The organism is Pseudomonas sp. App30, assembly GCF_047947025.1.
Classification (GTDB): domain Bacteria; phylum Pseudomonadota; class Gammaproteobacteria; order Pseudomonadales; family Pseudomonadaceae; genus Aquipseudomonas.
Genome location: NZ_CP133165.1, coordinates 2094109 through 2151248, shown reverse-complemented (window position 1 = coordinate 2151248; position 57140 = coordinate 2094109). Strand labels below are relative to the sequence as shown.

49 protein-coding genes, 7 tRNA genes, 3 rRNA genes and 1 riboswitch (2 of these 60 only partly in view) are annotated in these 57140 nt (G+C 63.0%); of the genes, 47 read left to right on the top strand and 12 right to left on the bottom strand.

Translation table 11 applies throughout. The features are described 5' to 3' along the window. The 4 genes in view from astD to astE are tightly spaced (at most 37 nt apart) and all read left to right on the top strand, a layout consistent with a single transcriptional unit that may run on beyond the window. On the top strand, positions 1-1247 hold the 3' portion of the coding sequence (astD, locus tag RAM80_RS09815) for a succinylglutamate-semialdehyde dehydrogenase (protein ID WP_416426150.1). 217 nt of this gene lie to the left of the window's left edge; the window shows 1247 of its 1464 coding nt (coding positions 218-1464); its start codon lies beyond the left edge, outside the window; the stop codon is at positions 1245-1247. Between the two features lie 37 nt (positions 1248-1284). Further along, positions 1285-2634, top strand: coding sequence for an N-succinylarginine dihydrolase (gene astB / locus RAM80_RS09810; protein ID WP_416426148.1), 1350 nt, complete (start codon positions 1285-1287; stop codon positions 2632-2634). A gap of 12 nt (positions 2635-2646) precedes the next feature. Next, positions 2647-2931 (top strand): topoisomerase II, encoded by a 285-nt coding sequence (locus tag RAM80_RS09805; protein WP_416426147.1) that lies wholly within the window; start codon positions 2647-2649, stop codon positions 2929-2931. 12 nt (positions 2932-2943) lie between these two features. Further along, a complete protein-coding gene (gene astE / locus RAM80_RS09800; protein ID WP_416426146.1) occupies positions 2944-3930 on the top strand; it encodes a succinylglutamate desuccinylase in 987 nt (328 codons plus the stop codon). 116 nt (positions 3931-4046) lie between these two features. Here the strand turns inward: astE and RAM80_RS09795 are convergent, their stop codons facing one another. Continuing rightward, positions 4047-4547 carry a 6,7-dimethyl-8-ribityllumazine synthase gene (locus RAM80_RS09795; protein ID WP_416426145.1) on the bottom strand — a complete coding sequence of 167 codons (501 nt, stop codon included), beginning with the start codon at positions 4545-4547 and terminating at the stop codon, positions 4047-4049. Positions 4548-4638: 91 nt separating this feature from the next. Beyond that, a riboswitch (FMN riboswitch) is annotated at positions 4639-4795 on the bottom strand. A 323-nt stretch (positions 4796-5118) separates the two neighbouring features. On the opposite strand from RAM80_RS09795, the gene alaS reads away from it, so the two are divergent. From alaS to RAM80_RS09760, 7 genes are all read left to right on the top strand, one after another. Further along, positions 5119-7743 carry an alanine--tRNA ligase gene (gene alaS, locus RAM80_RS09790; protein WP_416426144.1) on the top strand — a complete coding sequence of 875 codons (2625 nt, stop codon included), beginning with the start codon at positions 5119-5121 and terminating at the stop codon, positions 7741-7743. 97 nt (positions 7744-7840) lie between these two features. Then, entirely contained in the window at positions 7841-9079 is a 1239-nt protein-coding gene (locus tag RAM80_RS09785; RefSeq protein ID WP_416426143.1) for an aspartate kinase, read from the top strand. Between the two features lie 92 nt (positions 9080-9171). Further along, positions 9172-9360 (top strand): carbon storage regulator CsrA, encoded by a 189-nt coding sequence (gene csrA, locus RAM80_RS09780; protein WP_027978649.1) that lies wholly within the window; start codon positions 9172-9174, stop codon positions 9358-9360. A 71-nt stretch (positions 9361-9431) separates the two neighbouring features. After that, positions 9432-9522 (top strand) — tRNA-Ser (locus RAM80_RS09775). Between the two features lie 107 nt (positions 9523-9629). Further along, positions 9630-9706, top strand: a tRNA-Arg gene (locus tag RAM80_RS09770). A 78-nt stretch (positions 9707-9784) separates the two neighbouring features. Next, positions 9785-9861: transfer RNA gene (locus RAM80_RS09765), tRNA-Arg, on the top strand. A 78-nt stretch (positions 9862-9939) separates the two neighbouring features. Then, a tRNA-Arg gene (locus RAM80_RS09760) sits at positions 9940-10016 on the top strand. 150 nt (positions 10017-10166) lie between these two features. Here the strand turns inward: RAM80_RS09760 and RAM80_RS09755 are convergent. Beyond that, positions 10167-10418 carry a hypothetical protein gene (locus tag RAM80_RS09755; protein WP_416426142.1) on the bottom strand — a complete coding sequence of 84 codons (252 nt, stop codon included), beginning with the start codon at positions 10416-10418 and terminating at the stop codon, positions 10167-10169. A gap of 318 nt (positions 10419-10736) precedes the next feature. On the opposite strand from RAM80_RS09755, the gene mgtE reads away from it, so the two are divergent. Then, entirely contained in the window at positions 10737-12185 is a 1449-nt protein-coding gene (gene mgtE / locus RAM80_RS09750; protein ID WP_416426140.1) for a magnesium transporter, read from the top strand. A 65-nt stretch (positions 12186-12250) separates the two neighbouring features. On the opposite strand, the gene RAM80_RS09745 is transcribed toward mgtE, so the two are convergent. Continuing rightward, on the bottom strand, positions 12251-12577 hold the full coding sequence (locus tag RAM80_RS09745) for an Arc family DNA-binding protein (RefSeq protein ID WP_027978646.1): 327 nt from the start codon (positions 12575-12577) through the stop codon (positions 12251-12253). 378 nt (positions 12578-12955) lie between these two features. Here RAM80_RS09745 and phnN point away from each other — a divergent pair, with 378 nt between their 5' ends. Then, positions 12956-13546, top strand: a complete 591-nt coding sequence (phnN, locus tag RAM80_RS09740) for a phosphonate metabolism protein/1,5-bisphosphokinase (PRPP-forming) PhnN (RefSeq protein ID WP_416426139.1) — start codon at positions 12956-12958, stop codon at positions 13544-13546. Here the strand turns inward: phnN and RAM80_RS09735 are convergent. Genes RAM80_RS09735 through RAM80_RS09725 form a run of 3 tightly spaced genes read right to left on the bottom strand, consistent with a single transcriptional unit; the run spans position 13521 to position 14265 of the window. Further along, complete coding sequence (locus tag RAM80_RS09735; protein WP_416426138.1) at positions 13521-13706, bottom strand: PA3371 family protein; 186 nt, start codon at positions 13704-13706, stop codon at positions 13521-13523. The genes phnN and RAM80_RS09735 overlap by 26 nt on opposite strands. Positions 13707-13717: 11 nt before the next feature. Next, complete coding sequence (locus RAM80_RS09730) at positions 13718-13957, bottom strand: hypothetical protein (protein WP_416426137.1); 240 nt, start codon at positions 13955-13957, stop codon at positions 13718-13720. Between the two features lie 41 nt (positions 13958-13998). Further along, entirely contained in the window at positions 13999-14265 is a 267-nt protein-coding gene (locus RAM80_RS09725; RefSeq protein ID WP_416426136.1) for a hypothetical protein, read from the bottom strand. A 45-nt stretch (positions 14266-14310) separates the two neighbouring features. On the opposite strand from RAM80_RS09725, the gene RAM80_RS09720 reads away from it, so the two are divergent. The 3 genes from RAM80_RS09720 to RAM80_RS09710 all read left to right on the top strand — a co-directional run bounded on the left by RAM80_RS09720 (position 14311) and on the right by RAM80_RS09710 (position 15109). Beyond that, positions 14311-14387 (top strand) — tRNA-Arg (locus RAM80_RS09720). A 131-nt stretch (positions 14388-14518) separates the two neighbouring features. After that, complete coding sequence (locus RAM80_RS09715; protein WP_416426135.1) at positions 14519-14674, top strand: hypothetical protein; 156 nt, start codon at positions 14519-14521, stop codon at positions 14672-14674. A gap of 6 nt (positions 14675-14680) precedes the next feature. Further along, a complete protein-coding gene (locus RAM80_RS09710) occupies positions 14681-15109 on the top strand; it encodes a type II toxin-antitoxin system YafO family toxin (protein WP_416427442.1) in 429 nt (142 codons plus the stop codon). A gap of 108 nt (positions 15110-15217) precedes the next feature. On the opposite strand, the gene RAM80_RS09705 is transcribed toward RAM80_RS09710, so the two are convergent. Further along, a complete protein-coding gene (locus RAM80_RS09705) occupies positions 15218-16174 on the bottom strand; it encodes a PDR/VanB family oxidoreductase (RefSeq protein ID WP_416426134.1) in 957 nt (318 codons plus the stop codon). Positions 16175-16184: 10 nt separating this feature from the next. Then, entirely contained in the window at positions 16185-17216 is a 1032-nt protein-coding gene (locus RAM80_RS09700; RefSeq protein WP_416426133.1) for a Rieske 2Fe-2S domain-containing protein, read from the bottom strand. A gap of 131 nt (positions 17217-17347) precedes the next feature. Here RAM80_RS09700 and RAM80_RS09695 point away from each other — a divergent pair, with 131 nt between their 5' ends. The 7 genes from RAM80_RS09695 to RAM80_RS09665 all read left to right on the top strand — a co-directional run bounded on the left by RAM80_RS09695 (position 17348) and on the right by RAM80_RS09665 (position 26035). Further along, positions 17348-18256, top strand: a complete 909-nt coding sequence (locus tag RAM80_RS09695) for a LysR family transcriptional regulator (RefSeq protein ID WP_416426132.1) — start codon at positions 17348-17350, stop codon at positions 18254-18256. An 889-nt stretch (positions 18257-19145) separates the two neighbouring features. Beyond that, positions 19146-20682 (top strand): 16S ribosomal RNA (locus RAM80_RS09690). An 84-nt stretch (positions 20683-20766) separates the two neighbouring features. Further along, positions 20767-20843 (top strand) — tRNA-Ile (locus RAM80_RS09685). Between the two features lie 10 nt (positions 20844-20853). After that, positions 20854-20929: transfer RNA gene (locus RAM80_RS09680), tRNA-Ala, on the top strand. 238 nt (positions 20930-21167) lie between these two features. Next, positions 21168-24060 (top strand): 23S ribosomal RNA (locus RAM80_RS09675). A gap of 143 nt (positions 24061-24203) precedes the next feature. Beyond that, positions 24204-24319 (top strand): 5S ribosomal RNA (rrf, locus tag RAM80_RS09670). The 16S, 23S and 5S rRNA genes sit together here with 2 tRNA genes alongside, the layout of an rRNA operon. A 324-nt stretch (positions 24320-24643) precedes the next feature. Next, positions 24644-26035, top strand: a complete 1392-nt coding sequence (locus RAM80_RS09665; RefSeq protein WP_416426131.1) for an MFS transporter — start codon at positions 24644-24646, stop codon at positions 26033-26035. A 61-nt stretch (positions 26036-26096) separates the two neighbouring features. Here the strand turns inward: RAM80_RS09665 and RAM80_RS09660 are convergent, their stop codons facing one another. The 4 genes from RAM80_RS09660 to flgA all read right to left on the bottom strand — a co-directional run bounded on the left by RAM80_RS09660 (position 26097) and on the right by flgA (position 28678). Next, entirely contained in the window at positions 26097-26843 is a 747-nt protein-coding gene (locus tag RAM80_RS09660; RefSeq protein ID WP_416426130.1) for a flagellar brake protein, read from the bottom strand. 81 nt (positions 26844-26924) lie between these two features. Further along, a complete protein-coding gene (locus RAM80_RS09655; protein ID WP_416426129.1) occupies positions 26925-27392 on the bottom strand; it encodes a flagella synthesis protein FlgN in 468 nt (155 codons plus the stop codon). A 51-nt stretch (positions 27393-27443) separates the two neighbouring features. Then, positions 27444-27776, bottom strand: a complete 333-nt coding sequence (gene flgM / locus RAM80_RS09650; RefSeq protein ID WP_416426128.1) for a flagellar biosynthesis anti-sigma factor FlgM — start codon at positions 27774-27776, stop codon at positions 27444-27446. Between the two features lie 149 nt (positions 27777-27925). Then, a complete protein-coding gene (gene flgA / locus RAM80_RS09645) occupies positions 27926-28678 on the bottom strand; it encodes a flagellar basal body P-ring formation chaperone FlgA (protein ID WP_416426127.1) in 753 nt (250 codons plus the stop codon). 75 nt (positions 28679-28753) lie between these two features. Between flgA and RAM80_RS09640 the strand changes: the two genes are divergently transcribed. The 24 genes from RAM80_RS09640 to RAM80_RS09525 all read left to right on the top strand — a co-directional run. Further along, a complete protein-coding gene (locus RAM80_RS09640; protein WP_416426126.1) occupies positions 28754-29680 on the top strand; it encodes a chemotaxis protein CheV in 927 nt (308 codons plus the stop codon). Between the two features lie 52 nt (positions 29681-29732). Then, entirely contained in the window at positions 29733-30560 is an 828-nt protein-coding gene (cheR, locus tag RAM80_RS09635; protein ID WP_416426125.1) for a protein-glutamate O-methyltransferase CheR, read from the top strand. Between the two features lie 360 nt (positions 30561-30920). After that, complete coding sequence (gene flgB, locus RAM80_RS09630; protein ID WP_416426124.1) at positions 30921-31328, top strand: flagellar basal body rod protein FlgB; 408 nt, start codon at positions 30921-30923, stop codon at positions 31326-31328. A gap of 3 nt (positions 31329-31331) precedes the next feature. Next, positions 31332-31778, top strand: a complete 447-nt coding sequence (flgC, locus tag RAM80_RS09625) for a flagellar basal body rod protein FlgC (protein ID WP_027981704.1) — start codon at positions 31332-31334, stop codon at positions 31776-31778. Between the two features lie 15 nt (positions 31779-31793). Continuing rightward, positions 31794-32495 carry a flagellar hook assembly protein FlgD gene (locus tag RAM80_RS09620; protein WP_416426123.1) on the top strand — a complete coding sequence of 234 codons (702 nt, stop codon included), beginning with the start codon at positions 31794-31796 and terminating at the stop codon, positions 32493-32495. A gap of 27 nt (positions 32496-32522) precedes the next feature. Further along, positions 32523-33830, top strand: coding sequence for a flagellar hook protein FlgE (gene flgE / locus RAM80_RS09615; RefSeq protein WP_416426122.1), 1308 nt, complete (start codon positions 32523-32525; stop codon positions 33828-33830). Positions 33831-34194: 364 nt separating this feature from the next. After that, positions 34195-34935, top strand: coding sequence for a flagellar basal body rod protein FlgF (locus RAM80_RS09610; protein WP_416426121.1), 741 nt, complete (start codon positions 34195-34197; stop codon positions 34933-34935). Between the two features lie 48 nt (positions 34936-34983). Beyond that, positions 34984-35769 carry a flagellar basal-body rod protein FlgG gene (flgG, locus tag RAM80_RS09605; RefSeq protein ID WP_416426120.1) on the top strand — a complete coding sequence of 262 codons (786 nt, stop codon included), beginning with the start codon at positions 34984-34986 and terminating at the stop codon, positions 35767-35769. A gap of 49 nt (positions 35770-35818) precedes the next feature. Further along, a complete protein-coding gene (gene flgH / locus RAM80_RS09600) occupies positions 35819-36514 on the top strand; it encodes a flagellar basal body L-ring protein FlgH (protein WP_027981699.1) in 696 nt (231 codons plus the stop codon). Between the two features lie 12 nt (positions 36515-36526). Then, positions 36527-37648 carry a flagellar basal body P-ring protein FlgI gene (locus RAM80_RS09595; RefSeq protein ID WP_416426119.1) on the top strand — a complete coding sequence of 374 codons (1122 nt, stop codon included), beginning with the start codon at positions 36527-36529 and terminating at the stop codon, positions 37646-37648. An 11-nt stretch (positions 37649-37659) separates the two neighbouring features. Further along, on the top strand, positions 37660-38937 hold the full coding sequence (gene flgJ / locus RAM80_RS09590) for a flagellar assembly peptidoglycan hydrolase FlgJ (RefSeq protein WP_416426118.1): 1278 nt from the start codon (positions 37660-37662) through the stop codon (positions 38935-38937). A gap of 11 nt (positions 38938-38948) precedes the next feature. Next, positions 38949-40994 (top strand): flagellar hook-associated protein FlgK, encoded by a 2046-nt coding sequence (gene flgK, locus RAM80_RS09585; protein ID WP_416426117.1) that lies wholly within the window; start codon positions 38949-38951, stop codon positions 40992-40994. 13 nt (positions 40995-41007) lie between these two features. After that, positions 41008-42561 (top strand): flagellar hook-associated protein 3, encoded by a 1554-nt coding sequence (locus RAM80_RS09580; protein WP_416426116.1) that lies wholly within the window; start codon positions 41008-41010, stop codon positions 42559-42561. Positions 42562-42676: 115 nt separating this feature from the next. Then, positions 42677-46252 (top strand): glycosyltransferase, encoded by a 3576-nt coding sequence (locus RAM80_RS09575; RefSeq protein ID WP_416426115.1) that lies wholly within the window; start codon positions 42677-42679, stop codon positions 46250-46252. 140 nt (positions 46253-46392) lie between these two features. Continuing rightward, positions 46393-47511: a dTDP-4-amino-4,6-dideoxy-D-glucose aminotransferase VioA gene (vioA, locus tag RAM80_RS09570; protein ID WP_416426114.1), complete on the top strand. Its 1119-nt coding sequence runs from the start codon at positions 46393-46395 to the stop codon at positions 47509-47511. Positions 47512-47513: 2 nt separating this feature from the next. Next, entirely contained in the window at positions 47514-48236 is a 723-nt protein-coding gene (locus RAM80_RS09565) for a methyltransferase domain-containing protein (RefSeq protein WP_416426113.1), read from the top strand. Positions 48237-48251: 15 nt separating this feature from the next. After that, positions 48252-48899, top strand: coding sequence for an acyltransferase (locus tag RAM80_RS09560; RefSeq protein WP_416426112.1), 648 nt, complete (start codon positions 48252-48254; stop codon positions 48897-48899). Then, positions 48896-51214, top strand: coding sequence for a glycosyltransferase (locus tag RAM80_RS09555; RefSeq protein ID WP_416426111.1), 2319 nt, complete (start codon positions 48896-48898; stop codon positions 51212-51214). Before RAM80_RS09560 ends, RAM80_RS09555 begins: the two co-directional genes overlap by 4 nt. An 11-nt stretch (positions 51215-51225) precedes the next feature. Then, positions 51226-52227: a UDP-N-acetylglucosamine 4,6-dehydratase (inverting) gene (pseB, locus tag RAM80_RS09550; RefSeq protein ID WP_416426110.1), complete on the top strand. Its 1002-nt coding sequence runs from the start codon at positions 51226-51228 to the stop codon at positions 52225-52227. Next, entirely contained in the window at positions 52224-53384 is a 1161-nt protein-coding gene (gene pseC / locus RAM80_RS09545; RefSeq protein ID WP_416426109.1) for a UDP-4-amino-4,6-dideoxy-N-acetyl-beta-L-altrosamine transaminase, read from the top strand. The genes pseB and pseC overlap by 4 nt, the downstream gene beginning before the upstream one ends. Continuing rightward, the gene (pseF, locus tag RAM80_RS09540; protein WP_416426107.1) at positions 53381-54082 is read left to right on the top strand and encodes a pseudaminic acid cytidylyltransferase; all 702 of its coding nucleotides are present in this window, start codon (positions 53381-53383) and stop codon (positions 54080-54082) included. Before pseC ends, pseF begins: the two co-directional genes overlap by 4 nt. Continuing rightward, on the top strand, positions 54079-55125 hold the full coding sequence (pseG, locus tag RAM80_RS09535) for a UDP-2,4-diacetamido-2,4,6-trideoxy-beta-L-altropyranose hydrolase (RefSeq protein ID WP_416426106.1): 1047 nt from the start codon (positions 54079-54081) through the stop codon (positions 55123-55125). The genes pseF and pseG overlap by 4 nt, the downstream gene beginning before the upstream one ends. Before the next feature lie 4 nt (positions 55126-55129). Further along, entirely contained in the window at positions 55130-56182 is a 1053-nt protein-coding gene (pseI, locus tag RAM80_RS09530; protein WP_416426105.1) for a pseudaminic acid synthase, read from the top strand. Between the two features lie 248 nt (positions 56183-56430). Further along, positions 56431-57140, top strand: the 5' portion of a protein-coding gene (locus RAM80_RS09525) for a ketoacyl-ACP synthase III (RefSeq protein WP_416426104.1). It continues 214 nt past the right edge of the window; only the first 710 of its 924 coding nucleotides appear in the window; its start codon is at positions 56431-56433; its stop codon lies off the right edge, out of view.

Below are 57140 nucleotides of genomic sequence, written 5' to 3'. Positions count from 1 at the left end.
TCAAGGCGCGCGCCGATGAACTGGCCCGCTGCATTGGCGAGGAAACCGGCAAGCCGCTGTGGGAAGCCGCCACCGAGGTGACCAGCATGGTCAACAAGGTCGCCATTTCCATCCAGAGCTACCGCGAGCGTACGGGCGAGAAGAGCGGGCCGCTGGCCGACGCCACCGCCGTGCTGCGCCACAAGCCCCACGGCGTGGTGGCGGTGTTCGGCCCCTACAATTTCCCCGGCCACCTGCCCAACGGCCATATCGTGCCGGCGCTGCTGGCCGGCAACGCCGTGCTGTTCAAGCCCAGCGAGCTGACCCCAAAGGTGGCCGAGCTCACCGTGCAGTGCTGGATCGACGCCGGCCTGCCCGCCGGCGTGCTGAGCCTGCTGCAAGGCGCCCGTGACACCGGCGTGGCCCTGGCGGCCCATGACGGCATCGACGGCCTGTTCTTCACCGGTTCGAGCCGCACCGGCAACCTGCTGCACAGCCAGTTCGCCGGGCGCCCGGACAAGATCCTGGCCCTGGAGATGGGCGGCAACAACCCGCTGGTGGTGGAAGAAGTGCAGGACCTGGAGGCGGCGGTGTACACCATCATCCAGTCCGCGTTCATTTCCGCCGGCCAGCGCTGCACCTGCGCCCGCCGCCTGCTGGTGCCCGAAGGCGCCTGGGGCGACGCATTGCTTGAACGCCTGGTGCAGGTGGCCGGCGACCTGGTGGTCGGCCCGTACGACCAGCAACCGCCGCCGTTCATGGGCTCGGTGGTGTCCCTGGCCGCGGCCCAGGCGCTGCTCGACGCCCAGGCGCAGCTGCTGGCCAAGGGTGCCACGGCGCTGCTGGCCATGACCCAGCCCCAGGCCAATGCCGCGCTGCTCACCGCCGGTATCCTCGATGTGACCGCCGTGCAGGCGCGCCCCGATGAGGAGTGGTTCGGCCCGCTGTTGCAGGTCATCCGCTACGGCCGCTTCGAGCAGGCCATCGCCGAGGCCAACAACACCCAGTACGGCCTGGCCGCGGGCCTGCTGTCCGATTCGGCCGCCCGCTACCAGCAGTTCTGGCTGCAAAGCCGCGCCGGCATCGTCAACTGGAACAAGCAGTTGACCGGCGCCGCCAGCAGCGCGCCGTTCGGCGGCGTGGGTGCCTCGGGCAACCACCGCGCCAGCGCCTATTACGCGGCGGATTATTGCGCCTACCCGGTGGCTTCGCTGGAAGCCCCTGCCGTCAGCCTGCCGGCCAGCCTGACCCCGGGCGTGAAGCTGTAAGCGTGAGCACAATAACGAGATCCATGGAGCCTGGCCGATGAAAGCCTATGAAGTGAACTTTGATGGTCTGGTAGGTCCGACCCACAATTACGGCGGGTTGTCCTACGGCAACGTCGCCTCCCAGAGCAACAGTCAGCAGGCTTCCAACCCGCGTGAAGCGGCGCGCCAGGGCCTGGCGAAAATGAAGGCGCTGATGGAGATGGGCTTCGTCCAGGGTGTGCTCGCACCCCAGGAGCGCCCGGACATCGCCGCCCTGCGCGCGCTGGGCTTCGGCGGCAGCGACGCCCAGGTCATCGAGCGCGCCGCCCGCGAGGCCATGCCGCTGCTGGTGGCCAGTTGCTCGGCGTCGAGCATGTGGGTGGCCAACGCTGCCACCGTCAGCCCCAGCGCCGATACCGCCGATGGTCGCGTGCACTTCACCGCCGCCAACCTCAATTGCAAATACCACCGCAGTATCGAGCACCCCACCACCAGCCGAGTGCTGGGGGCGATGTTCGCCAATGACCGGCACTTCGCCCACCACGCCGCCTTGCCTGCCGTTGGTCAGTTCGGCGACGAGGGCGCGGCCAACCACACGCGCTTCTGCCGCAGCTACGGCGAGCCCGGCGTGGAGTTCTTCGTGTTCGGCCGCAGCGCCTTCGACACGCGCTACCCGGCGCCGCAGAAATACCCGGCACGCCAGACGCTAGAGGCTTCCCAGGCGGTAGCGCGGCTGCACGGGCTGGGCGAGGAGGGCGTGGTGTTCGCCCAGCAGAACCCGGCGGTAATCGACCAGGGCGTGTTCCACAACGACGTGATTGCGGTAGGCAACGGCGAGCTGCTGTTCCACCACGACGACGCGTTCCTGGACACCGCGCCGATGCTCGCGCAACTGCAGGCTAAACTGGCAAAAAGGGGTGGCAACTTCCAGGCGGTGTGCGTGCCGCGCAGCGAGGTGTCGGTGGAGGACGCGGTGCGTTCCTACCTGTTCAACAGCCAGCTGCTGTCGCGCGCCGACGGTTCGATGCTGTTGATCGTGCCCGAGGAGTGCCGCAGCAACGAGCGCGTCTGGAGCTACCTGCAGCGCCTGACGGCCCAGGGTGGCCCGATTGCCGAGGTCAAGGTGTTCGACCTCAAGCAGAGCATGCAGAACGGCGGCGGCCCGGCGTGCCTGCGCTTGCGCGTGGCGCTCAACGAAACCGAGCTGGCCGCGGTGAACCCGGGGGTGATCATGACCCCGTCGCTGTACGACACCCTGACCCAGTGGGTGGACCGCCATTACCGCGATCGCCTGGGCGAAGCGGACCTGGCCGACCCGCAATTGCTGCTGGAATGCCGCACGGCATTGGATGAACTGACGCAAATCCTTAAACTGGGCGCGGTTTACCCATTCCAACTTCAACCTTGAGAGATTTTCCCCATGTCCGACGCCCTGCGGCTGATTCTTGAAGACACCGACGGCACCCAGCTGGAAACCTCCTGCACCCGTCTTGCCGTGGTCTGGCAAGGCAAGGAGCTGTGGATTCAGCAGGACGGCCGCGGCCAGCTGCTGATTGGCGTTGACGTAGAAGAAGGCGACGCCGAATACGCCAACCTGCTGCTGCGCCCACTGGCTACCAACCTGGTCAGCCTGCAACTGGAAATGGAACCGGCCGACGCCGGTGAAGACGACGACCATGTGCATGGTCCGGACTGCAACCACTAAGGACTGACGCCTATGCTCGCCCTCGGCAAGCTGCTTGAATTGACCCTCGCCGGCCGTGAGCCGGCAGAGAAGACTCAGCTGACGGTCGAAGGCGTGCGTATGCGCTGGCTCGGCGAGGGGGCCCTTGAGGTCCGCCCGCCCGAGGCCCGCGACAATGGCCTGGATTTGCTGTTGTCGGCGGGCATCCACGGCAACGAGACAGCGCCCATCGAGCTGCTCGATGGCCTGTTGCATGACATCGCCCGCGGCACCCTCAAGCCGCGCGCCCGCATTCTTTTCCTGTTCGGCAACCCCGAAGCGATCCGTCGCGGCGAGCGTTACCTGGAGCAGGATGTAAACCGTCTGTTCAACGGCCGCCACGAGCTGTCCAGCGGCCCCGAGGCCCTGCGCGCCTGTGAGCTGGAGCGCCTGGCGGCGACCTTCTTCAGCCAGCCTGGCCGCACCCGCCTGCACTACGATCTGCACACTGCCATTCGTGGCTCGAAGATCGAGCAGTTCGCGCTGTACCCGTTCAAGGAAGGGCGCGAGCACTCGGCGCGCGAGCTGGCGCGCCTGGAGGCGGCCGGCATGGAGGCGGTGTTGCTGCAAAGCAAGACGTCCATCACCTTCACCGCCTACACCTACGAACAGCTGGACGCCGAGGCCTTCACCCTGGAGCTGGGCAAGGCGCGGCCGTTCGGGCACAACCAGCAGGTCAACCTGACGCCCCTGGAAACCCGGCTCAAGCAGATCATCGAAGGCAGCGAGCCTGAGGTCGAGCAGCCGCAGCACTTGAAGCAGTTCCGCGTGGCGCGGGAAGTGATCAAGCACAGCGATGCGTTCCGCTTGCACTTGCCGGCGGACGTGGAGAACTTTTCTGAATTGCCCCAGGGCTACCTGCTGGCCGAAGACCTGGCCGAGTGCCGCTGGATTGTGGAGGAGAAGGGTGCGCGCATCATTTTCCCCAACCCCAAGGTCAAGAACGGCCTGCGTGCCGGCATTCTAATCGTCCCCGCCTGACCCTGTGGGAGCGGGCTCTGCCCGCGAAAAGCACACCGCGTCGGTTTGGACGTTCGCGTTGTTCTTTTCGCGGGCAGAGCCCGCTCCCACATGTGTTCATTTACGATGTCGGGGTATCAGGCGACTTTGTGCTGGGCCGTCAGGCGGCGCAGGGCGCGGACTTTCTGCAGGGTGTCGGCGCAGGTGTTCGCTGCTTCGTGGCCCTTGTGCAGGAAGTGCTTGAAGAAGTAGTCGTGGTGTTCCTGGCCGTGGAAGTTGTGCGGGGTCAGCGACACCGAGAACACCGGCACTTCGGTTTCCAGCTGCACTTGCATCAGCGCGTCGACCACGGTGGCGGCGACGAAGTCGTGGCGGTAGATACCACCGTCCACTACCAGGGCTGCGCCGACGATGCCGGCATAACGGCCGGTCTTGGCCAGCAGCTTGGCGTGCAGCGGGATTTCAAAGGCGCCGCCCACTTCGTAGAAGTCGATGTCGCTTTCCTGGTAGCCCAGTTGAGTGATCTGCTCGACAAAGCCGATACGGGCCTGGTCGACGATATCCTTGTGCCAGCAGGCCTGGATAAAGGCGATGCGCTCGTTTGCGTGGCTTTTGCTGTCGATTGCGGTGGGTTGCATCTACGTTGACTCCTGTTTGTATGAAAAACAGGGCAGTTGGATCGAATGGGATTCAAGGGTACGCGGTATGCCGTCGGCCCATGTGTACCAATCCCGTTCTCTCTTCATCCGGACTATGACCGTCGGCCCCGGAATCACACCGGGTCTGCTGACCTTGCCAGGCCCGTGGCCTGCCAAGCGCTCGCGGGCTAGACGCCTTGCGCGCCATTACCGCCGGTGGGGAATCGCACCCCGCCCTGAGAACGTTGCCACCCATTGGTAGGTGGCGAACGATTTTTAACATACTTTTTTGCACTATGCATCGCCCCTGCGCTAGCGATTTAGTCGTAGACGACACTGTTCATGTGGGAGCTGGCTTGCCAGCGAGCTTGTGGGGGATCAACAACTCGCTGGCAAGCCAGCTCCCACAGGGTGTACAGATCGTCGGGTTTTTTTCACTTAATACCCATATATTGACAGGCTGTGGACTGTACCGTGGCCTCAGGGCCGATATAATGCGGCCCTTTGCCGTCGAAACGTCCAAATACGTTACGCACTGGCCTATGGCCGCAGCCTGTCGTGGAAGAACCTAATGAAAAGCGCAGAAATCCGTGAAGCCTTCCTTCGCTTCTTCGAAGAGCAAGGCCACACCCGTGTAGCCTCCAGCTCCTTGATCCCGGGCAATGACCCAACCCTGCTGTTCACCAACGCGGGCATGAACCAGTTCAAGGACTGTTTCCTGGGCCAGGAAAAGCGCGCGTACACCCGCGCCGTCAGCAGCCAGAAGTGCGTGCGTGCCGGTGGCAAGCACAACGACCTGGAAAACGTTGGCTACACCGCCCGTCACCACACCTTCTTCGAAATGCTGGGTAACTTCAGCTTCGGCGACTATTTCAAGCGCGACGCCATCACCTACGCCTGGACCTTCCTGACTTCGCCGCAGTGGCTGAACCTGCCCAAGGAGAAGCTGTGGGTAACGGTCTACGCCAGCGATGACGAAGCCTACGACATCTGGACCAAGGAAGTCGGCGTGCCGGCCGAGCGCATGGTGCGCATCGGCGACAACAAGGGCGCCCCGTACGCCTCCGACAACTTCTGGACCATGGGTGACACCGGCCCGTGCGGCCCGTGCACCGAGATCTTCTTCGACCACGGCGCCGACATCTGGGGCGGCCCACCCGGCTCGCCGGAAGAAGACGGCGACCGCTACATCGAGATCTGGAACAACGTCTTCATGCAGTTCAACCGCACTGCCGACGGCGTGCTGCACCCGCTGCCAGCGCCGTCGGTGGACACCGGCATGGGCCTGGAGCGCATCAGCGCCGTGCTGCAGCACGTGCACTCGAACTATGAGATCGACCTGTTCCAGAGCCTGCTGGCCGCTTCGGCCCAGGCCATCGGCTGCAGCAACGACAACCAGGCTTCGCTCAAAGTGGTGGCCGACCACATCCGTTCCTGCGGCTTCCTGATTGCCGACGGCGTGCTGCCGTCCAACGAAGGCCGTGGCTACGTGCTGCGCCGCATCATTCGTCGCGCCTGTCGCCACGGCAACAAGCTGGGCGCCAAGGGCAGCTTCTTCTACCAGATCGTCGCGGCCCTGGTGGCCGAGATGGGCGAAGCGTTCCCGGAACTGAAAGCCCAGCAGGCGCACATCGAGCGCGTGCTGAAAGCCGAGGAAGAGCAGTTCGCCAAGACCCTGGAGCAGGGCCTGAAAATCCTCGAGGCCGACCTTGCCGAGCTCAAAGGCAACGTGGTCCCGGGCGACGTGGTGTTCAAGCTGTACGACACCTACGGCTTCCCGATGGACCTGACCGGCGACATCGCCCGTGAGCGCGAGCTGACCCTGGACGAAGCCGGCTTCGAGAAGGAAATGGAAGCCCAGCGCGTGCGCGCTCGTGCTGCCAGCTCGTTCGGCATGGACTACAACGCCCTGGTCAAGGTTGACGTGCCGACCGTGTTCACCGGCTACAGCAACACCCAATCCAGCGCCAAGGTCGTCGCCCTGTACAAGGAAGGTGTCTCGGTGCAGCAACTGGCCGAAGGCGAAGAGGGCGTGGTCATCCTCGACCAGACCCCGTTCTACGGCGAGTCCGGTGGCCAGGTCGGCGACCGTGGCTACCTGCTGGCTGGCAACGGCCGCTTCGACGTGCGTGACACCACCAAGACCGGCGGCGCGTTCCTGCACCACGGCGTGGTCTCGCTGGGCAACCTGAACGTCGGCGCCGAGCTGACCGCCCAGGTGGACGGCGACATGCAGCAGGCCACCTCGCTGAACCACTCGGCGACCCACTTGCTGCACGCGGCCCTGCGCCAGGTGCTGGGCGAGCACGTGCAGCAGAAAGGCTCGCTGGTGGACAGCCAGCGCCTGCGCTTCGACTTCAGCCACTTCGAGGCCATCAAGCCCGAGCAGATCAAGGCGCTGGAAGACATCGTCAACGCGCAGATCCGCAAGAACAGTGCGGTGGAAACCGAGGAAACCGACATCGACACCGCCCGCGCCAAGGGCGCCATGGCCCTGTTCGGTGAGAAATACGGCGACCAGGTCCGCGTGCTGAGCATGGGTGGTGACTTCTCCGTCGAGCTGTGTGGCGGTATCCACGCCAAGCGCACCGGCGACATCGCCCTGTTCAAGATCATCAGCGAAGGCGGCGTGGCCGCAGGCGTGCGCCGTATCGAAGGCGTCACCGGCGCCGCGGCCCTGGCGTACCTGAACGGTGCCGAAGAGCAGCTCAAGGAAGCCGCGCAGCTGGTCAAGGGCAGCCGCGACAACCTGATCGACAAGCTGTCGGCCGTGCTGGAGCGCAACCGCCAGCTGGAAAAACAGCTGGAGCAACTGCAAGCCAAGGCCGCCAGCGCGGCCGGTGACGACCTGTCGGCCGCGGCCGTGGACGTCAAGGGCGTTAAAGTCCTGGCGGCACGCCTGGACGGCATGGACGGCAAGGCGCTGCTGGCGCTGGTCGACCAGCTGAAGAACAAGCTGGGCGAGGGCGTGATCCTGCTCGGCGGCGTGCACGAGGAAAAAGTGGTGCTGGTGGCCGGTGTCACCAAGGAACTGACCTCGAAACTGAAGGCCGGCGACCTGATGAAACAGGCTGCCGCGGCAGTCGGTGGCAAGGGCGGCGGTCGTCCGGACATGGCCCAGGGTGGCGGCGTCGACGCCGGCGCGCTGGATGCAGCCCTGGCCCTGACCGTACCGTTCGTCGAACAAGGTCTCTGATTCACCCACGCGGGTACCTGTTGTCTAGTAGCAGGTTCCCGCGTTGTAGCGTTTGAATGTTTAATGGGCGCCCTTCACGGGCTGAGGCGGCTTTGAAATGGCTTTGATCGTACAAAAATTCGGAGGCACCTCCGTCGGCAGCATCGAGCGTATCGAGCAGGTAGCCGAGAAGGTTAAGAAATTCCGCGAAGCCGGCGACGACCTGGTGGTTGTACTGTCTGCCATGAGTGGTGAAACCAACCGCCTGATCGAGTTGGCGAAACAGGCCAGCGGCGGCGACCAGCCGGTCCCGCGCGAGCTGGACGTGATCGTCTCCACCGGTGAGCAGGTCACCATTGCCTTGCTGGCGATGGCGCTGATCAAGCGTGGCGTGCCGGCCGTGTCCTACACCGGCAACCAGGTTCGCATCCTGACGGACAGCTCGCACACCAAGGCGCGCATCCTGCAGATCGACGACCAGAAGATCCGCTCCGACCTCAAGGCCGGGCGTGTCGTGGTCGTGGCGGGCTTCCAGGGCGTGGACGAGCACGGCAACATCACCACCCTGGGCCGTGGCGGCTCCGACACCACTGGCGTGGCCCTGGCTGCGGCGCTGAAGGCCGATGAGTGCCAGATCTACACCGACGTCGATGGTGTCTACACCACCGACCCGCGCGTGGTGTCCACGGCCCAGCGCCTGGACAAGATCACCTTCGAAGAGATGCTGGAAATGGCCAGCCTCGGTTCCAAGGTGCTGCAGATCCGCGCCGTCGAGTTCGCCGGCAAGTACAACGTCCCGCTGCGCGTGCTGCACAGCTTCCAGGAGGGCCCGGGCACCCTCATTACTATCGATGAAGAGGAATCCATGGAACAGCCGATCATTTCCGGCATCGCCTTCAACCGCGATGAAGCCAAGCTGACCATCCGTGGCGTACCGGATACCCCGGGCGTGGCGTTCAAGATCCTGGGCCCTATCAGCGGCGCCAACATTGAAGTGGACATGATCGTGCAGAATGTTTCGCACGATAACACCACCGACTTCACCTTCACCGTGCACCGCAACGACTACCAGTCGGCGCTGCAGGTGCTGGAAAACACCGCCAGCGAAATCGGCGCGCGCCAGGTCATCGGCGACACCAAGATCGCCAAGGTGTCCATCGTCGGCGTCGGCATGCGCTCGCACGCCGGTGTTGCCAGCCGCATGTTCGAGGCCCTGGCCAAGGAAAGCATCAACATCCAGATGATCTCCACCTCGGAAATCAAGGTGTCGGTGGTTATCGAAGAGAAGTACCTGGAACTGGCGGTGCGCGCCCTGCACACCGCTTTCGAACTGGACGCCGCCCGTCAAGGCGAGTAAGCGTTCGAGTGCACGAGGCGCGGCTTAGCCGCGCCTTTTGCTTTTTTGCAGATTGTGTTTGTTCCCACTGCGGTGGGTGAGGAGAAAAGGTAATGCTGATTCTGACTCGTCGGTGCGCGGAAAGCCTGGTGATTGGTGATGGCGAGATCACCGTGACCGTGCTCGGCGTCAAGGGCAATCAGGTGCGTATAGGCGTCAACGCCCCGAAAGAGGTGGCTGTACACCGCGAGGAAATCTACCTGCGGATCAAGGAAGAGCAGGCCGAAGAACCAAGTGCTTAATTAATTTAGGTTTTTTTGAAAAAAGTGCTTGCGTCGAAAAGGGGCTATCGATAATATACGCCCCGTGTTGCGGAGAGCTGGCCGAGTGGCCGAAGGCGCTCCCCTGCTAAGGGAGTACACCTCAAAAGGGTGTCGGGGGTTCGAATCCCCCGTTCTCCGCCATTATTTCTTTAGGGCGTTGAAAGCTGGCTTTTTAGGTAAGTTGTTGAAATTACTGAAAAAAGTGCTTTACAAAAGTTTTTAACGAACTATGATGCGCGGCAACATATGCACTCGTAGCTCAGCTGGATAGAGTACTCGGCTACGAACCGAGCGGTCACAGGTTCGAATCCTGTCGAGTGCACCATTTAAGAGGCTTGTTTCGGTAACGGAAGAAGCAGCTTGCAACAAACCAGAGGTGATCTGGTCCATCAAGTACCATCGTGCACTCGTAGCTCAGCTGGATAGAGTACTCGGCTACGAACCGAGCGGTCACAGGTTCGAATCCTGTCGAGTGCACCATTTTACGAAGGTTGTTTCGGTAACGAAAGAATCTTCAGCTTCAACCAGAGGTGATCTGGTCTACCAAGCGCCAACCCTGCACTCGTAGCTCAGCTGGATAGAGTACTCGGCTACGAACCGAGCGGTCACAGGTTCGAATCCTGTCGAGTGCACCATACAAGTGAAAGCCCGCCTTCTTCTGAAGGCGGGCTTTTTGCTTTTCTGCGTTTCAATAATCCGTAGCCGCTGCCGCCAGGCTGCGCTGGCCCGCATGGATGATGAGCATCTCCACCGGGGCGCAGGGCCAGCGCAGCCTGCGGCAGCGGCTACGGGGATTCGCTCTGGCGTTTGAGTTCGGCGTCCAGCTGCTTGCGCTCCTTGGCGGCCGAACGCTCGCTCTGGCTGCTCAAGTGCGGGTGGTAGGCCTGCTGCAGGCTCTGCAGCGTCCCTGGTGGGCATTGCTGGGTGGTGAACGTCAGGTGCCCGTCTTCATCCTCGCAACGCGACACGGTCTGTGCCAGCGCACCCAGGGCAGGGCACAGCAGCAGCCCTGCCAGTAGCCAACGCTTGGTTTGCATCGAACGTCCTCCATGACTGTGCGGTCCAAAGCGTAACGGCAATTGCGCTGCCTGGGGCTGTGATTTGTTTTCCACATGCGTCGTCGCAATTCCCGGTACTCGAACTGCGCCCAGATTTCGCGCGCAAGCATTTGTTCTTGCCAGATTTTTTCGCGTTAAAAGCCGGCAGCCGGTGTATCATTGCGCCCGTCAGCCCCGCCGGGGCTTTGGACTATTTCCATGGACTTACCCAGTAGTTACTCAATAGCTCGCTACACCTATCAAGAATCGACCGATTGAACCTCTGGCGTGCTCCGCTGCTGGGGGTGGAGTTCGCCTATGACCGAAGTAGAAGTTAAAAAGCCGCAGGACAGCCTGCAGGACCGCCTGGCCCAGGTGGTCGATTTGCTGCAGCGCCAGCGCGTGGTCGAAGACCTGACGCACCGTCAGGAAGGCCAGCACGCCGATCTGGTCGAAAACCTGGTTCACCGGCAGAACCTCGTCGAGCTGCAACGCAAGCTCGATGACCTGCACTCCGCCGACGTCGCCTACATCCTCGAAGCCTTGCCCCTGGAAGACCGCCTGACGGTCTGGCAGCTGGTCAAGGTGGAGCGCGATGGCGACATCCTCCTGGAAGTATCCGACTCGGTGCGCGAGACCCTGATCGCCGACATGGACGATCACGAGCTGCTGGCCGCCGCCAAGGAAATGGACGCCGACGAGCTCGCCGACCTTGCCCCCGAACTGCCCCGCGATGTAGTGCACGAGCTGATGGAAAGCCTCGATGCGCAGCAGCGTGAGCGCGTGCGTTCGGCGTTGAGCTACGACGAGGAGCAGGTGGGTGCGCTGATGGACTTCGAGATGGTCACCATCCGCGAAGACGTCAGCCTGGAAGTGGTGCTGCGCTACCTGCGCCGCCTCAAGGAGCTGCCCGGCCACACCGACAAGCTGTTCGTGGTCGACCACGACGGCGTGCTCAAGGGCGTGCTGCCGATCAAGCGCCTGCTGGTCAACGACCCGGAGAAGCAGGTGGCGGAAGTCATGGCCAACGACCCGGTGTCGTTCCACCCTGACGAGGACGCCTACGACGCCGCCCAGGCGTTCGAGCGCTATGACCTGATCTCGGCCCCCGTGGTGGACAAGAACGCCCGCCTGATCGGCCGCCTGACCATCGACGAGATGGTCGACCTGATTCGTGAAGAGAGCGAGACCGAAGTCCTCAACATGGCCGGCCTGCGCGAAGAGGAAGACATCTTCGCCTCGGTGTGGCGCTCGCTGCGCAACCGCTGGTCGTGGCTGGCCATCAACCTGATCACCGCTTTCGTCGCCTCGCGGGTGATCGGCCTGTTCGAAGGCTCCATCGAGCGCCTGGTGGCCCTGGCCGCGCTGATGCCCATCGTTGCCGGTATCGGTGGCAACTCCGGCAACCAGACCATCACCATGATCGTGCGCGCCATGGCCCTGGACCAGGTGAGCCCGGGTAACAGCAACACCACGCGCCTGCTGCGCAAGGAACTGGCCGTGTCGTTGATCAACGGCATCGTCTGGGGCGGGGTGATTGGCGTGGTGGCCTACCTGCTCTATGGCAGCTGGTCACTGGGTGTGGTGATGACCGCGGCCATGACCCTCAACCTGCTGCTGGCGGCCTTCATGGGCGTTATAATCCCCATGACCCTGGCCAGGTTCGGCCGCGACCCGGCCATGGGCTCCAGCGTGATGATCACCGCCATGACCGACAGCGGCGGCTTCTTCATCTTCCTGGGCCTGGCGACCCTGTTCCTGATGTAGGTCGAACCCGCGCCCACAAAAAAGCCAGCTTTCGCTGGCTTTTTTCATGGGCTTTTGGCGAGCGCTCACGAGGCGTCGGCAGTGGCCTCGGCGTTGTGGTCGATCAGCGACACCAGCGCGTTCTGCTGGCGGTGCGACAGTTGGCGGAAGCGTTGCAGCAGTTCACGCTCGTGCAGCGACAGCTCCGGGCTGTCCAGGCGCATGCTCAACTCTTCGCCCAGGGCGCCTTCTTGAATCAGGCTCTGTTCCAGGCGGGCGATGATTTCCGAGTTCATGCTACGGTGATGATTACGAGCTACCTCTGCAATGCGCTCACGCATTCCATCGGGAAGGCGTACGACGAATTTGTCAGCCGTACGGCTGGAGTAAATAGCCTGTTTCATTGGGCGCATATATTTGACCGTTTAGTTCAGGGGGAGCGGTTCTCGAAATTAGCCGCACGATGTGTTTACGACAGTCGATACAGCAAAAGTTCAACCTGAATTGTGAAAGAGGCTTCTATGATGCCTCATAGTCGCCATTTCGTTGGCGCCAATTCTGTGACAAATATTGAACTGAATAAGGGCTTTTTGCCAGCACCAATTGTCGAAAATGAGCACTGGTTGGAAAATCCCCGTTCGCCTGTCGACTGCCCGGTTTCGTCCCGCTATCTCGAGAGGTGCTCTGGCTCGTCCGGTACAACCTGTGCACAATGACGCGCGAGCTACCCTATGATTCAGCATAGTGGCATTTTGGCAGGTTGCCAGCATGCTGCCATACAGAGCGATGAGATGTCGGGACGTTTGATCTACCTGATGGGGCCTTCCGGGGCCGGCAAGGACAGTGTCATCGATGCGGCGCGCGGCGCCTTGCAGCGGGCTGACGTGCACGTGGTGCGACGGACCATCACGCGGTCCGCCGAAGCCGTTGGCGAACATGCCATCGGCGTCAGCCAGGAAACCTTCGCGCGCTTGCGCGAGGCGGGCGAGTTTGCCATGAATTGGCAGGCCAACGGGTTGCAATATGGTATCGGCCGTGACATCAACGCGCGGCTTGCCGGCGGCCAGCACGTGCTGGTCAACGGCTCCCGCGCCTGGCTGCCCCAGGCCCTGCAGCTCTACCCCGAACTGATCCCGGTGCTGGTCACCGTCGACAGCGCCGTGCTGCGCCAGCGCCTGCAGGCCCGCGGGCGCGAAACCGCAGCGCAGATCGACGAGCGCCTGGCACGCAACGAGCGCCTGCAGGCCGAGCCGGGGCAATGGGAGGAGGGAAGCGTGCGCCTCGAGGCGCTGGACAATTCCGCCGACCTTGCGTCAGCGGTGCAGCGCCTGATGGCGCTGCTGGCCCGTCACGGCATCAGCGCAGCGACGGATCGAACTTGATCTTGCGGCCGCGCAGCAGCGCCAACAGCAGCAGCGCGGCCGACACCCCACTGGCAATGCCCAGCACCGCGCTGGCCTGGCCGGCATCCGGTGGCAAGGTCACGGCCGCCAGGAAGCTGGTAAGGGCAATCAGAAAAAAGGCCCATGCGCTTTTCGACATGTGCTGCTCCTTCAAAAGGTATAGCGGTCAGTATGGATCACCGGCACCGATTCGCCCTGTTCCTGCTGCGAGGTCAGTACCGACATCCCTCTGTGCGGCTTCATGTCCGCCACCTGCGCGGCCGGCCGGGCCATGAAATGCTCCGCCTGGACATGCACCAGGGCGGCATCGGGTTGCGCCTCGTCATGGAAATGAAACGCCACCAGGGCAACGAGGGCCAACGCATTCAGGGCAAAGAGGGTGCTGTTCATGGGGCTTGTCTCCGCAGAGTGAAGGGCTGCCTGGCCATTTTTTATGCAAGTGAATACAGCAGGCGCCGTGCCAACTCTGAAAGTCGGATAAAACCCAATGATTTCAGTAGTTTACAGGGTTTTGACGGCAGTGGCAGGTTGCAATCTGCAAGATGGCATTCTGGCAGCCTTGCAAAATGCACGGTCGCCGCGGGCCCCTGTGCCAGAGCGTTCGCGCCGCCATCCGGAAAAGTTCCCTCGGCGTTCACCTTGCCTACAGGCAAAAAGGCCACGGATGACATGACAAATGCGGGGCGGCTGGTTAACATGCTCGCCGTCCATCGTGCTGCGGGTTCCTCGCAGCGCTCAGCAAGGTCTCAGTAGCTCAATTGGATAGAGCATCCCCCTCCTAAGGGGAAGGTTGGCAGTTCGAACCTGCCCTGGGACACCATATTGTTCGCCTCGCCCGTCGTCTCATGGGCAAATGTGTTGCGCCATCCTTCAGATCCCGTGCTGCGCGTTGCTCGAGGCCGACCCATCCCCTATGATTGATCCAGATTGAGCCGCTATCAGGAGGCGGAAATGATTGTTCAGGCCGCAGCTCCAAAAAAAGTCGTCGCCAAGCGCAAGAAAGCTGGCAAGAAGCTCACATTCGAAGATGTGCGAATCGCTGCTCGCGGCGGAGAGTCTGCATTTGATCATTACGTCGAGACTGGAAAGCTCCCCGTCTCTAAGTGAGCCTTTCTGTCTGTAATCAAAGTATCAGACCTCTTCAAGCAGTCTCGTGGCTGGTACGATTTCTTCGTTGAATTTCACGATTACAAGCTCTGTGGCGATCTCCCGGACATTTTCGGGCGAGATGAAGAGCTGGATCTTGATGATCTCTATCACATCCATCTCGCCGCCACCGAGGCCACCCAGGCTCGATGGCGTGCTGCAAGAATGCAGTTTTGGCGCACCACAGACGCCAAGCATCCCGAAGAAGACTTTTGGCTAATCTACGCCTACGAACCTCTCCGGGGAGAATATCTGCTGCTCACAATCCTTGGGCCTGATGCTCATAGCCGTGATCGCTGGGGAGCTTATCTGCGTGACATTCATCACGAGATTGTCGGTCCTTGGGTTAGAGGCCAAGTTCAATATTACGACCCCGACGATACGGTGCAGGAGTAGGGGGCGACTCGTGGATCGTGCGCACTCGCCATCTATACGTCGGGAGTACAAATGTTCTCTCGTCGTATTCCTCTATATATAGAAGCACCGCCTTGGCCCGGATGCTGGCTATATCCCCAACACCAACCGCCCCGACCGACTCCGCGAACAGCACAGCGCCATCTGGTCATTCAACTCCTTCTCCCCATCACTCAACACGCTATCCCTGTGACACGGCGTCCCTTCCAGCACCCGCGTCAGGCACGCCCCGCAAAACCCCTGCTCACACGACACCGGTACTTCAACCCCTGCCGCCATCAGCGCCTGGGCGATGGATTGCTCGGCCGGTACCTGCACCACCTGGCCGGTGGAGTTGACCTGGACTTCGAACGCATCGCCGACCACCGCCTCAGCCGCCACCGGGGCGAACGCTTCTTGATGGATCTGCGCTGGCGCCCATTCCAGTCCCAGCGCCCGCTCGGTCATGTGGCGCATGAAGGGGGCGGGGCCGCACAGATATAGATGTGCGTTGGGGGTGGGGTGCAGGAGGTCGTCTGGCAGATGCCGGCGTGGGCTTTTGTCCTGGTCGCTGTGGTGCAGCTGCGCCTGCCCTGGGGTGAACAGGGTTTCCAGCCGTTCGGCGTAGGCCGCTTCGGCGCGGGTGCGGGTGTAGTAGTGCAGGGTGAACGATTGTTGCTGTTCCTTTAATGCGCTGGCCATGGACAGCAGTGGCGTGATGCCGATGCCGGCGGCGACCAGCACGTGGTGGTCGGCGGCCTGCAGGGCGAACAGGTTGCGCGGTGCCGAGATCTCCAGCTGGGCGCCAAGCGCCAGGTGCTGATGAATGAAGCGCGAACCGCCCCGCGACTCGGGTTCGCGTTTCACACACAGCTCGTAGTGGTCCCGGTGGGAAGGCGCGCTGGCGATCGAGTATTGCCGGGTGAGGGCGCCGGGCAGGAATACGTCGATGTGCGCGCCAGCGCTGAACGCTGGCAGCGCCTGGCCGGGCAGCGGCTCCAGGCGGACGCCCAGGTTGCCGGCGCCTTCGGCGGCCAGTGCGGCGACGGTGACGGTGAGGCGGTTCATGGCGTGCCCCTCAATACAGGAAGAACTGGCTCAGGCCCTGGTTGCGCAGGCCCTTGCGGTAGGCGATGGAGCTCATGTCGGCGGGGATGTGCACTTCCAGCATCGGGTCCAGGGGTAGGCGCTCGGGTTTTTGCGACTCGACGATCAGGCGGTCTTCTTCGAACACCTTGAGGTTGAAGGCGTGGCAATCCTCCACCGGCAGGTCCTTGTCGAAGTTGCGCGCGATGGGCGCGAACAGGCGGGTGACCTTCGACGACACCGGCGAGGCGGCGTTCATGATCACCAGCCGGCCGTCGTTGGGGAAGTGCACGGTGAGGGTGGCGGTGAAGGGCAGGTGCACCTGGAAGTGCCGCAGCCAGTTGAAGTCGTCCGGCGCCTTGCCGTCGACGCCGATGGGGTAGTTGCCCACCGAGCTGTTGTAGTGCACTTCGAAGCCGCTGCCGGTTTCCACCGGGCGATAGGGCGGGATCTGGGTGTTGTCGGGGTCGCCGAAGGTGTCGGTGTGCACGAAGCCGAAGTGCGCGACGTCAAGGAAGCCTTCCAGCTGGCGGCCGGCGAACGCCTGGATGTCCACGGTGGGGCAGATGATCTGCTGGAATTGCGGGTCGTCCCAGTGGGGCATCAGCGGGATATCGACGCCGTCGCTCTGCAGGTCGAGGCAGGTCCATACCAGGCCGTAGCGCTCCACGGCGGGGTAGGTGTGCAATTGCATGCGCGCCGGGATGGCGGCATTGGGGCTGGCGGGCACTTTGTTGCAGCGGCCGCCGTTGCCGAAGCGCAGGCCGTGGTAGGGGCACACCACGCCCTGGCCGTCGCTTTTGCCCATGGTCAGCGGCACGCCGCGGTGCGGGCAGACGTCGCGGGCCACCACCAGTTCGTCGTCCATGCGGTACAGCACCAGCGGTTCATCCAGCAGCATGGCCTTGACCGGCTCGCGGCCGACGGCGGCGGATTGCGCGATGGGGTACCAGTGGGCGGCAAGGATGCGCCAGTCGCTTTCAATGAAGGTGCAGTGCAGGGGGAGGGAGCGATCTTGGTTCATGGCGTGTCACTCATCAGGCTTCGGCGGTCTGTAAGGTGCGCTGTAGAGCGCTTATGGGATGGACTTTAGAAGTGCGCCGTGATGAACTCCAGCATCGTTTTTTCACTGTCGCGTTGCAAAAAAGGCAACACATGTTCCCCTTCTCGCGCTTCACCCGTTACTTTCTGGAAGTGGCCAGGCACCGCAGCATCCGCCGCGCGGCGGAGGTGCTGCATGTGTCGGCGTCGGCCATCGACCGGCAGATCCTCAAGGTCGAGGAGGAGTTGGGCGTGCCCTTGTTCGAGCGCTTGCCCAGCGGCCTGCGGCTGACGGCGGCGGGGGAGTTGCTGTTGGCCAATGCCCGCCAGTGGCAAAAGGACTACGGCCGCACCCGTGAGCAGATCGATGAAATGCAGGGGCTACGCCGCGGCCATGTGGAGATCGGCCTGATCGACGCCTTGAGCGAGGGCATCGTCGCCGCGGCGGTAGCCGCGCTGATGGCGCAGTACCCGGGGCTGACGTTTGGCATGAAGGTGGCGGACAACCAGAAAGTGGCGCAGATGATCACCTCGGCCGAAGTGGACTTTGGCCTGATGCTCGACGCCAGCGACAGCAGCGAGCTGGCCATCAATGCCAGCGCTCCGGTAAAGATGGGCATTGCCATGCCGGTGTCCCACCCGCTGGCGGGCAAGCCGAGCCTGCGGCTCAGCGAGACCCAGGGCGAAACGGTGATCTTCCCGGCCGAACCGCTGGTGGTGCACAAGCACGTGCGTACCCTGCACGACCAGCTGCGCCTGGACGTGCGGCAGCGCGTGGCCTGCAACGACCTGCGCATGATGCGCTCGCTGATTCGCCAGGGCGTGGGGGTAGGGATGTTGTCCTGGCTGGACGTGGCCAGCGAAGTCGCCGAAGGGACAATCGCCTTCGTGCCGTTGACCGGCATTCATGTGAGCCACCCGGTGCTGTGCCTGTGCGTAGCGCCCCACCGGCAGCTGTCACGCGCAGCGCTGCTGGCGCTGGCAGACGTGCGGGAGAGGATGGTGGGGTTGGGGTCTATATAGAAGAGAGATTGGGCCAAGAGGGGGGCAGGTCCATGTCTTGAGGTTGCATTAAGGCCACCAGGTGCCAGTCGTTGTTCTTCTGGCGCCCCTGAGATCGAGCGCCGCCCGCGCGGCGCATCGCGACCAAGGTCGGCTCCTACCGTTTGTTTCGGGCCAATAACGCCAGTGCCATCGTGGTGTCCGCCTTGTTGGTTCACTGCAGCTCTGCGTTGGTGCGACCAGGCGCAACACCTATCTATAGCGGGGCACGTTGCAACAGATGTAGGAGCCGGCCTTGGCCGCGATGCGCCGCGCGGGCGGCGCTCGATGTCATGAGGCATGAAATCCTCACGGCATGCACCCGGTGGCCTTGATACGGTGGCCCGCGGGGAAGCTTTTAATCTATATGGCATTTGTGTGAAATTAACCCTTGACCTCCCCTCGAATCTCTCTATAATTCGCCCCACTTCCGGCGCAACCGAAACGGAAAACTCCTTGAAACTCAACGAGTTAACCGAAGTAAGCAGCTCCGAAAGGTTTCGATCTTAACGTCGAAAGCGGTGAAAAAGGCAGTTGACAGCAACGCAAGTTGCTGTAGAATTCGCCTCCCGCTAACGAGATATCGAAGCGAGCCAAGTGGTTGAAGTTGTTAGAGAATCTCTGAAAAACTTCAAAATAAACGCTTGACAGGCTCTGAGGAAAGCGTAGAATGCGCGCCTCGGTTGAGACGAAAGAATCAACCAACCGCTCTTTAACAATTGAATCAAGCAATTCGTGTGGGTGCTTGTGACTCAGACTGATAGTCAAAAAGATTATCAGCATCATAAGTTACTCCGCGAGAAATCAAAGATGTAACCAACGATTGCTGAGCCAAGTTTATAGGGTTTTCTCAAAACCCGATTGCAGTATTGAACTGAAGAGTTTGATCATGGCTCAGATTGAACGCTGGCGGCAGGCCTAACACATGCAAGTCGAGCGGATGAGAAGAGCTTGCTCTTCGATTCAGCGGCGGACGGGTGAGTAATGCCTAGGAATCTGCCTGGTAGTGGGGGACAACGTTTCGAAAGGAACGCTAATACCGCATACGTCCTACGGGAGAAAGCAGGGGACCTTCGGGCCTTGCGCTATCAGATGAGCCTAGGTCGGATTAGCTAGTTGGTGAGGTAATGGCTCACCAAGGCGACGATCCGTAACTGGTCTGAGAGGATGATCAGTCACACTGGAACTGAGACACGGTCCAGACTCCTACGGGAGGCAGCAGTGGGGAATATTGGACAATGGGCGAAAGCCTGATCCAGCCATGCCGCGTGTGTGAAGAAGGTCTTCGGATTGTAAAGCACTTTAAGGTGGGAGGAAGGGCAGTAAGCTAATACCTTGCTGTTTTGACGTTACCGCCAGAATAAGCACCGGCTAACTCTGTGCCAGCAGCCGCGGTAATACAGAGGGTGCAAGCGTTAATCGGAATTACTGGGCGTAAAGCGCGCGTAGGTGGTTTGTTAAGTTGGATGTGAAATCCCCGGGCTCAACCTGGGAACTGCATCCAAAACTGGCAAGCTAGAGTATGGTAGAGGGTAGTGGAATTTCCTGTGTAGCGGTGAAATGCGTAGATATAGGAAGGAACACCAGTGGCGAAGGCGACTACCTGGACTGATACTGACACTGAGGTGCGAAAGCGTGGGGAGCAAACAGGATTAGATACCCTGGTAGTCCACGCCGTAAACGATGTCAACTAGCCGTTGGGGACCTTGAGTCTTTAGTGGCGCAGCTAACGCATTAAGTTGACCGCCTGGGGAGTACGGCCGCAAGGTTAAAACTCAAATGAATTGACGGGGGCCCGCACAAGCGGTGGAGCATGTGGTTTAATTCGAAGCAACGCGAAGAACCTTACCAGGCCTTGACATCCAATGAACTTTCCAGAGATGGATTGGTGCCTTCGGGAACATTGAGACAGGTGCTGCATGGCTGTCGTCAGCTCGTGTCGTGAGATGTTGGGTTAAGTCCCGTAACGAGCGCAACCCTTGTCCTTAGTTACCAGCACGTTATGGTGGGCACTCTAAGGAGACTGCCGGTGACAAACCGGAGGAAGGTGGGGATGACGTCAAGTCATCATGGCCCTTACGGCCTGGGCTACACACGTGCTACAATGGTCGGTACAGAGGGTTGCCAAGCCGCGAGGTGGAGCTAATCTCACAAAACCGATCGTAGTCCGGATCGCAGTCTGCAACTCGACTGCGTGAAGTCGGAATCGCTAGTAATCGCGAATCAGAATGTCGCGGTGAATACGTTCCCGGGCCTTGTACACACCGCCCGTCACACCATGGGAGTGGGTTGCACCAGAAGTAGCTAGTCTAACCTTCGGGGGGACGGTTACCACGGTGTGATTCATGACTGGGGTGAAGTCGTAACAAGGTAGCCGTAGGGGAACCTGCGGCTGGATCACCTCCTTAATCGACGACATCAGCTGTATCATGAGCTCCCACACGAATTGCTTGATTCATTGAAGAAGACGATATCGGTAACAGCTCTTAACTGGGTCTGTAGCTCAGTTGGTTAGAGCGCACCCCTGATAAGGGTGAGGTCGGCAGTTCGAATCTGCCCAGACCCACCAGTTTCTTGTTGGGGCCATAGCTCAGCTGGGAGAGCGCCTGCCTTGCACGCAGGAGGTCAGCGGTTCGATCCCGCTTGGCTCCACCACCCCTTGCTACCGTGTCAAAGCTTAGAAATGAGCATTCGCATCGAATGTTGATTTCTGAACTTTATCAGAATCGTTCTTTAAAAATTTGGGTATGTGATAGAAAGATAGACTGAACGTTACTTTCACTGGTAACGGATCAGGCTAAGGTAAAATTTGTGACTGCTCTTAATTGAGCAAGCATGCAAATTTTCGGCGAATGTCGTCTTCACAGTATAACCAGATTGCTTGGGGTTATATGGTCAAGTGAAGAAGCGCATACGGTGGATGCCTTGGCAGTCAGAGGCGATGAAAGACGTGGTAGCCTGCGAAAAGCTTCGGGGAGTCGGCAAACAGACTGTGATCCGGAGATGTCTGAATGGGGGAACCCAGCCATCATAAGATGGTTATCTTGTACTGAATACATAGGTGCAAGAGGCGAACCAGGGGAACTGAAACATCTAAGTACCCTGAGGAAAAGAAATCAACCGAGATTCCCTTAGTAGTGGCGAGCGAACGGGGACCAGCCCTTAAGTTGATTTGAGATTAGCGGAACGCTCTGGAAAGTGCGGCCATAGTGGGTGATAGCCCTGTACGCGAAAATCTCTTATCAATGAAATCGAGTAGGACGGAGCACGAGAAACTTTGTCTGAATATGGGGGGACCATCCTCCAAGGCTAAATACTACTGACTGACCGATAGTGAACTAGTACCGTGAGGGAAAGGCGAAAAGAACCCCGGAGAGGGGAGTGAAATAGATCCTGAAACCGTATGCGTACAAGCAGTGGGAGCAGACTTTGTTCTGTGACTGCGTACCTTTTGTATAATGGGTCAGCGACTTATATTCAGTGGCGAGCTTAACCGAATAGGGGAGGCGTAGCGAAAGCGAGTCTTAATAGGGCGTTTAGTCGCTGGGTATAGACCCGAAACCGGGCGATCTATCCATGGGCAGGTTGAAGGTTAGGTAACACTGACTGGAGGACCGAACCGACTACCGTTGAAAAGTTAGCGGATGACCTGTGGATCGGAGTGAAAGGCTAATCAAGCTCGGAGATAGCTGGTTCTCCTCGAAAGCTATTTAGGTAGCGCCTCATGTATCACTGTAGGGGGTAGAGCACTGTTTCGGCTAGGGGGTCATCCCGACTTACCAAACCGATGCAAACTCCGAATACCTACAAGTGCCGAGCATGGGAGACACACGGCGGGTGCTAACGTCCGTCGTGAAAAGGGAAACAACCCAGACCGTCAGCTAAGGTCCCAAAGTCATGGTTAAGTGGGAAACGATGTGGGAAGGCTTAGACAGCTAGGAGGTTGGCTTAGAAGCAGCCACCCTTTAAAGAAAGCGTAATAGCTCACTAGTCGAGTCGGCCTGCGCGGAAGATGTAACGGGGCTCAAACCATGCACCGAAGCTACGGGTATCACCTTTGGGTGATGCGGTAGAGGAGCGTTCTGTAAGCCTGTGAAGGTGAGTTGAGAAGCTTGCTGGAGGTATCAGAAGTGCGAATGCTGACATGAGTAACGACAATGGGTGTGAAAAACACCCACGCCGAAAGACCAAGGTTTCCTGCGCAACGTTAATCGACGCAGGGTTAGTCGGTCCCTAAGGCGAGGCTGAAAAGCGTAGTCGATGGAAAACAGGTTAATATTCCTGTACTTCCGGTTATTGCGATGGAGGGACGGAGAAGGCTAGGCCAGCTTGGCGTTGGTTGTCCAAGTTTAAGGTGGTAGGCTGGGATCTTAGGTAAATCCGGGATCCTAAGGCCGAGAGCTGATGACGAGTTGCCTTTAGGCGACGAAGTGGTTGATGCCATGCTTCCAAGAAAAGCTTCTAAGCTTCAGATAACCGGGAACCGTACCCCAAACCGACACAGGTGGTTGGGTAGAGAATACCAAGGCGCTTGAGAGAACTCGGGTGAAGGAACTAGGCAAAATGGCACCGTAACTTCGGGAGAAGGTGCGCCGGTGAGGGTGAAGGACTTGCTCCGTAAGCCCATGCCGGTCGAAGATACCAGGCCGCTGCGACTGTTTATTAAAAACACAGCACTCTGCAAACACGAAAGTGGACGTATAGGGTGTGACGCCTGCCCGGTGCCGGAAGGTTAATTGATGGGGTTAGCTAACGCGAAGCTCTTGATCGAAGCCCCGGTAAACGGCGGCCGTAACTATAACGGTCCTAAGGTAGCGAAATTCCTTGTCGGGTAAGTTCCGACCTGCACGAATGGCGTAACGATGGCGGCGCTGTCTCCACCCGAGACTCAGTGAAATTGAAATCGCTGTGAAGATGCAGTGTATCCGCGGCTAGACGGAAAGACCCCGTGAACCTTTACTATAGCTTTGCACTGGACTTTGAATTTGCTTGTGTAGGATAGGTGGGAGGCTTTGAAGCGTGGACGCCAGTTCGCGTGGAGCCATCCTTGAAATACCACCCTGGCAACTTTGAGGTTCTAACTCAGGTCCGTTATCCGGATCGAGGACAGTGTATGGTGGGTAGTTTGACTGGGGCGGTCTCCTCCTAAAGAGTAACGGAGGAGTACGAAGGTGCGCTCAGACCGGTCGGAAATCGGTCGTAGAGTATAAAGGCAAAAGCGCGCTTGACTGCGAGACAGACACGTCGAGCAGGTACGAAAGTAGGTCTTAGTGATCCGGTGGTTCTGTATGGAAGGGCCATCGCTCAACGGATAAAAGGTACTCCGGGGATAACAGGCTGATACCGCCCAAGAGTTCATATCGACGGCGGTGTTTGGCACCTCGATGTCGGCTCATCACATCCTGGGGCTGAAGCCGGTCCCAAGGGTATGGCTGTTCGCCATTTAAAGTGGTACGCGAGCTGGGTTTAGAACGTCGTGAGACAGTTCGGTCCCTATCTGCCGTGGACGTTTGAGATTTGAGAGGGGCTGCTCCTAGTACGAGAGGACCGGAGTGGACGAACCTCTGGTGTTCCGGTTGTCACGCCAGTGGCATTGCCGGGTAGCTATGTTCGGAAAAGATAACCGCTGAAAGCATCTAAGCGGGAAACTTGCCTCAAGATGAGATCTCACTGGAACCTTGAGTTCCCTGAAGGGCCGTCGAAGACTACGACGTTGATAGGTTGGGTGTGTAAGCGCTGTGAGGCGTTGAGCTAACCAATACTAATTGCCCGTGAGGCTTGACCATATAACACCCAAGCAATTTGCGTCGAACAGACCAGATTGCGGTGTTGTGAAGATGATACGAACCGAAAGTTTGCATTTCACAAATACCATCACATACCCGATTCGCTGGAGTGCCTCCCAAAGGGCATCCTGGCTACAGAATTTCTTGACGACCATAGAGCATTGGAACCACCTGATCCCATCCCGAACTCAGCAGTGAAACGATGCATCGCCGATGGTAGTGTGGGGTTTCCCCATGTGAGAGTAGGTCATCGTCAAGATTAAATTCCGAAACCCCCATCTGCGAAGGCAGGTGGGGGTTTTGTCTTTGTGGCGTGCGCAAAAAGTCCTTGGACGCGGCCTGCGGCCGCTGCTACGGGGGCGCGTGGGCGCCATGTCAGGTACACCGCACGTAGCAGCGGCCACAGGCCGCGTCCAAAGCCCCCGCGTAACGACCGGGCACCCTGGAAACCTAGGACGCGGCCTGCGGCCGCTGCTACGGACATTGTGGTGGCGAGGTTCGAAATCGCATGCAAATCCGCGTCAGGCAACCTACCCTGTAGCGTAATTTGCCACCCGACCTCAAGGAGCCGCTCGGAACGCCGATGCGCCAGATCTGGAAACCTTTTCGAGCGTTGTATTTCGCCGCGTTGATGATGTTGATCGGCTCGGGCCTGCTAAGCACCTACCTGGCCCTGCGCCTGGCTGCCGAGCATGTGGATGGCCTATGGGTGGGGGCCTTGATGGCCGCCAACTATTTCGGCCTGGTGCTGGGTGGCAAGATCGGCCACCGGCTGATCGGGAGGGTAGGGCACATCCGTGCCTATGCCACCTGTGCCGGCATTGTCTGTGCGGCGGTGCTGGGCCACGGCCTGGTGGACTACCTGCCGGCCTGGCTGTTCCTGCGGATGATCGTGGGCCTGGGCATGATGTGCCAGTACATGGTCATCGAGAGCTGGCTCAACGAGCAGGCCGACGCCAAGCAGCGTGGCGCGGTGTTCAGTGGCTACATGATCGCCTCCTACCTGGGCCTGGTGCTGGGGCAACTGATCCTGGTGGTGCACCCGCAGCTGGGCCCTGAGCTGCTGATGCTGGTGGCCCTGTGCTTCGCCCTGTGCCTGGTGCCGGTGGCCATGACCCAGCGCATCCACCCGGCGCCGCTGAAGCCGGCGCCCATGGAGCCACGCTTCTTCCTCAAGCGCGTACCGCAGTCCCTGAGCACCGTACTGGGCTCAGGGTTGATCGTGGGTTCGTTCTACGGCCTGGCGCCGCTGTACGCCTCCCAGCAGGGCCTGAGCACCGAGCAGGTCGGCCTGTTCATGGGCTGTTGCATCTTTGCCGGGCTGTTGGTGCAGTGGCCGCTGGGCTGGCTGTCCGACCGCTACGACCGCGCCGTGCTGATCCGCACCTTCGCCTTCTGCCTGGCCATTGCCGCGTTGCCGCTGGCCATAATGCCCAGCGTGCCCCTGGAAGTGCTGTTCGGCGTCGGCTTCCTGGTGTCGCTGCTGCAGTTCTGCCTGTACCCGCTGGCCAACGCCTTCTCCAACGACCACGTCGAGCCTGACCGCCGTGTCTCGCTGACGGCCATGCTGCTGGTGACCTACGGCGTGGGCGCCAGTGTCGGGCCGTTGGCGGCCGGCGTGCTGATGAAGTCGTTCGGCAGCCACATGCTCTATGCGTTCTTCAGCTTCTTTGCCTTCGTGCTGGTGTGGCGTATCCGGCCCAAGGCCGTCACCAACCTGCACCAGGTGGACGACGCGCCGCTGCATCACGTGGCCATGCCGGACAGCATGACCAGTTCGCCGCTGGTGGCCGCCCTGGACCCACGGGTGGACGAGCAGTCGGTGCACGACCAGATGCACGTCAGCAACGAGCACACGCCCGAAGCGCCGGTGGACGTCCAGGTCGAGCCTATGGCCGATGAGCTGGACGAGGCCGCGGAGATGGGTGACGGCAAGAAGGTGGTAGGCCGCAGCCTGAGCGAAGAAGAGCAATAAGGCGGCGCAACAAAAAAGGCCCGGTATTCAATACCGGGCCTTTTTTCATGGGGCGATCAACTCAGTAATCGTCCTTGTCGAACCGCCGCGCCTCGCGCTGCAGGTCGAACACGAAGCGCTCTACCTGGCGCTGCACCAGCCCGGTCATGTTATGGAAGCGCATGCCGGCGAACGTGGTGTTGATGCGCTCCTCGAAGTGCAGGTGGCGCAGCTCGACCGGAGCGGTCATCTTGCCGAACGGCAGGTTGGCCACGAAGCGGTCATACACCTGGCCCAGCTGCAGGCGCTCGGAGATGTCGCCTTCAAAACGCAGCTTGCAGCCGGTGGCGGAGATGTCCAGCAACTTGCCGACGAACTCGCCCTTGAGCTTCTCGCCGGCAATCTCGACGTCCACCAGGTGGGCCAGCTTGAGCGCGGCACGGAAGGCATTGCGGCGCTGGTGGTAGACCACCTCGGTCGGCAGCGGACCGTGGTACACGCGGCCGCCGTCGTTCTCGTCGATGGTCAGGACGTCGTTGACGTCCCAGGCGATGCGCACGCCATCATGGAAGCCTTCCACCTTGAAAGGCTCGCCGGCGGCGAGGAATTTCTCGCCGTCGCGCGGGATCATCTCGTCGAACGCCAGGACATTGCTGTCCTTGTCCAGTTCGACCAGGTAGGTCTGGAAGCGCTGGCTGCGCTCATGAAAGGTGATGATCAAAGGATCATGGCTCTGCAGCAGCGCACGCAGGTTGGCGGCGATTTCCAGGGGCGTTGTCAGCACCTTGGGGGGCTGCGGAGCGTCTTCCGCGTTTGTGGCATTGAACACGGTTTATCAATCTCCAGGCAAAAAACGACACACGCAGGTGCTGGCTTTATGGCAGCATGTTCCACGCCTTGGTAAGGAAGGTCAAGCCTGACTAAGCGGACGAGGCTTGGCCAGTTTTGACGTGGAGCCTCGGGCATCATAAAGCGAGGGGGTTTCACCGCCCATGAGAATGCGCATCTGGTTGGCGGTGGTGAGTTGTTGCAGGCGAATCAGCTTGCCGTTCTGCTCATTCACTGCCTGGCAGTCGGCCAGCAGCCCCGTGAGCAGATCGCCCCGAGCCAGGAGGTCGGCTCCAAGGTGCGTGTGTTGGGCCAGGATTTCCAGGCCATTACGGTCAGCGGTCAACTTGAGATTGAGCAGTATCTCGGTGCGTTTACGGCCATGCTGTTCGAGCAGAACGATCAACGACTGTTTTTGCGCCAGGATATTTTCCAGCAGCGGCATGTCGCGGCCGTGCAGGGCCAGCGACTCTTGCTGGAGCAGGGCGAGCAGTTGCTGCGCCGGAGCAATATCTTCTTCAATCAACAGCAGTAGGTTTCTGTCGTGCATGGCTGGCTCTGGTATTCAAGCGTCCAGAAGCCTCGGCGCAGGGCGGGGGCCCTAGCGCTGGGCTTCGAAATTTAGCAGTTTGCTGGCTACGCGGCTGCTATCCACTTTATAGCTGCCATCGGCAACAGCGGCTTTCAACTGCGCCACGCGGGCACTGTCGACAGTCGGCTGGTCGCGCAGCTTGTCAGTGACTTTCTGCAACTGCTGAGCCTCGGAACTCAGGTGTACGGATTCCCCGCCGCTGGCGCTGCCAGTGGACGCAGTGGTGGCCGCGGACGTGTCGGTGCTCACCGATGTATCGGTGGCGGTGTCCTTGGTGCCGCTCGTACGTGTCGAGGTCGACACCTGCGAGGAACTGTTCAAACGACTGAAGTCGATAACCATAATGAAAAACCTCTGGGTATTTGGACGCTTGCCTTGTTTTCGGCCAAACCCCGAATAACTTTAGGCACTTTGATACAAAGCGCCGATGCGCCAGAACTGGGGGCTGCGATGCTCCCAGTCTAGGAAAATACGCCGCGAACCGCCAGCGTTTACATAGCCACTTCCACCTGGCCTGGGCCGGTGACGCGGGCCTTGATCACGCGGTTGGAGTTCAGGTTGCGCACCCGGATCTGCTCGCTCATGGCTCCTTTTGACAGGGCCTCACCGGGCATTTTCACCGCCAAGGTGCCGGTGGTGGCGGTGATCACCACGTTGTCGCCTTTCTTGATGGTGTCAGGCGCTTCCACGTGGGCCGGGCTCAATACCTGGTCGTTTACCGTTGGTCGGAGAAGCTTCTGGCCCACTGCCTGATCCAGTGCCGTCAGGTAGCCCTGGGGCAGCAGCCCGACGTCGCGTTCGCGCATGGCCACGTCGCCGTCCTCGATGACGCTGTCGCGCTTGAGCGGGCGGGTGGTGATCACCACGTCGCGGAACAGCTTCACCTGGGCGGGCACGAACACCGTCCAGGGCGAGCTGCCGTCACAGCGCACGCGCACCGACACGCGGCCTATAGGTGTGGCAGGGCTTTGCAGCGCCGCTGTCAATTCCTTGTCGCATAGCCCCATGCGCAGGCGCGGGTCAAGCGGGTTGACCTGTATCTCGTAGCGACCTTCGGTCTGGCTGGTTGCCAGATAATCTTCTACGGTGAACTCAAGAAAACCCTGGGTGGTACCGATAAGCTGCTCAGGAGTTGTGAACTCTTCGGCCTGGGAGGCACCGCCGAATCCAAAAATGCACAACACGGCGAATCCGCAGAGTAGTCTCTGTGCCATGCGTCGGGAAAATGTCGTTTTTGCGTTCATACATTACAAAAAGCAAGGGTCGTGCCGACTCAATGTTCAGGTACGATCCACGCGAAGGTTTAAGGAGTCACGGGCATGGCTGGTGTAATGGATTCGGTGAACCAGCGCACTCAACTGGTAGGGCAGAACCGCCTGGAACTGTTGTTGTTCCGGCTCAACGGTTCGCAGCTGTATGGCATCAACGTGTTCAAGGTGCGGGAGGTGCTGCAATGCCCGAACCTGACCGTGATGCCCAAGTCCAGCCCGGTAGTGCGCGGTGTGGCGAATATTCGTGGGGCGACCATCCCGATCCTCGATCTGGCAATGGCAACCGGTGCGCCCGGTCTGCAGGACATCAAGAACACCTTCGTGATCATCACGGAGTACAACACCAAGATCCAGGGCTTCCTGGTGCACTCGGTAGAGCGCATCGTCAACATGAACTGGGAAGAGATTCATCCGCCACCCAAGGGCACGGGTCGTGATCATTACCTCACGGCCGTGACTCGGGTGGACAACAAGCTCGTCGAAATCATCGATGTGGAGAAAATCCTAGCGGAAGTGGCGCCCACCTCCGAATCGATTTCCGTCGGCGTGGTGGATGAGGAAACCCAGCACAAGGCGGTGTCGCTGCGGGTGTTGACCGTGGATGACTCGTCGGTGGCGCGCAAGCAGGTGACCCGTTGCCTGCAGACCGTGGGCGTGGAAGTGGTGGCATTGAACGACGGGCGGCAGGCGCTGGATTACCTGCGTAAGCTGGTGGATGAAGGCAAGCATCCCGAGGAAGAATTCCTCATGATGATCTCCGACATCGAAATGCCCGAGATGGACGGCTATACCTTGACTGCGGAGATCCGCAGCGACCCACGCATGAAGAACCTGCACATCACCCTGCATACTTCCCTGTCGGGGGTGTTCAACCAGGCGATGGTGAAGAAGGTGGGGGCAGACGACTTCCTAGCCAAGTTCCGGCCGGATGACCTGGCCCAGCGCGTGGTTGACCGGATCAAGGCAGCAGGCTAACGCCCGGGGCATAATGCCCCAGGCACGAACGACGATTTGAGAGGCGGCACCATTGTCTACGGGTAATTTGGATTTCGAACAGTTCCGGGTCTTCCTGGAAAAAGCCTGTGGCATTCTGTTGGGCGAGAATAAGCAATATCTTGTTTCCAGCCGTCTCAACAAGCTGATGGAACAGCAGGGCATCAAGTCCCTGGGCGAGTTGGTGCAGCGCATCCAGACCCAGCCGCGCAGTGGCCTGCGCGAGCAGGTGGTGGACGCCATGACCACCAACGAAACCCTGTGGTTTCGCGATACCTACCCCTTCGAGGTGATGAAGAACAAGGTCATCCCCGAGTTCGTCAAGAACGCGCCGGGCCAGCGCCTGCGCATCTGGTCGGCGGCCTGCTCGTCGGGCCAGGAGCCCTATTCGCTGTCCATGACCATCGACGAGTTCGAGCGTACCAACCTGGGCCAGCTCAAGGCCGGTGCGCAGATCGTCGCCACCGACCTGTCCGGTTCCATGCTCACCAACTGCAAGAGCGGCGAGTACGACAGCCTGGCCATCGGCCGCGGCCTGTCGGCGGACCGCCTGCAGCGCTACTTCGACACCAAGGGCCCTGGCCGTTGGGCGGTGAAGGCGCCGATTCGCAGCCGCGTGGAGTTCCGCTCGTTCAACCTGCTGGACAGCTACGCGGCGCTGGGCAAGTTCGACGTGGTGTTCTGCCGCAACGTGCTGATCTACTTCTCCGCCCAGGTGAAGAAAGACATCCTGATGCGCATCCATGGCACCCTCAAGCCCGGTGGCTACCTGTTCCTTGGCGCGTCCGAGGCGCTGAACGGCCTGCCGGACCATTACCAGATGGTCCAGTGCAGCCCGGGCATCATCTACCAGGCGAAATAACGCAAAGGCCCTTCGGGGCCTTTGTTGTTTTTGGCGTTTGGGGTGGGGACGCAGCCTTCGGCAGCTGCTACATACTGTGGGAGCTGGCTTGCCAGCGAGCTGTTGAGGCTCTGAAAACTCGCTGGCAAGCCAGCTCCCACAAAGACAGTTGCCGCTACGGGGTGGTGTTCCGGGCCATGCAAAGCGGCAATCGGGTATTGCCGCTTTGTTGGCACCCAGCGGAACCCGCTTGCCGCTTTTCTGGCATTGCCGCTTGCCACTTTCCCCAAACCCCAGCAAAACCGGGCCTCGCGCAGTTTGGCACGGGCCTTGCTATCTCTCTGTCACCAACATCCGGTCCGCCGTTTAAAGGTTTCCACCATGAGCATCAGTTTCGACAAAGCGCTGGGCATCCACGAGCAGGCACTGGCGTTCCGCGCCCAGCGCGCCGAAGTGCTGGCCAACAACCTGGCCAACGCCGACACGCCCAACTACAAGGCGCGTGACCTGGACTTTGCCGCCGTGCTGCAGGCCGAAGGCGACAAGCGCCAGAACGGCACGTTCGAGCTGGAGCGGACCAACGACAAGCACATCGAGGCCGAAGGCCTGAGCATGGGTGACCAGCAATTGCTGTACCGCACCCCCAGCTCGCCCTCGCTGGACCAGAACACCGTGGACGCGCAGGTGGAACAAGCCAACTACGCGCAGAACTCGGTGAACTTCCAGGCCAGCTTCACCCTGCTCAACGCCAAATTCAAAGGGCTGGTGTCAGCCATCCGTGGGGAGTGATTCATGTCTCTAGCCAGCGTTTTCAACATTGCCGGTACCGGCATGAGTGCCCAGACCACTCGCCTGAACACCGTCGCCAGTAACATCGCCAACGCCGAGACCGTCTCGTCGAGCATCGACCAGACCTACCGCGCGCGCCACCCGGTGTTCGCCACCGTGTTCGACCAGACCCAATCCACCGGCGACAGCGGCTCGCTGTTCCAGGACCAGGACGCCGCCGGCAGCGGTGTGCAGGTGTCGGGCGTGGTCGAGGACCAGAGCAACCTGGAAGCTCGCTACGAGCCCAAGAACCCGGCGGCCAACAAAGACGGCTACGTGTACTACCCGAACGTCAACGTGGTGGAGGAGATGGCCGACATGATCTCCGCCAGCCGTTCGTTCCAGACCAACGCGGACATCATGAATACCGCGAAAACCATGATGCAGAAAGTCCTGACCCTGGGTCAGTGATAGGGGCGCAAGAACATGACCACAACAACTGACAGCACCTCGGCTTCGTCCGTCCTGACGTCACTGCAGAAAACCACCAGTACCACCGACAGCTCCACCGGTACCGCGGGCAGTGCGCTGGGCAAGGACGCGTTCCTGCAACTGCTGGTTACCCAGATGCAGAACCAGAACCCCCTGGACCCACAGGACAACAGCGAATTCGTTTCGCAGCTGGCCCAGTTCAGCAGCCTGGAAAGCATGCAGAGCCTCAACGACTCGGTGAGCACCATCCTCACCTCGTACCAGTCGTCCCAGGCCCTGCAGGCGTCCTCGCTGGTCGGCCACTCGGTCATCGTCACCGGCACCACCGCCGACGTCGACACCAGCAAGGGCCTGACCGGCTCGGTGAACCTGACCGGTTCCAGCACCAGCAACACCATTGGCGTCTACAACAGTGACGGCACCCTGGTGCGTACCCTCGACGAGGGCACCCAGTCGGCCGGCACCTACAGCTTCACCTGGGATGGCAAGGATGGCGACGGCAACACCGCGGCCTCCGGCAACTACACCTTCAAGGCGGTTGCCACCATCGACGGTACCTCGACAGTCATGACCACCAACCTGCCGACCACGGTCAACAGCGTGACCATGGCCACCACCAGCGGCGGTGAAATGACGCTGAACCTGGCAACGGGCTCCAGTGTTGCCCTGTCTGCTGTCCAAACCATCGGAATTTAATGCCGGCTACGGCGCAGGAGTGAAAACATGTCTTTCAACGTCGGCCTCAGTGGCCTGGCAGCAGCCAACAAAGCCCTGGACGTCACCGGCAACAACATTGCCAACGTCGCCACCACCGGTTTCAAATCGTCGCGCACCGAATTCGCCGACCAGTATGCCCAGTCCATCCGTGGCACCTCGGGCAAGACCACCGTCGGTAGCGGCGTGACCACTGCCGCCGTGTCGCAGCAGTTCACCCAGGGCAACATCGAGTCCACCGGCAACAGCCTGGACATGGCCATCAACGGCAACGGTTTCTTCGTGCTCAGCGACAACGGCTCGAAGCTGTACACCCGTGCCGGTGCCTTCTACAGCGACAAGTCCGGCAACATCGTCGATGCCAGCGGCAACAACCTGCAGGGCTACACCACTGACTCCACCGGCAAGCTGACCTCGGGCGTGCTGTCGAACCTGGCCATCGACACGTCCAACCTGGCGCCCAAGGCGACCAGCAGCATCTCGGAAACCGTCAACCTGAACTCCAGTGCGACCGCCCCGACCGTCAGCCCGTTCACTGCCTCGAACACCAGCAGCTACAACTACACCTTCAACACCGACGTCTATGACAGCCAGGGCAACGCCCACCAGCTGAACCAGTACTTCGTGAAGGATGACACGTCGAACAGCTGGACCATGTACACCACCATCGACGGCGTCAACCCGACCGACCCGACGTCCACCACGCCGCTGGCCAACCCGGTCACGTTCAACTCCGACGGTTCGTACAGCTACACCGCCGGCGCCGTGACCGGTGGCCTGACCGTGAACGACGACGGTACCTTCAGCCTCGCCGGCTGGGTGCCTGCTGCCGAGCAGAGCGACGGTACCTACGCCTCCAACGGTGCTTCCGCTACCGCGAATATCACCCTGGACATGTCCAACCTGACCCAGTACAACGCCACCTCGGCCACGACTGCCAAGGACCAGGACGGCTACGCCACCGGCGAACTGTCGGCCCTGTCGGTGAGCGACACCGGCCAGCTGACCGCTACCTTCACCAACGGCAAGACCAACGTCATCGGCCAGGTGGCCCTGGCCAACTTCGCCAACGTGCAGGGCCTGAGCCCGGCTGGTGGCACCGACTGGCGTGAAACCTACGCCTCGGGCGTGCCGGTGATCGGCACCCCTAGCAGCGGCACCATGGGTTCGCTGAGCGCCTCGTCGCTGGAAGACTCCAACGTCGACCTGACCGCTGAGCTGGTGAACCTGATCAAGGCGCAGTCCAACTACCAGGCCAACGCCAAGACCATCTCCACCGAAAGCACCATCATGCAGACCACTATCCAGATGACTTGATAGTTGTCGGCAGCACTACAAAGCCCGGGCCCAAAGCCCGGGTTTTTTTGTGCCCGCTCCCCCGTAGCAGCTGCCGAAGGCGGCGTCGCATACGCCTCGGTGTTTCAGGCGAAGTTGCGGCGTCAACGACGCGGCCTGCGGCCGCTGCTACAGGGGAGCGGCTCCGGTTTTCTGGCGCCCCTTGCCGCCAACCGGCAGCCACGCGCCGTTTTTCCGACTCGGCCGGGGGCAGGGCAGGGCGCCAACCCCGGCAATCACCCTGTAACACCGGGCACACAAAGGCTTTTCCAACCTTGGCCCGCTTGTTGCTATATCCCATTCAGAACAGTGGTCGGCGGCATTCGCCCGTCATGGGAGACATACCTTGGACAAAATGCTTTACGTGGCTACGAGCGGGGCCAATCAGAACTCATTGGCCATGAAGGCTCACGCCAACAACCTGGCCAACGTTTCCACCAACGGCTTCCAGCGCGACCTCGAGCAGGCCCGCTCCATGCCGGTGTTTGGCGACGTATACGCCTCGCGCGCCTACGCCATGACCGAAAACCCCGGCACCGATTTCACCCCCGGCGCCATGGTGGCAACCGGCCGTGACCTGGACGTGGCCGCCGACGGCGACAGCTACATCGCCGTGCAATCGCCCGACGGCAGCGAGGGCTATGTGCGCATGGCCAGCATGAACGTCGACGCCCTGGGCGTGCTGCGCGACGGCAATGGTTTGCCGGTCATGGGCAACGGCGGTCCGATTGCCGTGCCGCCCCAGCAGCAGATCGAGGTGGGCGCCGACGGCACCATCAGCGTTCGCTCCATGGGCCAGGGCCCGGAAGTGATGGCCCAGGTGGACCGCATCAAGCTGGTCAAGCCCGACCCGCGCAACCTGGTCAAGGGCACCGACGGCTTGCTGCACACCAAGGACGGCCAACCGGCCGCGGCCGACGCCACCTCCAGCGTGACCTCCGGCTTCCTGCAGGCCAGCAACGTCAACGCCGTGGAAGAGATGACCTCGGTGCTGGCCCTGTCCAAGCAATTCGAACTGCACATCAAGATGATGACCACCGCCAAGGAGGACGATGAGTCCATGGCGCGGGTCTTGCAGAACACCTGATAAATGACTGGGCGCGGCGAAAAACAGGCGCGCACTTAGGAGAACAGAATGCTTCCGGCACTATACGTCAGCAAGACCGGTCTGGCCGCTCAGGACATGAACCTGACGACCATTTCCAACAACCTGGCCAACGTCTCGACCACCGGCTTCAAGGCCGACCGCGCCGAGTTCCAGGACCTGCTGTACCAGACCAAGCGCCAGCCAGGTGCCAACTCCACCACCGACACCGAGCTGCCGTCGGGCCTGCAGCTGGGTACCGGCGTGCGCATCGTCGGCACCCAGAAGAACTTCACCGCCGGCAGCCTGGCCACCACTGACCAGCCGCTGGACATGGCCATCAACGGCCGTGGTTTCTTCCAGATCACCCAGCCGGACGGCACCACCGCGTACACCCGCGACGGTACTTTCCACCTGGACTCCAACGGCCAGATCGTGACCGCCAGCGGCAACGCCCTGAACCCGGCCATCGTGGTACCGACCAACGCCCAGACCTTCACCGTGGGCACCGACGGCACCGTGTCGATCACCACCGCCACCAGCGCCACCTCGACCGTGATCGGCAACCTGCAGACCGCTGACTTCATCAACCCGGCCGGCCTGCAGGCCATCGGCAGCAACCTGTACCTGGAAACCGCTTCCAGCGGCGCGCCGCAAGTGGGTACCCCGGGCCTCAACGGCTTCGGCACCACCCTGCAGAACACCCTGGAAAACTCCAACGTCAGCACCGTTGAAGAGCTGGTGAACATGATCACCACCCAGCGCGCCTACGAGATGAACTCCAAAGTGATCTCGACCGCCGACCAGATGCTCCAGTACGTAACGCAGAATCTGTAATCCAGCCACACGGCGCCGCCGGCGCCAGCTTCATCGTGAGGTCAGTGTCATGAGTCGTTTGTCCAGTGTTCTTGCCTTGAGTGGGATCGCTTTGTTGTCGGGTTGCATGTCGCCGCCGCCCAAGCCCAATGACCCGTACTACGCGCCGGTGCTGCCACGCACCCCGCTGCCTGCGGCGTCCAACAACGGCTCGATTTACCAGTCCGGCTTCGACCAGAACCTGTACACCGACCGCAAGGCGTTCCGGGTAGGGGACATCATCACCGTGACCCTGGCCGAGAAGACCGCGGCCAGCAAGAGCGCCGACTCCAAGCTGACCAAGGACTCCAGCACCTCCCTGGGCCTGACCTCGCTGTTTGGCGGTGGCGCGTCCACCACCAACCCGCTGACCGGCGGCAAGCTGAGCCTGGACGCCGGCTACACCGGCACCCGCGCCACCGACGGCACCGCCAAGGCCGACCAGGCCAACAGCCTGACCGGTTCGATCACCGTGACCGTGGCCGACGTGCTGCCCAACGGCATCTTGTCCGTGCGCGGCGAGAAATGGCTGACGCTCAACACCGGCGAAGAGCTGGTGCGCATCGCCGGCCTGATCCGTGCCGACGACATCGCCACCGACAACACCGTGTCGTCGACCCGTGTCGCCGACGCACGCATTACCTATTCGGGCACCGGCGCGTTCGCCGAGTCCAACCAGACCGGTTGGCTTGACCGTTTCTTCATGAGCCCCTACTGGCCTTTCTAGGTGTCCACGACCATGCGTAAATTCAAGCACCTGATGGCCGTGACCCTGCTGGCTGCCGCGGCACTGGGAGCGGCCAGCGCCGCCCAGGCCGAGCGCCTCAAGGACATCGCGAGCATTTCCGGCGTGCGCTCCAACCAGTTGATCGGCTACGGCCTGGTGGTGGGCCTGGACGGTACGGGTGACCAGACCACCCAGACCCCGTTCACCCTGCAGACCTTCAACAACATGCTGGCGCAATTCGGCATCAAGGTGCCCACCGGTACCGGCACCACGCAGCTGAAAAACGTCGCGGCAGTGTCGATCCATGCCGACCTGCCACCGTTCTCCAAGCCTGGCCAGACCATCGACGTCACCGTGTCGTCCATCGGTAACTCCAAGAGCCTGCGCGGCGGCAGCCTGCTGATGACCCCGCTGAAGGGTATCGACGGCAACGTCTACGCCATCGCCCAGGGCAACCTGGTGGTGGGCGGCTTCGACGCCGAGGGCAAGGACGGCTCCAAGATCACCGTCAACGTGCCGTCGGCCGGCCGCATTCCCGGCGGTGCCTCGGTGGAGCGTTCGGTGCCGAGCGGCTTCAACCAGGGCAACAGCCTGACCCTGAACCTCAACCGTTCGGACTTCACCACCGCCAAGCACATTGTCGACAAGATCAACAACATGCTCGGCCCAGGCGTGGCCCAGGCCATCGACGGCGGCTCGGTGCGCGTCACCGCGCCGATCGACCCGAGCCAGCGCGTGGACTACATCTCGGTGCTGGAAAACCTGGAAGTGGACCCAGGCGCGGCCCCGGCCAAGGTCATCATCAACTCGCGTACCGGCACCATCGTCATCGGCCAGAACGTGAAGGTCTCGCCAGCCGCCGTGACCCACGGCAGCCTCACCGTGACCATCACCGAAGACCCGATCGTCAGCCAGCCGGGCCCGCTGTCCAACGGCCAGACCGCCGTGGTACCGCGTTCCAAGATCAACGCCCAGCAGGAAGCCAAGCCGATGTTCAAGTTCGGCCCCGGCACCACGCTTGACGAGATCGTGCGTGCGGTCAACCAGGTGGGCGCGGCGCCCAGCGACCTGATGGCCATCCTCGAAGCACTGAAACAGGCCGGCGCCCTGCAAGCCGACCTGATCGTGATTTGAGGTAGCAGCGCATGGACATGCCCAAAGGTGGCGTCAGCGCCCCCGCCGATTCCGGGGCCTACACGGACCTCAATCGCCTGAACGCGCTGAAGACCGGTGACAAGGACAGCGACGCCAACCTGAAGAAGGTGGCCCAGGAGTTCGAGTCGCTGTTCGTCGGTGAAATGCTCAAGTCGATGCGTTCGGCCAACGACGTGTTGGGCAAGGACAACCCGATGAACACCGAGACCACCAAGCAGTATCAGTCGATGTACGACCAGCAGCTGGCCGTGACCCTGTCCAAGCAGGGCAACGGCATCGGCCTGCAGGACGTGCTGATGCGGCAGTTGTCCAAGAACAAGGGCGTGGAGCACACCGGCGCCAACCCGTTCGACCACAACGCCCCGGCGCTGTCCACGCTCAACGGCGGGCGCAACACGGCGGCCGACCTCAAGCACGCGCTCAACGGCACGGCCAGCACCGCCCACAGCAACGACGTGGCCATGCTCAACCAGCGCCGCCTGTCGCTGCCCAGCAAGCTGGCCGACCGCATCATGGCCGGCATCGTGCCGTCCACCTCGGCGGCCACCGACGGCACCGCCGCGGCCACCCAGGCGCTGGCGCGCAATGGCATCAAGGTCAACGTCGCCAGCAGCATGGCGCAGACCGCTGCCACCAGCACCAGCACCGATGCCGACGGCGGCAGCGACGCCGGTGAATGGCAATCGGCCCAGGCGGCCATTGCCAGCGGCGACATTCGCATCATCGGCCGCAGCGTGGCCCAGCCACCGCTGGCGCCGGCCAAGAAAGCCTTCAGCACCGCCGACGAATTCGTCGCCACCATGATGCCCCTGGCCAAGGACGCCGCCGCGCGCATTGGCGTCGACCCCAGCGTGCTGGTGGCCCAGGCGGCACTGGAAACCGGTTGGGGGCGCTCGGTCATGCGCGACGAAAGCGGCAAGAGCAGCCACAACCTGTTCGGCATCAAGGCCAGCGGCAACTGGCAGGGCGACCAGGCGCGGGCCATCACCAGCGAGTTCCGCAACGGCAAGATGGTCAAGGAGACGGCGCAGTTCCGTTCCTACGATTCCTACGCCGACAGCTTCCATGACCTGGTGACCCTGCTGCAAAGCAACGATCGCTATCAAGGTGTTGTGAAGTCGGCCGATAACCCAGAACAGTTTGTTAAAGAGTTGCAGAAGGCCGGGTACGCCACCGATCCGGACTACGCCAGCAAGATTTCGCAGATAGCCAGGCAGATGAAGGGCTACCAGAACTACGCGCTGGGCAGTGCCTCCACCCATTTATAAGGTTTTGAACCATGTCACTGATTTCAATCGGGCTTTCCGGGCTTAACGCCAGCCAGACGGCTTTGACGGTCACCAGTAACAACATCACCAACGTGTCCACCGCGGGCTATTCGCGAGAGTCGACCACGTCCGTCGCGGCTGCCATGCAGAACGTGGGCGTGGGCTTTGTTGGCACCGGCACCACCATTTCCGACGTGCGCCGGATCTACAACAGCTACATGGATTCGCAGCTGCAGACCACCACGGCGCTGAGCGCCGACGCGGCCACCTACAGCGACAACGTCAGCACCATGGACAGCCTGCTGTCGGACAGTGCCACGGGCATCAGCGCGACCCTGACCAGCTTCTTCTCGGCCCTGCAGACCTCGTCCGCCAACCCCACCGACACCTCGTCGCGCCAGTTGCTGCTGACCGCTGCCCAGAGCCTGACCAACCGTTTCAACTCGATTTCGTCGCAGATCACCTCGCAGAACGCGGGCATCAACTCGCAGCTCTCGACCCTCAGCGGCCAGGTCAACGACATCACCAAGCAGATCGCCTCGCTGAACCAGCAGATCACCACTGCGTCTGCCTCGGGCAACACCCCCAACAGCCTGCTCGACGCCCGCAACGAAGCCGTGCGCTCGCTCAATGAACTGGTCGGCGTGACCGTTCAGACCAACAGCAGCGGCGCCTACGACGTGTACCTGGGCACCGGCCAGGCGCTGGTGAGCGGCAACACCGCCAACACCCTGACGGCGGCGCCCAGCACCACCGACAAGTCGCAGTACGCGCTGTCGGTCAACTACGGCAACTACAGCACCGACGTCACCTCGGTGGTCAGCGGTGGCTCCATCGGCGGCCTGCTGCGCTACCGCAGCGACGTGCTCAACCCAGCGCAGAACAGCCTGGGCCAGATTGCCCTGACGGTCTCCGACAGCATCAACAGCCAGCTGGGCCAGGGCGTGGACAGCAACGGCAACCTGGGGGCGAACCTGTTCTCCAGCATCAACAGCGCCACCGCCATCAGCCAGCGCAGCCTGGCCTCGTCGAATAACAGCGCAGGTTCGGGCAACCTCAACGTGACCATCGCCGACACTGGCGCGCTGACCACCAACGACTACCAGGTGACCTTCACCAGCGCCACGGCCTACAGCGTCACGCGCTCCGACGGCACCAACATGGGCAGCTACGACCTGAGCACCACGCCGGCGCCGGAAATCGACGGCTTCACCCTGTCGTTGAACGGCAACGCCGTGGCCGCGGGCGACAGCTTCAAGATCGTGCCGACACGCAACGCCGCCAGCGAAATCAGCACCACCATGACCGATACCAGCACCCTGGCGCTGGCCGGCCCGCTGACCGGCACGGCCAGCTCCAGCAACTCGGGCACCGCCACCTTCACCCAGCCGTCGCTGACCACCTCGGTGGACGTCTACGACAGCACCGCGAAAGCGGCGCTGCAAAGCGGCCTGGACAACTCCACCCCGGTCAAGCTGGTGTTCGGCACCGCCTCGGGTGGCACCCAGGGCTACACCGTCTACGACGCCAAGGGCAACAACATCGGCACCGGCACCATCGTGCCCGGCTCGGACAACAACCTGAGCATCAGCGTGCCGATCGTCGACAGCAGCGGCAACCCGGTCAACGACGCGTCCGGCAACCCGACCAGCTTCACCTTCGCCACCACCGTCAGCGGCACGCCGGCGGCCAACGACAGCTACAGCGTGGCCCTCAACACCAGCGGCAGCTCCGACAACCGCAACGCCACCGCGCTGCTGGGGCTGCAGACCTCGGCCACCGTCGGCACCGGCGCGGCCACCGGCGGCATCAGCTTCACCGCCGCCTACGCGGCGCTGGTCTCCGGCGTGGGCGCGCAATCGGCCCAGGCCACCACCGATGCCAGCGCCACCTCCACGGTGCTGACCACCGCCAAGGCCAACCGCGACTCGGTCTCGGGCGTGAACCTGGATGACGAAGCCGCCGCCCTGGTGAAATACCAGCAGTACTACACGGCCGCCTCGCAGATCATCAAGACGGCGCAAGACACCTTTTCCACTCTGCTCAACGCACTCTGAGGGCTAGTCGACCATGCGTATTTCCACCTCTCAATACTTCGAGACCAGCGCGGCCAACTACTCCTCGGCCTTCTCGGCAACCGCCAAGACCCAGGAGCAGATCAGCTCCGGCGTGCGCATCAAGACCGCCGGCGATGACCCGGTGGGCGCGGCCAAGCTGCTGCAGCTGCAACAGCAGAGCTCGATGCTGACCCAGTACAGCACCAACATGACCACGGCCACCAACTCGCTGAACAACCAGGAAAGCGTGTTGAACTCCATCAACAACGCCCTGCAGCGCGCCCAGGAACTGTCGGTACGTGCCGGTGACGGCTCGCTGACCGATGCCGACCGCCAGTCCATCGGCGCCGAGATCAGCCAGGTGCAGCAGACCGTGCTGGGCCTGCTCAACACCAAGGACGCCTCGGGGTACTACATGTTCTCCGGCTCCAAGAGCACCACGCCGCCGTACGTGCAGAACGCCGACGGGACCTACACCTACCAGGGTGACCAGAACGCGCTGAGCCTGCAGGTATCCGACACCCTCAGCCTGCCCACCGGCGTCACCGGCTACGAAGCCTTCGAGCAGGCCACCAACACCAGCCGCACTTCGTCGACCGTCACCTCGCCGGCCGTGAATGACAACAAGGTGTCCATCTCCCCGGGCCAGATGGACTCGGAGGCCACCTACAACAAGTCGTTCACTACGGGTGAGCCGTACACCGTCAATTTCACCAGTGACACCACCTTCAGCATCACCGATGGCTCGGGCAACGACATTACCTCCGAAGTGGCGGGCAACGGCACGTTCGACCCCACCGACGACGCCGGCACTACCCTGAGCCTGCGCGGGGTCGATTTCACCCTCAAGGTGGACACCGCCAACACCGGCACTACCGCCGGCCACAGCATCACCTTGCAGAGCACCCCCGACACCCTGAGCCCGTCGCGCAGCGCCGGCAACACTTCGACCGCGCAGTTGACCAGCGGCACCATCACTGACCAGGCGGCGTACAACAGCACGTTCCCAAGCTCGGGTGCGGTGGTCAAGTTCACCAGCGCCACCGACTACGCGGTGTATGCCCAGCCCTACACCAGCAGCAGCAAGGCCATTGCCACCGGCACCATGAGCGGCACCACCGTGTCTGCGGCGGGCGCCAGCTTCGACGTCAGCGGCACGCCGGCGGCCGGCGACACCTTCCAGGTCTCGGTGGACTCCCACAAGACCCAGAACGTGCTCAACACCCTGTCCAAGCTGGCCACCGCGCTGAACACCCCGATCAACGGTGACAACACCAAGCTGCTGGCCCTGCAGAACTCGGTCAGCTCGGCCATCGCCAACCTGTCGTCGGCCAGCACCCAGGTGGGCACCGCGCGCGGCGTGATTGGCGCCACCGACAACGCCATCACCCTGCAGACCGACGAGAACACCTCGATCAGCCTGGCCAACAAGACCACCCAGTCGAGCATCGGCGACACTGACATGGCCACCGCCTCGATCACCCTGACCCTGCAGCAGACCATGCTGGAGGCATCCCAGGCCGCCTTCGCGAAGATCGCCCAGTTGAGCCTGTTCAACAAGATCTGAGCCCTGTGCCATTTTTTCGCGGCGCCATTCGCGACCCTTCACCGGGTCGAGCCTGGCGCCGTATTTTTATCCGTATCCGGTTGTCGTCCGATGACCGTCGAGTGAGTCCCGCGGCATGAAATCCACTCCGCTTGTCAGCATCGCCATTCCCGCGCTTGATCCCGAGAACTTCCCGCGTGCCCTGCGCAGCGCGGTGAGCCAGAACTACCCCAACCTCGAAGTGCTGGTCTGTGATGACACCCAGGGCCAGGAAGTGCGCGATGCCGTGCAGGCGCTGCGCGCCGAGCTGCCGGCGCACGTGGCCTTGCGCTACGTGCGCAACGCCCGTCGCCTGGGGCGCAACCTCACCATCAACGAGTGCGTGCGCCAGGCCAAGGGCGAGTTCATCAAGGTGCTCTACGACGAAGACTGGCTGATGCCCGAGCATACCCCGCGGGTGGTGGACCTGCTGGTGCGCTTCCCCGGCGTCAGCCTTGCCGCCAGCCAGCGCTACTTCTCCGACGCCGACAATCGCATCATGCCCAACCGCATGGAAAACTTCGGCTACGTGGCCGGTGATGCGCGGTTCAACGGCTTCGACCTGGTGTCGATGTTCGAGGTGTGGCCGACCAACTTCATCGGCGGCCTGAGCAACGTGATCATGCGCCGCGCCGAAGTGGCGCGGCTGATGCCGGCGCTCACCGACAAGAAGGCACCGTTCGAGGTGCTGCTCGACCTCACCCTCTACACCTGCCTGCTGCGCAAGGGCGACCTGGCGCTGGTGGACCAGTACCTGTCGGTGGAGCGCCTGACGCCGCTGCGCCTCGCCGACATCAGCGACCTGGAAGCCGCCCGCCAGGCCGAACTGCACGCCCTGTTGCAGCTGCTGGCCGGCCGCAAGGAAGAGCGCGCGGAGAAGGTCGGTGGCGTGCGCCACCTGCTGCTCAACAGCACTGAACCGGCGCCGGAGTGGAAAGAGGTGGCCCTGGGGCGCATGTTCGGCGTGCAGGCGGAAACCATGCGCGAGTTCGTCGGCGTGGATTGCGACCACTACGACGCCGTGTACGAACAGTGGCTGCAGTGCCGCGATTTCTCCGCCGACCAGCGCCAGCATTTGCCGGCCCGGGTCGACACCTGGCCGCGCCAGGCGAAGATCATCGCGGTGATCATCGACAACCAGGGCGAAGAGGCGCTGCAGGCCACCCTGGAAAGCCTGGGCCAGCAGACCTGGTCGGCCGAGGCCATCCTGGTGCTGTCCAGCACGGCGCAAGAGCCGACCATCATCGGCAACACCCTGAACATGCCGCTACAGGCGGACTGGCCCCTGCAACTGAACAGCATGCTGCAGGAGCTGGATGGCTACGACTGGTTCTGCCTGCTGCGCGCCGGCGACCGCCTGAGCGAACACGCGTTGCTGCTGCTGGCTGAGCGCATTGCCGTGCGCGACGCCATGCAGGCCTGCTACTGGGACGAAGACGCCCTGGAAGACGTCGGCCATCGTGCGCCGGTGTTTCGCCCCGATTTCAACCTGGACCTGCTGCGCAGCTACCCCTACGTGGGCCGCGGCCTGGCGTTCAGCCGGGCCGGGTTGATTGCCCAGGGCGGGTTTGCCGCCGGCCTGGTCGAGTTGAGCCCCCATGACCTGATCTTCCGCCTGGTGGAAAGCCACGGCCCCCATTGCGTGGAGCACATCGGCGAGGTGCTGCTGCACGCTCGGCCGCATTTTGCCGCCTGGCTGGGCGAGGCCAGCGTGCGTGAAGGCAACGCGCAGATGGTCGGCCGGCACCTGCAGCGCCTGGGGCTTGCCCACGACATCCAGTCGTCCGACATTCGCCTGATCAACCGTATTCGCTACCACCACGCCGGTCAGCCGCTGGTCTCGGTGGTCATCGCCAGCCAGGGCCGGCTGGGCGCCTTGCAGGCGTGCCTGGAAAGCCTGTTGACGCACACCACCTACGGCCACTTCGAGGTGCTGATCGTCAGCGCCGCCGATGAACCGGCCGACGCCCGCGACTGGCTGCAGGCGATGGCCGAGGTCGGTGGCGCCAAGCTGCGCGTTGTCGACGCGCCGGCCGCCACCGCCTTGCCGGCCATGCTCAACCTGGGCGCGGCCCAGGCGCGCGGCCAGTACCTGCTGACCCTCAGCCAGGACTGCGTGGTGATCGACGGCGCCTGGCTGGACGAGATGCTGCAGCACGCCCGTCGCCACGAGGTTGGCGTGGTGGGCGCGCGCCTGCAGGCGCCGAACGGCACCGTCGAGCACGCCGGCCTGGTGCTGGGCCTGCGCGGCGCCGTGGGCGCGGTGTTTGTCGGTGACCCGGTGAACGCCCCTGGCTACATGCACCGTTTGCAAGTGGTGCAGAACTACAGCGCGGTCAGCCTGCAGTGCCTGCTGATCGACAAGGCCCTGTTCGATGAACTGGGCGGGCTGGCCGAGGGCGACCTGGGCCATGCCTTCGCCGATGTCGACCTGTGCCTGCGCGCCGGCCAGAGCGGCTACCTGGTGGTGTGGACGCCGTTCGCGCGCCTGCAACTGCGCCGTCACGAGCAGGCTGCCGACCCGCAAGCCCTGCAGGACTGGCGCCAGGCCCAGCGCGCGGCGTTCCACGCCTGGCTGCCGAAGCTGGCCCGCGACCCGGCCTACAACAAGAACCTGAGCCTGGTGGGCGCCAGCTTCACCATGCACGTGGGCCTGCGCAGCGGCTGGCAGCCGTTCGCCCGCCAGGCGCTGCCGCACATCCTCGGCCTGCCGATCAACAAAGGCGCCGTGGGCCACTACCGCCTGATCCAGCCTTTGTTCGAGCTGGAACGGGCAGGGCTGGCGACCCGCGTGCTCAACTTCGGCACGCCGTCGATCCTCGAGATCGAGCGCATCGAACCCGACACCATCATCTTCCAGGGCCGCTACAGCGCGGGCCCGGTGGAAGGCATCAGCCAGGTCAAGGAGTTCTCCCGGGCGTTCCGGGTGTTCGAGATCGACGACTACCTGCTGGACGTGCCCAAACTCAACGAGCACCGGCGCTACCTGTCCAGCGATATCCGCCAGACCCTGGCCCGTGGCGTGGGCCTGTGCGACCGCCTGGTGGTGTCCACCCAGTCGCTGGCGGACGCCATGTCCAGCATGCACACCGACATCCGCGTGGTGCCGAACATGCTCGCCCCCGACCGCTGGAGCGGCCTGGCCAGCCAGCGCCGCGTGGGGCGCAAGCCGCGCGTGGGCTGGGGTGGCGGCACCAGCCACACCGGCGACCTGTTGCTGATCAAGGACGTGGTCAAGGCCTTGGCCGACGAAGTGGAGTGGGTGTTCCTGGGCATGTGCCCGCCGGAACTGATGCCGTATGTGCACGAGTACCACCCCTCGGTGCCACTGGACCTGTACCCGCAGAAAATGGCCAGCCTGAACCTGGACCTGGCGCTGGCGCCGTTGGAGCAGCACATCTTCAACGACTGCAAGAGCAACCTGCGGCTGCTGGAGTACGGCGCCTGCGGCTACCCGGTGGTGTGCACCGCCACCCGCAGCTATGCCAGCGACTTCCCTGTGACCCGGGTCATGACCAACAGCACCCACGAGTGGCTGGAGGCGATCCGCATGCACCTGGCGGACCTGGACGCCAGCGCGAAAATGGGCGATGCCTTGCGCCAGACCGTGATGGACAACTTCATGCTGCACGGCGACGCCCTGCAGCAATGGTTGCGCGCCTGGCAGCCGTGACCCGATAGCCCCTGGACGGCAGGCCGCGCGGGCCTGTCGTCCATTGTGGCCGGCTTCTTGCTTCACCCCTCTGCATTCGCGCCACCGTCATTTTCATGGCGAGCGCACCCGTAAGAAGTGCTCAGAGCGGTGAACACCCCATGTCCAGCCAGACCCCCGTTACCAGCCCGCTGTTGCCGCCCCTGGAGGAGTTCATTCCCTACCTGGAGGCCATCTGGGAAAGCAAGCGCCTGACCAATGCCGGTCCGTTCCACGAGCAGTTGGAGCAGGCCCTGGCGGACTACCTGGGGGTAGAACACCTGTGCCTGTTCGCCAACGGCACCCTGGCGCTGGTCACGGCGTTGCAGGCGCTGCGCATCACCGGCGAAGTGATCACCACGCCGTACTCGTTCGTGGCCACCGCGCACTCGCTGCTGTGGAACAGCGTCAAGCCGGTGTTCGTCGATATCTGCCCGCACACCTACAACCTTGACCCGGCGCGGCTGGAAGAGGCCATCACGCCAGCGACCACGGCCATCCTGCCGGTGCATTGCTACGGCGTGCCGTGCAACGTCGACGCCATCCAGCGCATCGCCGACACCTATGGCCTGAAGGTCATCTACGACGCCGCCCACGCCTTTGCCGTGCGCCAGGAAGGCACCAGCATTTTGCGCCACGGCGACCTGTCGATCCTCAGCTTCCACGCCACCAAGGTGTTCAACACCTTCGAAGGCGGCGCCATTGTCTGCCCCGACGCCAAGATCAAGCAGCGCATCAACTACCTGAAGAACTTCGGGTTCGCCGATGAAGTGACGGTGATGGCGCCGGGCATCAACGGCAAGATGAGCGAGATCAACGCCGCGTTCGGCCTGCTGCAACTCAAGCACATCGACGGCGCCCTGGCGCGCCGCCAGCGCATCGACGGCCTGTACCGCAAGGGCCTGGCGGGCTTGAAGGGCATCCGTTGCGCCTGGGACGACCGCCCCGGCCACAACTACGCCTACTTCCCGATCCTGGTGGGCGATGACTTCCCGTTGAGCCGCGATGCCCTGTACGAGCGTTTCCGCGAGCACGACATCCTGGTGCGCCGCTACTTCTACCCGCTGATTTCCGATTTCCCCATGTACCGCGGCCTTGAATCAGCGCGTGAAGAACGCCTGCCGGTGGCCCGGGACGTTTCCAGCCGTATCCTCTGCCTGCCCATTTTCGACAGCCTTGGCGATGAGGTGCTGCAACGCATCATCGACCTGCTTCGTGCTGCTGCCGACGAGACCCATTGACCATGCGCTCCTGCCCCCTGTGCCGTGCCCGCTTCGCCAATTTCATGCCCTTGCCGGCGAGTTTCTTCGAGGTGTTCCAGCGCCTGCGGGTGTTCTACTCGCTGGAGGATTTCGAGACCCTCAACGTCGGCCAGTACAGCTGCCCCCACTGCCAGTCCTCGGACCGCGACCGCCTCTACGCGCTGTTTGTCGAGCAGCACCTGCAGCGCACCGGCCAGGGCCCTTTGCGCATCCTCGATATCGCGCCGGCACCGGTGCTGTCGGCGTTCCTCAAGCAGATTCCCGACAGCGTCTACCGCTCTGCGGACCTGTTCTCGCCGCTGGCCGATGACAAGGTCGACCTGCAGGACATGAGCCTGTACCCGGATGCCACGTTCGACTTCATCGTCTGCTCCCACGTGCTCGAACACGTGCCGGACGACCGTCGCGCCATGGCCGAGCTGCACCGGGTGCTGGCGCCGGGTGGCGTGGCGATCCTCATGGTGCCGATCCTGACCACCGCCACCGAGACCGACGAAGACCCTGACGAGGCCAGCGTCGACGAGCGTTGGGCGCGCTTTGGCCAGGACGACCACGTGCGCATGTACTGCCGCGCGGACTTCCTCGCACGCCTGGGCGACGCCGGCTTCCACATGCAGGCGCTGACCCACGCGGACTTCAGCGCCGCCAGCTTCACCCGCCACGGTATCACCGAGCGTTCGGTGCTCTATGTGGGGCGCAAATGACCAGGGAGTATCGTCGTGTCTAGACTCGAAGAAAAAAATCTCGGCTTCCGCGCCCTCGGTGAAAACGTGCGGATCTTCCCTGGGGCCAAGCTCTACGGGCGCGAGTTCATCAGCATCGGCAGCAACGTGATCATCGATGACTACGTGTTCATCTATGCCACGGCGCCGATCTTCATCGGCAGCTACGTGCACATCGCCTCGTTCACCTCCATCTCGGGTGGCGGCGTGGTGGTGCTGGAAGACTTCAGTGGCCTGTCCTCGGGCGTGCGCATCCTGTGCGGCAGTGAGGACTTCCTCGGCGGTGGCCTGACCAACCCTTGCGTGCCGCCCGAGTACCGCTGCGTGGAACGCGCCTCGGTGCACATTGGCCGCCACGCGATCATCGGCGCCAACGCCGTGGTCATGCCCGGCGTCAGCATCGGCGAAGGCTGCGCCGTGGGCGCGGGGGCCGTGGTGGGCAAGAACCTGGAGCCCTGGGGCGTGTGTGTCGGCGCCCCGGCGCGGCGCATCAAGACCCGTGACTCCAGCCTGATCCTGGCCAAGGAAACCCAGCTGATCATCGAGCGCCCGTTCGCGCCCTTGCTCCCCTCGCAGTTCAACGACTATCTGCTCGACCCAAGCCTGGCCGACAGTGATCCCACGTATTCCAAGGTGTCCCGATGACGTCCTCCCGGCTGGTCAGCATTCTTATCCCTGCCTACAAGGCGACCTACTTCGAAGAGGCGCTCACCAGCGCCATGCGCCAGAACCACGATGAGGTCGAAATCATCGTGTGCGACGATTGCCCGGACGACGCCATTGGCGAGATCGTCCGCCGCCTCGCGCCCCTCAGCCGCTGGCCCGTGCACTACTGGCGCAACCCGCAACCGCTGGGTGAGATCGCCAACGTCACCCAGTGCCTGCACAAGGCGCAGGGCGAGTACATCAAGTTCCTGTTCGACGATGACCTGATCGTGCCCGATTGCGCGCGCATCATGGTCGACGTGTTCGAGACCACCCCCGGCCTCTCGATCGTCTCGTCGCGCCGCCGTCGCATCGACGAGGCGGGCCGCTGGATGAGCGATATCCAGGCGACCTTGCTGCCGTTCAACCGCGACGTGGTGCTGGATGGCCGCGAAGTGGTGGCGTTCCAGGGCTTGTACACGCTGAACTTCATCGGCGAGCCAAGCTCGGTGATGTGCCGACGCGCGGACCTGATGGCCCTGGTGCCCGAAGGCCTCTACAACGTCAACGGCCACGAGATCCATTGGGTGGGCGACCTGGCCATCTATGTGAAGCTGCTGCAGCACGGCCATGTGGCGATCCTGGAACGCACCTTGTCGTATTTCCGCGTCTCCGAGACCCAGTACAGCCGTGCCGGCCGCGACACGCCGGCCATCGCCGAGCGCTACCACGACCTGTTCCGTGAGCAGATCGCCGCCAGCGGCTGGCTGCGCCCCGCCGCGCAGACGCCGTTCGTGCAGGTGGCCGACCTGGGCCGCCCCACGCAGTTCAAGGAAATGGACCTGCTGGGCAGCTTCATCGGCCGCCACACGCCACGTTCCAACGACCCGGTGGAGCGCTGGCTGCAGGCCCGCGAACTGTCGGCGCTGCGCCGCCAGCAGATCACCAGGCAGCTGCACGACCACCAGGGCGGCCCACGCCTGCTGGTGGTGGTCAGCGACCTGCAGGACGAGCAGCCGGCGCTGATGCAGACGCTGATGAGCCTGGGGCAGGACAGCCTGGCCCAACTGCGCCTGCAAGTGGTGGTGCTCAGCGCGGCGGCCAGCCTGCCTGCGGACGACGCCGCCCAAGGGCTGTTCTGGTTGCCGGCTGACGCGGCCAACCAGGGCCAGGTGCTCAACGGCGTGCTCGAGCGCTTCGAGTTCGACTGGCTGCTGCGCGTGGAGGCCGGCGTCGAAATGACCGCTGACGGCCTGTGGCGCGTGGCTCATGAACTGCTGGGCGCCCAGGGTTGCCGGGCGGTGTTCGCCGATGGCCTGCAGCGCCTGGCCAATGGCGCGCTGCAACTGGCGCCACGCCCTGACTTTGACCTGGACCTGCTGCTGAGCCTGCCGCAAGTGATGGCGCGGCATTGGCTGTTTGCCCGCGAGGCCGTGCAGGCAGTGGGTGGCTTTGCCCCGGAATGCGCCGACGCGCTGGACCTGGACCTGATCCTGCGGCTGGTGGAACACGGCGGCATGCAGGGCATCGGCCACGTCGACGAGGCGCTGTTGGTCAGTGCGGCCCAGGCGCCGCGCAGCAACGCCCAGGAGCGCGAGGTGCTGACCCGCCACCTGCGCAATCGTGGCTATGCCCGGTGCAACCTCGGCGAGCCGGTGCCGGGCCACTACCACGTCACCTACGGCCATCCGGCGCAGCCCTCGGTGTCGATCCTGATCCCGGCCGGCGGCCCGTTGCCACAACTGCAACGCTGCGTCACCAGCCTGATCAAGCACAGCAGCTATGCCAACCTTGAGCTGCTGCTGCTCGATACCGCGCCGGGTGCCAACGACTGGCTGGCGCAGGTGCAGGCGCTGGCCGACCCCAAGATCCAGGTGCTGCGCCACGCCCAGCAACGGGAGGCGGCGGTGATCAACCAGGTGGCGCGTACCCAGGCGCGCGGCGATTACCTCCTGCTGATGGACCCCCACTGCGCGGTGGTCGGCGACCAGTGGCTGCAAGCCCTGCTCAACCACGGGCAGCGCCCGGAAGTGGGCGTGGTGGCGGCGGCGCAGGTGGACGGCCGCGGCCGCTGGCTGGACGAAGGCGACGTGCCGGTGACCGGCGTGTTGCGCGGCATTGCGCTGGACCAGGAGCGCGCGGTGCTGGCGCCGGGCGCCATGCTGCTGTCACGGGCGTTGTTCGAGGCGTTCGACGGCCTGGCCCAGGACGTCGGCCTGCGTGAGGCCCAGCAGGACCTGTGCGCCCGCATCACGGCCTCGGGCCGCCTGGCGGTGCGGGCGGTGCAAGCGACGCTCATGCGCGACACAGAGTAAGGAAAATACTTATGTTCAACGGCAAATCAATCTTCATCACCGGCGGCACCGGTTCCTTCGGTCGCAATTTCATCCGTCGCCTGCTGGAGCAGTACCAGCCCAAGCGGGTGGTGGTGTTCTCCCGCGACGAGCTCAAGCAGTACGAAATGCAGCAGAGCTTCAACGCCCCCTGCATGCGCTACTTCATCGGTGACGTGCGTGACGCCGAGCGCTTGCGCGTGGCCATGCGCGGCATCGACTACGTGGTCCACGCCGCGGCGCTCAAGCAGGTGCCGGCGGCGGAGTACAACCCCACCGAATGCATCCGCACCAACGTCAACGGCGCCGAGAACGTGATTGCCGCCGCCATCGACAATGGCGTGAAAAAGGTCGTTGCGCTGTCCACCGACAAGGCCGCCAGCCCGATCAACCTGTACGGCGCCACCAAGCTGCTGTCGGACAAACTGTTCGTGGCCGCCAACAACATCGCCGGCGACCAGCAGACCCGTTTTGCCGTGGTGCGCTACGGCAACGTCGCCGGCTCCCGTGGCTCGGTGGTGCCGTTCTTCAGCAAGCTGATCAGTGAAAAGGCGCGCGAGCTGCCCATCACCGACCCGCGCATGACGCGCTTCTGGATCACCCTGGACCACGGCGTGCAGTTCGTGCTGGACAGCTTCGCGCGCATGCACGGTGGCGAAATCTTCGTGCCCAAGATCCCCTCCATCCGCATCGTCGACCTGGCCAGCGCCATGGCCCCCGAACTGCCGCAGACCCTGGTGGGCATCCGCCCGGGCGAGAAGCTGCATGAGCTGATGGTGCCCCTGGACGACGCGCGCGCCACCCTCGAGTTCGACGATCACTACACCATCCAGCCGTCGATCCGCTTCACCCACACCGACATCGACTTTGCCGTGGATGGCCTGGGCGAGCAGGGCAGGGCGGTGAGCGAGGACTTCGAGTACCGGTCCGACATCAACCCGCAATTCCTCGACGTGGCCCAGATCGCCCGCCTGCACGCGGAACTGCTGCCGTGATCCCCTACGGCCGCCAGAGCATCGATGACGCCGACGTGGCCGCGGTGGTGCAGGTGCTGCAATCGGACTGGCTGACCCAGGGGCCGACGCTTGCGCGCTTCGAGCAGGCCATGGCCGCCTACTGCCAGGCCGGCCACGGCGTGGCCGTGTGCAATGCCACCGCCGCCCTGCACCTGGCGTGCCTGGCGGCTGGCCTGGGCGAGGGCGACTGGCTGTGGACCTCACCGAACACCTTCCTGGCGTCGGCCAATTGCGGCCGTTACTGTGGCGCCCAGGTGGACTTCGTCGACATCGACCCGCGCACCCTGAACCTGGATGCCGGCAAATTGGCGGCCAAGCTGGCGCTGGCCGAGCGGCAGGGGCGCCTGCCCAAGGTGGTGGTGGCGGTGGCCTTCGCCGGCCAGAGCTGCGACCTGCGGGCCATCGCCGAGCTGGCCCGGCGCTACGGTTTCTGCCTGATCGAGGACGCCGCCCATGCCGTGGGCGCGCGTTACGCCGGGCGGCCAACCGGCTGCGGTGAGTTCGCGGCCATGACCGTGTTCAGCTTCCACCCGGTGAAAATCATCACCACCGGCGAGGGCGGCATGGTCATGACCAACAGCCCGGAGCTGGCCGCGCGCCTCAAGCGCCTGCGCAGCCATGGCATGACCCGCGACGCGGTGGACATGGACGAGCCCAGCCACGGCCCCTGGTATTACCAGCAGGTGGAGCTGGGCTTCAATTACCGCATGACCGACATCCAGGCGGCGCTGGGGCTGTCGCAGCTGCACAAGCTCGACGCCTTCGTGGCGCGCCGCCGGCAATTGGCGGCGCGCTACGACCAGCTGCTGGGCGAGCTGCCGCTGGTGCTGCCGGCTGCCCAGGCCGACGCCGAGTCGGCCTGGCACTTGTACGTGGTGCGCCTGAACCTGGCGCACATTGCCCTGGGCCACCGCGAAGTGTTCGAGGCCCTGCGCGCGGCGGGCATTGGCGTGCAACTGCACTACATCCCCGTGCACCTGCAGCCCTATTACCGCGGCCTGGGCTTTGCCCTCGGTGATTTCCCCGAGGCCGAGCGGTACTACGGCGAGGCGATCAGCCTGCCGCTGTTCGCGGCCATGAGCGACGCCGAGCAAGACCAGGTGGTGGCCACCCTGCAGCGGATCATCCGCCCGTGAGCCGGGTCGCGATCATTCCCGCCCGCGGCGGCAGCCAGCGCATACCGCGCAAGAACCTCAAGCTGTTCGGCGGCCAGCCGATCATTGCCTGGTCGATCCGCACGGCGCTGGCCAGCGAGCTGTTCGACGAGGTGGTGGTCAGCACCGATGACGACGAGATCGCCGAGGTGGCCCGCGTCCATGGCGCCCAGGTGCCGTTCCGGCGCCCGGCGGCGCTGGCCGACCACCACACCGGCACCACCGCCGTGGTGCAGCACGCGTTGCAGGCACTGGGCGACGCCCATGACTTGGCCTGTTGTATCTACGCCACCGCGCCCATGCTGTTGCCCGCTGACCTGCAGCAAGGCCTGGCGGCCTTGCAGGCCGCCCCTGACAAACGCTTTGCCTTCTCGGTGTGCAGCTTCGCCTTTCCGGTGCAGCGTGCCTTGCAGCTGGACGGGCAGGGCGGCGTTGCCGCGCTGTACCCGCAGTTCAACCAGACCCGCTCCCAGGATCTGGTGCCGGCCTGGCACGACGCCGGCCAGTTCTACTGGGGGCACCGCGACGCCTGGTTGCAAGGCCTGCCGATGTTCGCCGGGCACAGCCTGCCGATCATGCTGCCGCGCCACCGGGTGCAGGACATCGACACGCCGGAAGACTGGCGCCGTGCTGAATATCTGTTTGCCGCGCTCGAGGCGGCTGGGGAGTTGAACCTGTGAAGGTGTTGATTCGTGCCGATGCGTCCCGGGTCATCGGCAGTGGCCATGTGGCCCGCTGCCTGACCCTGGCGCGGCACCTGCACAAGCAGGGCGCCCAGGTGACCTTCGCCAGCCTGACGTTGCCGGGCCACCGCCTGGTCGACCTGGCGGCGCAGGGCTGGGGCACCTATGCCATGAAGCCGGGCCCCGGCAGCGACGACATCGAAGTGCTGCTGCCCTGGCAGGCGGACATCGATGCGTTGAAGCACGTGGGCCGCTTCGACTGGGTAATCGTCGATCACTATGGCCTGGACGCCCGCTGGGAAACCGCGGCGCGGGCGTTCGCGCCGCGGGTCATGGCCATTGATGACCTGGCCAACCGCAAGCACAGCGCCGACCTGTTGCTAGACCAGAACCTCACCGCCAGCGCCGAGGCCTACCAGGGCCTGCTGGCGCCCGGTTGCACCACCTATTTCGGCCCGCGCCATGCGTTGCTGGGCCCGGCCTTCGAGGCCCTGCGTGTGTCGATTCGCCCGCGGGTGCAGCGCGTGCTGGTCAACTTCGGTGGCTTCGACGCCAGCGGCAACACGCTCAAGGCCATGGCCGCGCTGGATGGCCTGGCCGACCTTGAAGTGGACTTCGTCACCGGCCACGGCACGCCCGACTGGGAGCACTTGCAAGCCTATGTGGCCACGCGGCCGAACTGGGTGCTGCACGGTTTCGTCGAGGATTTCGCCGCGCTGATGGCCACCGCCGACCTGTTCATCGGCGCCGGCGGCGGTACCAGCTGGGAGCGCGCGGCCATGGGCCTGCCGACCCTGTGCATGGCCGTGGCCCACAACCAGCAGGCCAACGCCGAACTGATGGCCCACGCCAGGGCCCACGTCTACCTGGGCGATGCCGCCGAGGTCAGCAGCCAGGCCTTGCGCCAGGCCGTGCTGGGCCTGCTCGATGACGCCGGGCGCCGCCGCGCACTGGCCGAAAATTCCCGCGCGCTGGTGGATGGCCTGGGCGCCCTGCGCCTGGCCTGGGCCCTGTTCGCCGCCGCCCCGTCCCAAGGATAAGACCATGCCACGTTTCTCCATCGGCCACCGCGCCATCGGTACCGACGCGCCACCCTTCGTCATCGCCGAGATGAGCGGCAACCACAACCAGTCCCTGGAGCGCGCCCTGGCCATCGTCGACGCTGCCGCCCAGGCGGGCGCCCATGCCTTGAAGCTGCAGACCTACACCGCCGACACCATGACCCTGGACATCGACCAGGGCGAGTTCCGCATCAGCGACCCGGACAGCCTGTGGGCCGACACCTCGCTGTATGCGCTGTACCAGCAGGCGCACACGCCGTGGGAATGGCATGCGCCGATTTTCGAGCGGGCGAAAAGCCACGGCATGCTGGCATTTTCCTCGCCGTTCGATGAGACGGCGGTCGACTTCCTCGAAAGCCTCGACGTGCCGGCCTACAAGATCGCCAGTTTCGAAAACACCGACCTGCCGCTGATTCGCAAGGCCGCCGCCACCGGCAAGCCGCTGATCATCTCCACCGGCATGGCCACGGTGGCCGAGCTTGACGAAAGCGTGCGCGCGGCCCGTGCCGCCGGCTGCCGCGACCTGATCCTGCTCAAGTGCACCAGCACCTACCCGGCGTCGCCGCTCAACACCCACCTGCGCACCATCGCCCACATGCGCGAGCTGTTTGGCTGCGAAGTCGGCCTCTCGGACCACACCATGGGCGTGGGCGCCGCCGTGGCGGCGGTGGCTCTGGGCGCCAGCGTGGTGGAAAAGCACTTCACCCTGGACCGCAGCGCCGGTGGCGTGGACGCCAGCTTCTCGCTGGAGCCGGCCGAGCTGGCCAGCCTGGTCACCGAGACCGAGCGTGCCTGGCAGGCGCTGGGGCAGGTGCAGTACGGCGCCACCCGCGCCGAACAGAAGTCGCTGGTGTACCGCCGCTCGCTGTACGTGGTGCGTGACGTGGCGGCGGGCGAGGCGCTGACGCGCGACAACGTGCGTGCCATTCGTCCGGGCCTGGGCCTGGCGCCCCGGCACTTGGACGCCGTGCTGGGCCGCGCGGCACGGCGCCCTCTGGCCCGGGGCATGGCGCTGGATTGGTCGATGATCGACTGAACCGCGCCTTAAGCATGGCCAAAAAACTCGAAATCATGTTGAATCAACGTGACCTATGAGTCATAACGCGCATCTCCACTGTAACCTGTTGTTGGGTGACAAGGGCGCACTGACTCTGGTCGGCCGTGTTTTTCGGCCCCGGCGTCGCCTGTTTTCGCCCCCGCGCGGGTGATGCACATCCCGGTTTTGTTGGCGCCCCTCGATCATGCGAGCGGTGATATTTAGCTCTTTATTATTGGGAAGCCATGATGATTGGCATAAAAAGCATAGCGAGTTACGTGCCTTCCGAAGGCCTTGATAACTACGCCCAGGGTGCCAAGTTTGCCAAGGACGAAGAGTTCATCCTGGGCAAGATCGGCTCCGCTTTCCTGCCGCGCAAAGACGCCGGCCAGGAGACCTCCGACCTGTGTGTCGAAGCGGTCAACGCTCTGTTTGCGAATAACCCCGAGCTGTCGCGCGAGTCCATCGATGCGCTGATCGTCGTCACCCAGAACGGTGACGAGGAAGGCCTGCCGCACACCGCGGCCATCGTCCAGGACAAGCTGGGCCTGCCGACCCACGTGGCCGCGTTCGATATTTCCCTGGGCTGCTCCGGCTACGTCTACGGGATCTACGCGATGAAGGGCTTCATGGAAGCCGCGGGCCTGAAGAACGGCCTGCTGATCACCGCCGACCCGTATTCGAAGATCGTCGACCCCGAAGACCGCAACACCACCATGCTCTTCGGTGACGCGGCCACGGCTACCTGGATGGGCGAAGACGCCGTCTGGCAGCTGGGCAAGGCCAAGTTCGGCACCGACGGTTCGGGTGCCCCGCATCTGAAGGTCACCGACGGCGTGTTCTTCATGAACGGCCGCCAGGTGTTCAACTTCGCGCTGCTGAAAGTGCCAGCTCACCTGCACGAGCTGCTGGATGAGTCGGGCCTTGCGTCCGCCGACATCGACGCGTTCTGCATCCA

Excerpts from the sequence above, each read along its gene's own strand:
- flgA (WP_416426127.1), bottom strand. The coding sequence starts at position 28,678 with ATGAACGCAAAAACGACATTTTCCCGACGCATGGCACAGAGACTACTC.
- astB (WP_416426148.1), top strand. The coding sequence starts at position 1,285 with ATGAAAGCCTATGAAGTGAACTTTGATGGTCTGGTAGGTCCGACCCAC.
- pseB (WP_416426110.1), top strand. The coding sequence starts at position 51,226 with ATGTTCAACGGCAAATCAATCTTCATCACCGGCGGCACCGGTTCCTTC.
- pseI (WP_416426105.1), top strand. The coding sequence starts at position 55,130 with ATGCCACGTTTCTCCATCGGCCACCGCGCCATCGGTACCGACGCGCCA.
- flgJ (WP_416426118.1), top strand. The coding sequence starts at position 37,660 with ATGGACATGCCCAAAGGTGGCGTCAGCGCCCCCGCCGATTCCGGGGCC.
- RAM80_RS09640 (WP_416426126.1), top strand. The coding sequence starts at position 28,754 with ATGGCTGGTGTAATGGATTCGGTGAACCAGCGCACTCAACTGGTAGGG.
- RAM80_RS09705 (WP_416426134.1), bottom strand. The coding sequence starts at position 16,174 with ATGAACCGCCTCACCGTCACCGTCGCCGCACTGGCCGCCGAAGGCGCC.
- alaS (WP_416426144.1), top strand. The coding sequence starts at position 5,119 with ATGAAAAGCGCAGAAATCCGTGAAGCCTTCCTTCGCTTCTTCGAAGAG.
- RAM80_RS09715 (WP_416426135.1), top strand. The coding sequence starts at position 14,519 with ATGATTGTTCAGGCCGCAGCTCCAAAAAAAGTCGTCGCCAAGCGCAAG.
- csrA (WP_027978649.1), top strand. The coding sequence starts at position 9,172 with ATGCTGATTCTGACTCGTCGGTGCGCGGAAAGCCTGGTGATTGGTGAT.
- RAM80_RS09655 (WP_416426129.1), bottom strand. The coding sequence starts at position 27,392 with ATGCACGACAGAAACCTACTGCTGTTGATTGAAGAAGATATTGCTCCG.
- RAM80_RS09595 (WP_416426119.1), top strand. The coding sequence starts at position 36,527 with ATGCGTAAATTCAAGCACCTGATGGCCGTGACCCTGCTGGCTGCCGCG.
- RAM80_RS09745 (WP_027978646.1), bottom strand. The coding sequence starts at position 12,577 with ATGCGCCCAATGAAACAGGCTATTTACTCCAGCCGTACGGCTGACAAA.
- RAM80_RS09755 (WP_416426142.1), bottom strand. The coding sequence starts at position 10,418 with ATGCAAACCAAGCGTTGGCTACTGGCAGGGCTGCTGCTGTGCCCTGCC.
- RAM80_RS09555 (WP_416426111.1), top strand. The coding sequence starts at position 48,896 with ATGACGTCCTCCCGGCTGGTCAGCATTCTTATCCCTGCCTACAAGGCG.
- RAM80_RS09735 (WP_416426138.1), bottom strand. The coding sequence starts at position 13,706 with ATGTCGAAAAGCGCATGGGCCTTTTTTCTGATTGCCCTTACCAGCTTC.
- flgG (WP_416426120.1), top strand. The coding sequence starts at position 34,984 with ATGCTTCCGGCACTATACGTCAGCAAGACCGGTCTGGCCGCTCAGGAC.
- RAM80_RS09730 (WP_416426137.1), bottom strand. The coding sequence starts at position 13,957 with ATGAACAGCACCCTCTTTGCCCTGAATGCGTTGGCCCTCGTTGCCCTG.
- RAM80_RS09580 (WP_416426116.1), top strand. The coding sequence starts at position 41,008 with ATGCGTATTTCCACCTCTCAATACTTCGAGACCAGCGCGGCCAACTAC.
- phnN (WP_416426139.1), top strand. The coding sequence starts at position 12,956 with ATGTCGGGACGTTTGATCTACCTGATGGGGCCTTCCGGGGCCGGCAAG.
- flgC (WP_027981704.1), top strand. The coding sequence starts at position 31,332 with ATGTCTCTAGCCAGCGTTTTCAACATTGCCGGTACCGGCATGAGTGCC.
- flgB (WP_416426124.1), top strand. The coding sequence starts at position 30,921 with ATGAGCATCAGTTTCGACAAAGCGCTGGGCATCCACGAGCAGGCACTG.
- mgtE (WP_416426140.1), top strand. The coding sequence starts at position 10,737 with ATGACCGAAGTAGAAGTTAAAAAGCCGCAGGACAGCCTGCAGGACCGC.
- RAM80_RS09795 (WP_416426145.1), bottom strand. The coding sequence starts at position 4,547 with ATGCAACCCACCGCAATCGACAGCAAAAGCCACGCAAACGAGCGCATC.
- RAM80_RS09575 (WP_416426115.1), top strand. The coding sequence starts at position 42,677 with ATGAAATCCACTCCGCTTGTCAGCATCGCCATTCCCGCGCTTGATCCC.
- astE (WP_416426146.1), top strand. The coding sequence starts at position 2,944 with ATGCTCGCCCTCGGCAAGCTGCTTGAATTGACCCTCGCCGGCCGTGAG.
- RAM80_RS09565 (WP_416426113.1), top strand. The coding sequence starts at position 47,514 with ATGCGCTCCTGCCCCCTGTGCCGTGCCCGCTTCGCCAATTTCATGCCC.
- vioA (WP_416426114.1), top strand. The coding sequence starts at position 46,393 with ATGTCCAGCCAGACCCCCGTTACCAGCCCGCTGTTGCCGCCCCTGGAG.
- flgK (WP_416426117.1), top strand. The coding sequence starts at position 38,949 with ATGTCACTGATTTCAATCGGGCTTTCCGGGCTTAACGCCAGCCAGACG.
- flgE (WP_416426122.1), top strand. The coding sequence starts at position 32,523 with ATGTCTTTCAACGTCGGCCTCAGTGGCCTGGCAGCAGCCAACAAAGCC.
- RAM80_RS09620 (WP_416426123.1), top strand. The coding sequence starts at position 31,794 with ATGACCACAACAACTGACAGCACCTCGGCTTCGTCCGTCCTGACGTCA.
- RAM80_RS09665 (WP_416426131.1), top strand. The coding sequence starts at position 24,644 with ATGCGCCAGATCTGGAAACCTTTTCGAGCGTTGTATTTCGCCGCGTTG.
- RAM80_RS09725 (WP_416426136.1), bottom strand. The coding sequence starts at position 14,265 with ATGTTAACCAGCCGCCCCGCATTTGTCATGTCATCCGTGGCCTTTTTG.
- flgH (WP_027981699.1), top strand. The coding sequence starts at position 35,819 with ATGAGTCGTTTGTCCAGTGTTCTTGCCTTGAGTGGGATCGCTTTGTTG.
- RAM80_RS09785 (WP_416426143.1), top strand. The coding sequence starts at position 7,841 with ATGGCTTTGATCGTACAAAAATTCGGAGGCACCTCCGTCGGCAGCATC.
- RAM80_RS09700 (WP_416426133.1), bottom strand. The coding sequence starts at position 17,216 with ATGAACCAAGATCGCTCCCTCCCCCTGCACTGCACCTTCATTGAAAGC.
- RAM80_RS09695 (WP_416426132.1), top strand. The coding sequence starts at position 17,348 with ATGTTCCCCTTCTCGCGCTTCACCCGTTACTTTCTGGAAGTGGCCAGG.
- RAM80_RS09805 (WP_416426147.1), top strand. The coding sequence starts at position 2,647 with ATGTCCGACGCCCTGCGGCTGATTCTTGAAGACACCGACGGCACCCAG.
- flgM (WP_416426128.1), bottom strand. The coding sequence starts at position 27,776 with ATGGTTATCGACTTCAGTCGTTTGAACAGTTCCTCGCAGGTGTCGACC.